The organism is Amycolatopsis sp. NPDC005961, from assembly GCF_040629235.1.
Lineage (GTDB): Bacteria > Actinomycetota > Actinomycetes > Mycobacteriales > Pseudonocardiaceae > Amycolatopsis > Amycolatopsis camponoti.
On sequence record NZ_JBEXVF010000055.1, the window covers coordinates 1 to 56,179 of the forward strand.

The 56,179-nt window shown below is 70.6% G+C and carries 57 protein-coding genes and 1 pseudogene (1 of these 58 cut by a window edge); 32 read left to right on the forward strand and 26 right to left on the reverse strand.

Annotated features, from left to right (window positions below):
• The 5 genes from ABZ342_RS35605 to ABZ342_RS35625 all read right to left on the reverse strand — a co-directional run.
• Positions 1-239 (reverse strand): hypothetical protein (locus ABZ342_RS35605; protein WP_360482654.1); only part of this gene is annotated, 239 nt, incomplete at its 3' end.
• Between the two features lie 293 nt (positions 240-532).
• On the reverse strand, positions 533-952 hold the full coding sequence (locus ABZ342_RS35610; protein WP_360482657.1) for a hypothetical protein: 420 nt from the start codon (positions 950-952) through the stop codon (positions 533-535).
• A complete protein-coding gene (locus ABZ342_RS35615; RefSeq protein WP_360482660.1) occupies positions 952-1,332 on the reverse strand; it encodes a YchJ family metal-binding protein in 381 nt (126 codons plus the stop codon). Before ABZ342_RS35615 ends, ABZ342_RS35610 begins: the two co-directional genes overlap by 1 nt.
• Before the next feature lie 80 nt (positions 1,333-1,412).
• Positions 1,413-2,180: a hypothetical protein gene (locus tag ABZ342_RS35620; protein ID WP_360482663.1), complete on the reverse strand. Its 768-nt coding sequence runs from the start codon at positions 2,178-2,180 to the stop codon at positions 1,413-1,415.
• On the reverse strand, positions 2,177-2,872 hold the full coding sequence (locus tag ABZ342_RS35625) for a hypothetical protein (RefSeq protein ID WP_360482666.1): 696 nt from the start codon (positions 2,870-2,872) through the stop codon (positions 2,177-2,179). Before ABZ342_RS35625 ends, ABZ342_RS35620 begins: the two co-directional genes overlap by 4 nt.
• Positions 2,873-3,223: 351 nt before the next feature.
• On the opposite strand from ABZ342_RS35625, the gene ABZ342_RS35630 reads away from it, so the two are divergent.
• Complete coding sequence (locus ABZ342_RS35630; protein WP_360482669.1) at positions 3,224-3,988, forward strand: hypothetical protein; 765 nt, start codon at positions 3,224-3,226, stop codon at positions 3,986-3,988.
• A 43-nt stretch (positions 3,989-4,031) separates the two neighbouring features.
• Here the strand turns inward: ABZ342_RS35630 and rnhA are convergent, their stop codons facing one another.
• Positions 4,032-4,493: a ribonuclease HI gene (rnhA, locus tag ABZ342_RS35635; protein WP_360482672.1), complete on the reverse strand. Its 462-nt coding sequence runs from the start codon at positions 4,491-4,493 to the stop codon at positions 4,032-4,034.
• Between the two features lie 74 nt (positions 4,494-4,567).
• Between rnhA and ABZ342_RS35640 the strand changes: the two genes are divergently transcribed.
• From ABZ342_RS35640 to ABZ342_RS35660, 5 genes are all read left to right on the forward strand, one after another.
• The gene (locus ABZ342_RS35640) at positions 4,568-5,269 is read left to right on the forward strand and encodes a Crp/Fnr family transcriptional regulator (protein ID WP_360482675.1); all 702 of its coding nucleotides are present in this window, start codon (positions 4,568-4,570) and stop codon (positions 5,267-5,269) included.
• Between the two features lie 65 nt (positions 5,270-5,334).
• Complete coding sequence (locus ABZ342_RS35645) at positions 5,335-5,553, forward strand: hypothetical protein (RefSeq protein ID WP_155546175.1); 219 nt, start codon at positions 5,335-5,337, stop codon at positions 5,551-5,553.
• 207 nt (positions 5,554-5,760) lie between these two features.
• On the forward strand, positions 5,761-6,726 hold the full coding sequence (locus tag ABZ342_RS35650) for a hypothetical protein (RefSeq protein ID WP_360482678.1): 966 nt from the start codon (positions 5,761-5,763) through the stop codon (positions 6,724-6,726).
• Positions 6,727-6,730: 4 nt separating this feature from the next.
• Complete coding sequence (locus tag ABZ342_RS35655; RefSeq protein ID WP_360482681.1) at positions 6,731-7,336, forward strand: hypothetical protein; 606 nt, start codon at positions 6,731-6,733, stop codon at positions 7,334-7,336.
• 19 nt (positions 7,337-7,355) lie between these two features.
• Entirely contained in the window at positions 7,356-8,138 is a 783-nt protein-coding gene (locus ABZ342_RS35660) for a DUF1684 domain-containing protein (RefSeq protein ID WP_360482684.1), read from the forward strand.
• A gap of 28 nt (positions 8,139-8,166) precedes the next feature.
• Here ABZ342_RS35660 and ABZ342_RS35665 read toward each other — a convergent pair.
• The 4 genes and pseudogenes from ABZ342_RS35665 to ABZ342_RS35680 all read right to left on the reverse strand — a co-directional run bounded on the left by ABZ342_RS35665 (position 8,167) and on the right by ABZ342_RS35680 (position 11,650).
• Positions 8,167-9,055, reverse strand: a pseudogene (locus ABZ342_RS35665) (IS5 family transposase).
• A gap of 41 nt (positions 9,056-9,096) precedes the next feature.
• Positions 9,097-9,579: a hypothetical protein gene (locus ABZ342_RS35670; protein ID WP_360482687.1), complete on the reverse strand. Its 483-nt coding sequence runs from the start codon at positions 9,577-9,579 to the stop codon at positions 9,097-9,099.
• A 123-nt stretch (positions 9,580-9,702) separates the two neighbouring features.
• Positions 9,703-10,941, reverse strand: a complete 1,239-nt coding sequence (locus ABZ342_RS35675; protein ID WP_360482690.1) for a hypothetical protein — start codon at positions 10,939-10,941, stop codon at positions 9,703-9,705.
• Between the two features lie 31 nt (positions 10,942-10,972).
• Positions 10,973-11,650, reverse strand: a complete 678-nt coding sequence (locus ABZ342_RS35680; protein WP_360482693.1) for an MBL fold metallo-hydrolase — start codon at positions 11,648-11,650, stop codon at positions 10,973-10,975.
• Positions 11,651-11,760: 110 nt separating this feature from the next.
• Here ABZ342_RS35680 and ABZ342_RS35685 point away from each other — a divergent pair, with 110 nt between their 5' ends.
• On the forward strand, positions 11,761-12,966 hold the full coding sequence (locus ABZ342_RS35685; RefSeq protein WP_360482696.1) for an acyltransferase: 1,206 nt from the start codon (positions 11,761-11,763) through the stop codon (positions 12,964-12,966).
• 76 nt (positions 12,967-13,042) lie between these two features.
• Positions 13,043-15,904: an excinuclease ABC subunit UvrA gene (gene uvrA, locus ABZ342_RS35690; protein ID WP_360482699.1), complete on the forward strand. Its 2,862-nt coding sequence runs from the start codon at positions 13,043-13,045 to the stop codon at positions 15,902-15,904.
• 4 nt (positions 15,905-15,908) lie between these two features.
• On the opposite strand, the gene ABZ342_RS35695 is transcribed toward uvrA, so the two are convergent.
• On the reverse strand, positions 15,909-16,451 hold the full coding sequence (locus ABZ342_RS35695; RefSeq protein ID WP_360482702.1) for a fibronectin type III domain-containing protein: 543 nt from the start codon (positions 16,449-16,451) through the stop codon (positions 15,909-15,911).
• Positions 16,452-16,674: 223 nt separating this feature from the next.
• On the opposite strand from ABZ342_RS35695, the gene ABZ342_RS35700 reads away from it, so the two are divergent.
• The 4 genes from ABZ342_RS35700 to ABZ342_RS35715 all read left to right on the forward strand — a co-directional run bounded on the left by ABZ342_RS35700 (position 16,675) and on the right by ABZ342_RS35715 (position 19,039).
• Complete coding sequence (locus ABZ342_RS35700; RefSeq protein ID WP_155546185.1) at positions 16,675-17,184, forward strand: hypothetical protein; 510 nt, start codon at positions 16,675-16,677, stop codon at positions 17,182-17,184.
• 145 nt (positions 17,185-17,329) lie between these two features.
• Entirely contained in the window at positions 17,330-17,881 is a 552-nt protein-coding gene (locus ABZ342_RS35705) for a sigma-70 family RNA polymerase sigma factor (protein ID WP_026469270.1), read from the forward strand.
• Positions 17,878-18,591, forward strand: a complete 714-nt coding sequence (locus ABZ342_RS35710) for a zf-HC2 domain-containing protein (protein WP_155546186.1) — start codon at positions 17,878-17,880, stop codon at positions 18,589-18,591. Before ABZ342_RS35705 ends, ABZ342_RS35710 begins: the two co-directional genes overlap by 4 nt.
• 4 nt (positions 18,592-18,595) lie before the next feature.
• A complete protein-coding gene (locus tag ABZ342_RS35715; protein ID WP_155546187.1) occupies positions 18,596-19,039 on the forward strand; it encodes an SRPBCC family protein in 444 nt (147 codons plus the stop codon).
• A 106-nt stretch (positions 19,040-19,145) separates the two neighbouring features.
• Here ABZ342_RS35715 and ABZ342_RS35720 read toward each other — a convergent pair whose 3' ends face one another.
• On the reverse strand, positions 19,146-20,561 hold the full coding sequence (locus tag ABZ342_RS35720; protein WP_360482707.1) for an MFS transporter: 1,416 nt from the start codon (positions 20,559-20,561) through the stop codon (positions 19,146-19,148).
• A 106-nt stretch (positions 20,562-20,667) separates the two neighbouring features.
• Between ABZ342_RS35720 and ABZ342_RS35725 the strand changes: the two genes are divergently transcribed.
• Complete coding sequence (locus ABZ342_RS35725) at positions 20,668-21,069, forward strand: helix-turn-helix domain-containing protein (RefSeq protein WP_360482710.1); 402 nt, start codon at positions 20,668-20,670, stop codon at positions 21,067-21,069.
• A gap of 99 nt (positions 21,070-21,168) precedes the next feature.
• On the opposite strand, the gene ABZ342_RS35730 is transcribed toward ABZ342_RS35725, so the two are convergent.
• The gene (locus ABZ342_RS35730) at positions 21,169-22,536 is read right to left on the reverse strand and encodes a cation:dicarboxylase symporter family transporter (RefSeq protein WP_155546190.1); all 1,368 of its coding nucleotides are present in this window, start codon (positions 22,534-22,536) and stop codon (positions 21,169-21,171) included.
• Between the two features lie 163 nt (positions 22,537-22,699).
• Between ABZ342_RS35730 and ABZ342_RS35735 the strand changes: the two genes are divergently transcribed.
• The 3 genes from ABZ342_RS35735 (at position 22,700) to ABZ342_RS35745 (ending at position 26,766) form a co-directional block, all read left to right on the forward strand.
• Positions 22,700-24,283 carry a sensor histidine kinase gene (locus tag ABZ342_RS35735; protein WP_360482803.1) on the forward strand — a complete coding sequence of 528 codons (1,584 nt, stop codon included), beginning with the start codon at positions 22,700-22,702 and terminating at the stop codon, positions 24,281-24,283.
• Positions 24,280-24,948: a response regulator gene (locus tag ABZ342_RS35740; RefSeq protein WP_155546191.1), complete on the forward strand. Its 669-nt coding sequence runs from the start codon at positions 24,280-24,282 to the stop codon at positions 24,946-24,948. Before ABZ342_RS35735 ends, ABZ342_RS35740 begins: the two co-directional genes overlap by 4 nt.
• Before the next feature lie 69 nt (positions 24,949-25,017).
• Positions 25,018-26,766: a M64 family metallopeptidase gene (locus tag ABZ342_RS35745; RefSeq protein WP_360482715.1), complete on the forward strand. Its 1,749-nt coding sequence runs from the start codon at positions 25,018-25,020 to the stop codon at positions 26,764-26,766.
• On the opposite strand, the gene ABZ342_RS35750 is transcribed toward ABZ342_RS35745, so the two are convergent.
• From ABZ342_RS35750 to ABZ342_RS35785, 8 genes are all read right to left on the reverse strand, one after another.
• Positions 26,767-28,134, reverse strand: a complete 1,368-nt coding sequence (locus tag ABZ342_RS35750) for a beta-N-acetylhexosaminidase (protein ID WP_360482718.1) — start codon at positions 28,132-28,134, stop codon at positions 26,767-26,769.
• A 1-nt stretch (position 28,135) separates the two neighbouring features.
• Positions 28,136-28,990 (reverse strand): carbohydrate ABC transporter permease, encoded by an 855-nt coding sequence (locus tag ABZ342_RS35755; RefSeq protein WP_360482721.1) that lies wholly within the window; start codon positions 28,988-28,990, stop codon positions 28,136-28,138.
• Positions 28,981-29,928, reverse strand: a complete 948-nt coding sequence (locus tag ABZ342_RS35760) for a sugar ABC transporter permease (RefSeq protein ID WP_360482724.1) — start codon at positions 29,926-29,928, stop codon at positions 28,981-28,983. Before ABZ342_RS35760 ends, ABZ342_RS35755 begins: the two co-directional genes overlap by 10 nt.
• Positions 29,928-31,211: an extracellular solute-binding protein gene (locus tag ABZ342_RS35765; protein WP_360482727.1), complete on the reverse strand. Its 1,284-nt coding sequence runs from the start codon at positions 31,209-31,211 to the stop codon at positions 29,928-29,930. The genes ABZ342_RS35760 and ABZ342_RS35765 overlap by 1 nt, the downstream gene beginning before the upstream one ends.
• A gap of 73 nt (positions 31,212-31,284) precedes the next feature.
• On the reverse strand, positions 31,285-32,412 hold the full coding sequence (locus ABZ342_RS35770) for a lactonase family protein (RefSeq protein ID WP_360482730.1): 1,128 nt from the start codon (positions 32,410-32,412) through the stop codon (positions 31,285-31,287).
• A 48-nt stretch (positions 32,413-32,460) separates the two neighbouring features.
• The gene (locus ABZ342_RS35775; protein WP_360482733.1) at positions 32,461-33,849 is read right to left on the reverse strand and encodes a gluconate:H+ symporter; all 1,389 of its coding nucleotides are present in this window, start codon (positions 33,847-33,849) and stop codon (positions 32,461-32,463) included.
• A complete protein-coding gene (locus ABZ342_RS35780) occupies positions 33,846-35,441 on the reverse strand; it encodes a D-aminoacylase (protein WP_360482736.1) in 1,596 nt (531 codons plus the stop codon). Before ABZ342_RS35780 ends, ABZ342_RS35775 begins: the two co-directional genes overlap by 4 nt.
• On the reverse strand, positions 35,441-36,739 hold the full coding sequence (locus ABZ342_RS35785; protein WP_360482739.1) for an amino acid deaminase: 1,299 nt from the start codon (positions 36,737-36,739) through the stop codon (positions 35,441-35,443). The genes ABZ342_RS35780 and ABZ342_RS35785 overlap by 1 nt, the downstream gene beginning before the upstream one ends.
• Before the next feature lie 113 nt (positions 36,740-36,852).
• Between ABZ342_RS35785 and ABZ342_RS35790 the strand changes: the two genes are divergently transcribed.
• From ABZ342_RS35790 to ABZ342_RS35800, 3 genes are read left to right on the forward strand one after another with little or no spacing between them, the layout of a single operon-like run.
• Positions 36,853-37,827: a sugar kinase gene (locus tag ABZ342_RS35790; protein ID WP_360482742.1), complete on the forward strand. Its 975-nt coding sequence runs from the start codon at positions 36,853-36,855 to the stop codon at positions 37,825-37,827.
• Positions 37,824-38,582: an IclR family transcriptional regulator gene (locus tag ABZ342_RS35795; RefSeq protein WP_360482745.1), complete on the forward strand. Its 759-nt coding sequence runs from the start codon at positions 37,824-37,826 to the stop codon at positions 38,580-38,582. The genes ABZ342_RS35790 and ABZ342_RS35795 overlap by 4 nt, the downstream gene beginning before the upstream one ends.
• The gene (locus ABZ342_RS35800) at positions 38,582-38,965 is read left to right on the forward strand and encodes a RidA family protein (RefSeq protein ID WP_086672334.1); all 384 of its coding nucleotides are present in this window, start codon (positions 38,582-38,584) and stop codon (positions 38,963-38,965) included. The genes ABZ342_RS35795 and ABZ342_RS35800 overlap by 1 nt, the downstream gene beginning before the upstream one ends.
• A gap of 15 nt (positions 38,966-38,980) precedes the next feature.
• Here ABZ342_RS35800 and ABZ342_RS35805 read toward each other — a convergent pair whose 3' ends face one another.
• The 3 genes from ABZ342_RS35805 to ABZ342_RS35815 form a co-directional block, all read right to left on the reverse strand.
• Positions 38,981-39,976: a 1-aminocyclopropane-1-carboxylate deaminase gene (locus tag ABZ342_RS35805; protein WP_360482748.1), complete on the reverse strand. Its 996-nt coding sequence runs from the start codon at positions 39,974-39,976 to the stop codon at positions 38,981-38,983.
• A complete protein-coding gene (locus tag ABZ342_RS35810; RefSeq protein ID WP_360482806.1) occupies positions 39,973-40,578 on the reverse strand; it encodes a GntR family transcriptional regulator in 606 nt (201 codons plus the stop codon). The genes ABZ342_RS35805 and ABZ342_RS35810 overlap by 4 nt, the downstream gene beginning before the upstream one ends.
• 87 nt (positions 40,579-40,665) lie before the next feature.
• Positions 40,666-41,025 carry a DUF1844 domain-containing protein gene (locus ABZ342_RS35815; RefSeq protein WP_360482751.1) on the reverse strand — a complete coding sequence of 120 codons (360 nt, stop codon included), beginning with the start codon at positions 41,023-41,025 and terminating at the stop codon, positions 40,666-40,668.
• 205 nt (positions 41,026-41,230) lie between these two features.
• On the opposite strand from ABZ342_RS35815, the gene infC reads away from it, so the two are divergent.
• The 7 genes from infC (at position 41,231) to pheT (ending at position 48,006) form a co-directional block, all read left to right on the forward strand.
• Entirely contained in the window at positions 41,231-41,845 is a 615-nt protein-coding gene (infC, locus tag ABZ342_RS35820; RefSeq protein WP_155546204.1) for a translation initiation factor IF-3, read from the forward strand.
• A 68-nt stretch (positions 41,846-41,913) separates the two neighbouring features.
• A complete protein-coding gene (gene rpmI / locus ABZ342_RS35825) occupies positions 41,914-42,108 on the forward strand; it encodes a 50S ribosomal protein L35 (RefSeq protein WP_086672342.1) in 195 nt (64 codons plus the stop codon).
• Positions 42,109-42,176: 68 nt separating this feature from the next.
• Positions 42,177-42,551: a 50S ribosomal protein L20 gene (gene rplT / locus ABZ342_RS35830; protein ID WP_155546205.1), complete on the forward strand. Its 375-nt coding sequence runs from the start codon at positions 42,177-42,179 to the stop codon at positions 42,549-42,551.
• Positions 42,548-43,363, forward strand: coding sequence for an RNA methyltransferase (locus ABZ342_RS35835; protein WP_360482809.1), 816 nt, complete (start codon positions 42,548-42,550; stop codon positions 43,361-43,363). Before rplT ends, ABZ342_RS35835 begins: the two co-directional genes overlap by 4 nt.
• 49 nt (positions 43,364-43,412) lie before the next feature.
• Entirely contained in the window at positions 43,413-44,246 is an 834-nt protein-coding gene (locus ABZ342_RS35840; RefSeq protein WP_155546206.1) for a DUF6159 family protein, read from the forward strand.
• Positions 44,247-44,380: 134 nt separating this feature from the next.
• The gene (gene pheS / locus ABZ342_RS35845; protein ID WP_360482757.1) at positions 44,381-45,442 is read left to right on the forward strand and encodes a phenylalanine--tRNA ligase subunit alpha; all 1,062 of its coding nucleotides are present in this window, start codon (positions 44,381-44,383) and stop codon (positions 45,440-45,442) included.
• Positions 45,442-48,006 (forward strand): phenylalanine--tRNA ligase subunit beta, encoded by a 2,565-nt coding sequence (gene pheT / locus ABZ342_RS35850; protein WP_360482760.1) that lies wholly within the window; start codon positions 45,442-45,444, stop codon positions 48,004-48,006. Before pheS ends, pheT begins: the two co-directional genes overlap by 1 nt.
• A 438-nt stretch (positions 48,007-48,444) precedes the next feature.
• Here the strand turns inward: pheT and ABZ342_RS35855 are convergent, their stop codons facing one another.
• The gene (locus ABZ342_RS35855) at positions 48,445-49,134 is read right to left on the reverse strand and encodes a DNA alkylation repair protein (RefSeq protein ID WP_360482763.1); all 690 of its coding nucleotides are present in this window, start codon (positions 49,132-49,134) and stop codon (positions 48,445-48,447) included.
• A 193-nt stretch (positions 49,135-49,327) separates the two neighbouring features.
• On the opposite strand from ABZ342_RS35855, the gene ABZ342_RS35860 reads away from it, so the two are divergent.
• Both ABZ342_RS35860 and ABZ342_RS35865 read left to right on the forward strand, forming a co-directional pair.
• A complete protein-coding gene (locus ABZ342_RS35860; RefSeq protein ID WP_155546210.1) occupies positions 49,328-50,911 on the forward strand; it encodes an alpha/beta hydrolase in 1,584 nt (527 codons plus the stop codon).
• 227 nt (positions 50,912-51,138) lie between these two features.
• A complete protein-coding gene (locus ABZ342_RS35865) occupies positions 51,139-51,636 on the forward strand; it encodes a helix-turn-helix domain containing protein (protein WP_360482766.1) in 498 nt (165 codons plus the stop codon).
• A gap of 184 nt (positions 51,637-51,820) precedes the next feature.
• On the opposite strand, the gene ABZ342_RS35870 is transcribed toward ABZ342_RS35865, so the two are convergent.
• Entirely contained in the window at positions 51,821-52,789 is a 969-nt protein-coding gene (locus tag ABZ342_RS35870) for a YafY family protein (protein ID WP_360482769.1), read from the reverse strand.
• An 83-nt stretch (positions 52,790-52,872) separates the two neighbouring features.
• Between ABZ342_RS35870 and argC the strand changes: the two genes are divergently transcribed.
• The 4 genes in view from argC to ABZ342_RS35890 are tightly spaced (each overlapping or abutting the next) and all read left to right on the forward strand, a layout consistent with a single transcriptional unit that may run on beyond the window.
• Entirely contained in the window at positions 52,873-53,901 is a 1,029-nt protein-coding gene (argC, locus tag ABZ342_RS35875; protein ID WP_155546213.1) for an N-acetyl-gamma-glutamyl-phosphate reductase, read from the forward strand.
• Positions 53,898-55,058, forward strand: coding sequence for a bifunctional glutamate N-acetyltransferase/amino-acid acetyltransferase ArgJ (gene argJ / locus ABZ342_RS35880; RefSeq protein WP_360482774.1), 1,161 nt, complete (start codon positions 53,898-53,900; stop codon positions 55,056-55,058). The genes argC and argJ overlap by 4 nt, the downstream gene beginning before the upstream one ends.
• Entirely contained in the window at positions 55,055-55,972 is a 918-nt protein-coding gene (argB, locus tag ABZ342_RS35885) for an acetylglutamate kinase (protein WP_155546215.1), read from the forward strand. Before argJ ends, argB begins: the two co-directional genes overlap by 4 nt.
• On the forward strand, positions 55,969-56,179 hold the start of the coding sequence (locus ABZ342_RS35890) for an acetylornithine transaminase (RefSeq protein WP_360482778.1). It continues 992 nt past the right edge of the window; only the first 211 of its 1,203 coding nucleotides appear in the window; the start codon lies at positions 55,969-55,971; its stop codon lies off the right edge, out of view. Before argB ends, ABZ342_RS35890 begins: the two co-directional genes overlap by 4 nt.

Genomic DNA, 56,179 nt, shown 5'->3' on the forward strand with positions numbered 1-56,179 from the left:
CGCGCTGGACGGTGGTCTCCTCGATCTCGCGGTCGGCGCCGTCGACCTGCACGACGCTGCGGATCAGCCGGACCGAAGCCGGGCTTCGACACCGCCGAGTCGTCGCTGACCTGCGCCGACGTATGGATGAGGAAGCCGGGGACGGCGGTGGCCGGCGCCGCGGCGGTGACCACCGCTCTGGCCTGCTCCTGGCCGGTCGCCGCCGGGACGGTCGCCCCGCTCACGGCGACGGCGAGCACCGCCGCCACCACGAGGGTCCGGGATCTTCTCTGCCGATAGCTCACTAGCGCGCCTCCTAGGCACCGCGGCGGCGTGGGGGTCGAGCGGACCATCGTTAGGGAACTTTCCTAACAATTGCGGACGATCGTAGCGGTCCGGTCATCGGGAGAACAGGGGCGTTTCGGTCGGATCCGGGCCGCCGGCCACACCGCCGCGGTGTGCACGGCCAGCAGGAGCGGCAGTGAGCCGTCCTCCCGGATCCGCCGGGGAAGTGCCTCGCTCAGCGGGACACCGATCAGCTCCGCGGGGCTTGCTACGCCGTGATTCCGAGATCGGCTTTGAAGAGTGCGACCACCTCGAGCCGCTGCCGGTCGACGGCGGTCACGGCGGTCCCCTCGACACCCTCGCCGGACGCGATCTTCGAGTGCGTCTCGATCACCGTGGTCGCGAGGTCCCGGGCGGGCCCGGCCACCTCCCGGCCCGCCAGCACTTCGATCTCGGCCGTGGCGGCGTGCAACCGTGCGTCCTCGGTGCGGCTGCGCTCTCCGGCCATCGCCTGGCCGTAGCTCGCGCTGATCGAGCGCAGGTATTCGGCGTAGGCGGCTTGCTTCAGCTTGCCGAGCGCGTCGTCCCGCTGCCACCGGCGGGCGCGCGATGCCTGCAGCAGCTGGAGGAAACCGCCGACGAGCACGCCGAGCAGTGCCCCGGCCACGCCGACGAGCGCGGTGCCCATCAGGCTTCCGCGTCGAGGTAGACCCACTGGCCGTCATCACGGCGGAAGCGGCTGTTCTCCTCCAGGATCCCGTCCCTGCCGTGGTGGCGGTAGTGCGCCCGGAACTCGACCGTCCCTTCGGCGTGCAGCAGGCCGCCGCCCGTGCGGGCGAGGATCTCCAGCCGCGTCCACTCCTGGCCGGGGTCGAGGCTCAGCCGGCGCGGGCGGGTGTCCGGGTGCCAGGTGCGCAGCAGGTAAGCCGTGTCCCCGACGGCGAACGCGCTGTACCGCGAACGCATCAGCAGCTCGGCCGTCGGCGCCGCGAGGCCGCCGTCGTGGAACCGGCCGCAGCAGGCGGGGTAGGACTCGGCGAGGCCGCACGGGCACGAGGCGGGAGGCATCGGGGAATTCTGCCACGGCGGCCGGGGCGATCCCGGTGAAGATCGCTGTGTGTGGTTCGTGCGTGTTTTCCGGCGGCCGTTCAGGTGCTTTCGACCTCGAGGAGTCTTCGCGATTCGACTGTGTGTTCCCCCGCGCGAGTGATCAGCACCTTGTTGCCTTCGAGGTGTAGGAGGGCTTTGTCGTCCATTGCCCGTACGGTCCGGCGCAGGTTCTTCTGCATCGAGTCCGCTACCCAGGTCGCGAGTTCGCTCAGCGTCGTGGGTGTCGCGCCCCGGTGATAAAGGAGAACGAGCACCGTGTCGCTCGCGCGGAGGTCGGCTCGCAGGATCTTGGGGCGGTCGCCGAACATTTGCACGACCGGGTACTTGCGCGTGACCAGTTCTGTGACGAGCCGTTGGGCTGTGTCGGCATCGACACGTTTGCTCAACCTGACGAACTCGGCGATCACCCAGTCGAGGACGGCGGTGACCAGGGTGGCGTCCTGGAGGTTCGGATCGATCCCGTCGGCAAGATGGGCGATGTCCCGGCTGTTGCGGATGTCGTACACGACGCGTAGCGCTCGAGGTAAGTAGATGCGTACCGCCTTGGGGAAATCGGCGGCGCTCAGGGATTCCAGCGCCCTCGCGGTTTTCTCGGTGTTCAGCTGCTCGCCGATGGGCGTATGCCGACCTCTCGTCATCTGTTCGAGAATCCGGTATGCGGCCTCGCAGAACCTGCCGCCTTCGACAGCGCTGAGGCGATGTCCGCCGAGGAGGTAATTGTGCTTGGCATCTGCGTATGCGTCGAGCAATTCTGTCGCCAGGGTGTGATCGTAGGACGATTCGAGTACGTCTCGGGCGGTGATCACTTGTCACCCTTTTCGTCCGGCGAACTCTTCTTGCTGCCGCCGGACCGCTTCTGCCGGTACGGGTGCTCCTGCAAGGCCGCCTTTACCGCCTCACGGTCCGGTAGGGCCTCGACGACCGCCTCGCCGCGAGTGGTCATCTGCTTCGCTCCTTGTCCTGCCGAGACCACGTAGCCGCTCTGCCGGTCCGCGTTGTCCAAGTCCCTCGGCAGGTTGCCGAACCTCTGCCCGGCCGCCTCGAGGTTGAGAGCGGAGATGTCCGAGGACTTGAAGTGTGGGGTGTCCCGGTGATGGGCGAGGTAGTAGGCGAGGCAGGCGATCCGCTCCACCTGGGAGCCGGGCTTCTTCCGGCTCATGAAGTCGCGAGCGCTGACCGTTGTTCCGCCCGCGCCCGAGGGTGCGTCGGACCGCGGGTTCTCCTGCGGCTGATTCGAGTTCGAACCGGTCGGCGCGAGGTCGGTCAGCCCCAGCGCCTCGATCAGCCACGAGAGCGCGCGCCGGCGGGCTTCCTCCGCGAGCGGACTGAGCGCTTCGAAGGAGGTCTGCATGGCTTTGAGTTCGGCGAGCCCGTTCTCGGCGGAATCAGCTGTTTTCGTTTCCTCGGGCTCGAAATCCGTGTGCACGACGTTGCTCGGCGCTCCGTCTGCGAAGTCGTGTTCGGAGTCTTCCGGAGTCGTCGGTGTCTCGTCGTCCATGGTGATCCTTTCCGGATGATTCGGCGGAGTGCTCCAAAGCTAGCGCCGAGTTGGCGCTTCTCTGTCGCAGTTGTGTCGCACGGCGTTCGGCGTGCCCGGGTGGGAGCGGCATAGCCGCAGGTCGCGATTCCTCCGCGTCACCCGGAAGCGCAGTTTTCCCGCGCTCCGATGTCACTACAATCGTCGCCGTGCAGCTTGGAGGTACCAGTTGTGGCTCAGTCTGACCCCAACGTCCATGCAACGGGCACTCTTCTAAGTCGGCTTCTTGCCGAATCTCCGCCCTATCGGGCGAAGTGGCGGGCCTTGACCTCGCGAGTCACGGGGAAGCTAAATCAGTCCGCGATCGCGAAGGTGATCGAACACTACTTGTGGGAGCAAGACCCGACAGGGGCTGAACGTACGGCGCGCATGCTCAAGGACCGGGTGGGCCGAGCCTTGACCGGACAGACTCTCTCGTTCCAGACGCTGACCTGGTTCCTCGAAGCGTTCGAAATGACGGACACGGACCGGACGCACCTTTGCGAGGTCTACGAAGGCCGGCACACCCCGACCAGTGAAATCGCCCATACGTTACGAAGCAGGCGGGAGATGATCCGCGGGCAGCGGCATCGCACGATCAACCTGGTCGAGCGGTATGACGTCACCGACGGGCGCCTGAACGTGCGTCGCGTGGCGCACACGATCCGGGCGATCGAGGACGGCGTGGATATCTACCTCTTCAACCACGAACCGGAGGCCTCTCGGATCGAGGTCGCTTTCGGTGGGCAGCTCGGGCAGAGCCATGAGTACGGTCGCGGCCTGCGGAGCGTCGAGATCGAACTCGACCGGCCGCTGCAGAAAGACGAGACAGCGGCACTTGAGTACTGCGCTGTCTTCGACCGGCGTTCCGCAGGTCTGACGGAAGTGCGAAGAGCGGCGTTCGCCAGAGCCGAGAACGTCGACATGGCTGTCGTGTTCACCGGCAGAGTCCCACACCGAGTTTGGTGGTGCGTGTGGGCGGACCACCTCGACGGCTCACCGGTCGACGAGCAATCGATCGAGCTCGTCAACTCCGCGACGAGGAGGTTCGTCCGGTCGATGGAGAACACGGTCGTGGGCTTCCGGTGGGAATGGTGACGACGACCCGCCCGGCAGCGGCGGTCACCCAGTCCGCTGAGGACTATTCGGCGTTGACCGGCTTCCCGGTCTCCCGCGCTTCCTGGGCTCCCCGCACCGCGAGCCGGTCGGCGCGCTCGTTCTCCGGGTGTCCCGCGTGGCCCTTGACCCACAGCCATTCGACCTCGTGGAGACCCGCCGCCGCGTCCAGGCGCTGCCACAGGTCCGCGTTCTTCACCGGCTGGCGCGCCGCCGTCTGCCAGCCGTTGCTCTTCCAGCGGGGCAGCCACTGCATGATCCCGTTGCGCACGTACGTGCTGTCCGTGAACACGCGGACCTGCGACGGCCGGGTCAGGCTCTCCAGCGCCCGGATCGGCGCCGTCAGCTCCATCCGGTTGTTCGTCGTCGGCGTGGCTTCGCCGCCGTAGAGCTCACGCTCGTGCCGCCCGTAGCGGAGGACCGCGCCCCAGCCGCCCGGTCCCGGGTTCCCGCTGCACGCGCCGTCGGTGAAGATCTCCACGTCCACGCGGTGACCCTATCGGTCCCGGCCCTCGCCCCGGCCCGCCACGCCGGGTTAACGTGGAGATCCGGAGGGGAGCCATGAGCGGGCACGACGACACGGCCGAGGGAGCGCTCCTGGCCTATCTCGCCGACGTCGATCGCGACTACCTGCTCGCCAGGGGCACCCGCCGCCGGTTCCGCGCGAACGACGTCGTCCTCATGGAGGGCGACCCATCCAACCACGTCCACGTGCTGGTGTCCGGCTGGGTGCGCGTCTCCACGATCGTCGAGGACGGCCGCGAGGTCCTCTTCGGCCTGCGCGGCCCCGGCGAGGTGCTCGGCGACCTCGCCGCCGTCACCGGGCGGCCGCGCTCGGCGTCGGTGCGCGCGATCGAACCCTGCGTCGTCTTCCAGCTGACCGGCGCGGAGTTCGTCGACGTCCTGCACACCCGGCCCGAGATCGCCATCGCGACGATCAAGACCGTCGCGGCCCGGCTCCGCAGCGCCGAGTCGGCCCGGGTCGACGCCGCGGCCTTCGACGTCAGCCGCCGCGTCGCGGTGGTCCTGGTCCGGCTGGCCGAGGAGCGCGGCCGGCGCGTGCCCGAGGGCGTGATAGTCGAAGGCTCGCAGGAGGACATCGGAGCGCAGATCGGCGCGGCCCGGCGTACCGTCGCACGGGCGTTGCGCATGCTGCGGGAGCGGGGGATCGTCGAGACCGGCCGCGGCCGGATCCTCATCCGCGAGCTGCGCGTGCTGCGCGCCTTCGCCCGTTCTGAGCCAAACGGCACACACCGCCCGTGACAGCGGACCTCTGAGCGAACCCCGCCCCGGCGCGATCCTGGGTTCCGGCCGGAAAAAGAAATCGGATGCCGACCGGCCGGATTTCCGTTTCGAGCGAGGTCGGGGAGTGCTTTGCCGTGAACGTCTACTGCAAGATCTTGACCCTGGTGAAATCGGTCTTCGCCGCGTTCGTGGTCGGTGCTGTCGCGGGTTTCCTGGCGGCCACCGGAAACGCGACGGAGCCGGCCGCGCCGGCGTCACACGGCTCCGCCCCGTTCTCCGCCTCGGCTTGGGTGCAGCGATGAGGAGGTGTGTGTGATGGAGAGCCACTTGATCTGGGCGCTGATCTTCGGCGCGAACTGATCCGCGCACGTCCCGGTCGGCCGGCTCGTGGGGGGTCGGCCGGCCGGGCATTTCCGTGAATTCCGGTGTCCGCGATCTGTCACGCCCCACGCGGAACGTTCTTGGTAATGTTGGCTGTCATTTTCACCGCGGCTCCGGAAGGGGGTGGGATGCGGCCGGAGAACTCCTTCCCGTTCGTGCGCGAGCTGAACGAACTGCGCCGCGGCCGCGGGCTCGACGCGGCCGACCTGCACCAGCGGATCGGTCCCTGCCTGCGCGAGGCGTGCGCGATCACCGAGGCCGACCAGCCCTCCGCCGCCCGGCAGAAGCTCGTCCTGCGGCTCACCGAGCTGTGCGGCCGGCTCCCGGCCGACCTGCGGCTGGCCGCGCTCGCCGCGCTGGGCCTGCACGAGGAGGCCGCGGGGGAGTTCCTGGACCGGCGGATCTCGTGGCTGGCCAGCGTCCTGGACCGCGACCCGCGCACCGCGCGACGGCGGATCGACCTCGCGTTCCGCCGGCTCGACGAGCTGCTCGGCGCGCCCCCGCCGGACCGCGACCGGCACCCGCTGGCCGGCTGGTACGCCGAGTCCACGAAGGCAGTGCTCCGGCTCGACCGCGACCCGCCGGACCTGCAGGAGGAGCGCCGGATCGTCGCGGAGGTCGACGAGCTCGACGAGCTCGTGCTCTCGTTCAGCGTCCCGGCCGAGCCGGGCAGCGACCCGGTGCCGGACATCTCCGCCGAAGTCCTGTTCGGCGGCGAGATCGTCGAAGCGCGCCAGGTTTCGGTGAGCCACGCGCAGTTCGTCATGCGGCTGCCCAGCCCGCTGCGGCTCGGTCAGCGGCACGAGTACGGGATCCGCTTCGCGCCGCGGCGCACGTCGCTGCGGCCGTACTACGTCATGACGCCCCTGCGCCGCTGCGAAGAGTTCGCGGTGCGGGTCCGGTTCGACCGCGCGAACCCGCCGCCGCGCGTGTGGCGGCTCAACGGCGTCCCGGGCCGGGTCGTGGACGACGGCGTCGACTCCGGTGACGCGCTGACGGTCAACCGGGTCGGCGAGGTGGCGCTGGAGTTCCACGACCTGCACCAGGGGCTGAGCTACGGCCTGCAGTGGTCCTTCGACCCCCGGGAGGACTGAGCCCATGCGCACCGTCCCGGTGGCCGCGACGGTCGTCCGGATCGGGATCGTCGCCCCCAGCCGCGGCGGCACCGCCCGCGCGGTGCACCTCGGCGCCACCCTCGACGGGGTGCTGGACGAGGTGTTCGACCGCGTCCCGGTGCCGTACCGCACGCCGACCTGGTACCGCCGGCCGGAAGGGGACAACGCGACGCTGGTCATCCCGCCGAGCGTGCCGCTGCGGTGGGTCGCGACCGGGTTCGCCGGCGAGCTGGACGCGGCGCTGCGGCGACGCAACCGTCACCTCAACGAGTTCGGCAGGCTGCGGCTGAGGCTGGCCGCCGACCACGGCGACGTCGTGCTGCGGCCGCCGAACTTCGGTGGCGCCGCGATCGCGCTGGCGGTCTGGCTGTGCGAGTCGGAGGTGCTGAAGACGGCGATGGGCGCGGAGCCCGGGCGCGATCAGCTGCTGATCGTCTCCGACCGGTTCCACGCGGCGATCGACGACGTCCCGGGGTTCCGGCGCGTCGTCGTCCCCGCCGGCGGCGAGCGCGAAATCGCCTGGGTGTCGACCGGTCCGGATACTGGGACGCGGAATACCGGCTCTCGCGACGGGTTGGCACCGTCGTAGCCGAGGAGAAGGGCCCGCGATGAGCACGTTCACGAGCGAGTGGCAGGACTGGAAGACCCACCGCGAGGAGGACCTCGCGGCACCCCACGGCTGGCTGGCGCTGGTGTCGCTCGACTGGCTGACCGACGCCCCGCGTGAGTACCCGGGCATCCCGGGCCGCTGGTGGCAGGACGCCGAAGCGGCGTACGTCGACCCGGCCGGCGCGGCCCTCGCGCACGAGGGTTCCCCGATCACGGAGACCCGCCGGTTCGAGCTGGTCAACAGCGGCGCGGGCACGCGCGTGCTGGCCGGCGACGTCGAGATCGAGGTCGCCCGCCGTTCGGGGTACCTGATCCGCGTGCACGACCCGAAGGCCGAGGTGCTGCGCGAGTTCCACGGCGTCCCGGCGTACGAGCCGTCGCCGTCCTGGGTGGTCACGGGCCGTTTCGAGCCGTTCGACGAGCCGCGGCCCACGACGGTCGGTGCGGTGGTGGAGGGCTTGAGTCACGTCTACACGGCGCCGGGCCTGGTCCACTTCTCCGTCGGGGGAGCGCCGCACACGCTGACGGCGTTCAACGGCAAGGACGGCGGCTTCAGCATCCTGTTCACGGACGAGACGAGCGGCGTCACGACGTACGCGGCGAACCGCTCGCTGCCGGTCGGCGCGCCCGCCCCGGACGGGACGGTGACCCTGGACTTCAACCGGGCGGTGAACCTGCCGTGCGCGTTCACGGACTTCGCGACGTGCCCCCTGCCGCCGGCGGGCAACCACCTGCCGTTGGCGGTGGAGGCGGGGGAGAAGATCCCGTACGAGCGCGGGTGACTCCCCCGCTGTCCCCTAGGGCCTGTCCTCAAAGCCAGATGATCAGCGTGGCCAGATCGATCATGCCTCGATAGGAGATAGCGGTCTTGTCGAAGCGGGTAGCGATGGCGCGGAACTGCTTGAACCGGTTGAAGCAGCGCTCGACGATGTTGCGGCGTCGGTAGGCGGTGCGGTCGAAGGCCGTTGGGCGTCCACCGGCCCGGCCGCGGCGCAGCCGGTTGGCCTGCTGGTCACGGCGTTCCGGGATCGTCGCCGGGATGCGGCGTCGGCGCAGGTAGGAGCGGATCGCCCGGCTGGAGTAGCCCTTGTCCGCCAGCACTCTGCTCGGCCGGGTCGCCGGGCGGCCCGGGCCCGACCGACGGAAGGCGATCTTGGCCATGACCTGGGTGACCATCGTGCAGTCGTTGACGTTGCCTCCGGTCAGCACCACCGACAACGGCCGACCATGACCATCGCACGCGAGGTGGATCTTGGTGGTGGGTCCACCGCGGGACCGGCCGATGGCATGATCACCTGGCTCGCTCTGCCCGCCGCAGAATCCGATCGCCCCCTGTGTGAGACGCCGGGACACGGCGAGCACCGGCGGCGTGCTGATGGGCTCGCACGATGCTGGAGTCGACCGACACTTCCCGGTCGAGTTCGTCGATCGCCTCGGCGATAACCTGCACCTGCGTCACCAGCGTGGACAGGGTGCCGGTGCGTGACCAGCGCCAGAACCGGTTGTAGACCGTCTTCCACGGCCCATAGCGTTCCGGCAGGTCCCGCCACGCCACTCCGGTCTTGGCTTTGAACAACATCCCGTTGATGACCCGGCGGTCATCCACCCGTGGACGCCCCTTCGCGCCCGACGCTGGCAGCAATGGCTGGATGACCTGCCAGTGCTCATCGGTCAGCTCATGCCTACGCACCACAACCAAAGATCAAAGCAGATCACTCGCACCAGCTTTGAGGACAGGCCCTAGTGGGCCACGTCGATGACGACGCGGTTGGGCCCGGTGAGCGTGAAGACGTTCACCGCGGTCCGCGACCGCACGCCGAGCCCGATGGTCAGCTCCGCTTCGAAGTCCCCGGTGACGGCGACGGCCATGACGTTCGAGAGGTTCCGCGTCCGGAACTTCTGCGGCCCGGTGTAGGTGGGGTTCCCGGCATCGTCGTGCGCGGCGGCGTGCGACACGGCGACGTTGACGAAGTACTGCCCGGTGAGCCACACGATTTCCCCGCTGGGGTCGGAGGTGAGCTCGTCGACGAGCTGGTAGCTGACGGTGGGCGTGCCGCCGGGCCCGAGGTCGAGCACGACCCGGTCGAAGGTGGGGTTGTTCCCGGTCCGGATGGTGGTGAGGGTGGGAACGCTGTTGACGGCCTGAGCCGGCGCGGCGGCGGCGACGCTCGCCGCGAGCAGCAGGGTGATGGCGAGAAGGGCGCGTCTGACGGGTCTGGACATGGTGGACCTCCTGGGTGAACCGGTGGAAGTCCCAGCGCTGGGTCATCGGGAGACGTCCGGTTCGTCCGGGAGTTGCGCGGGAGTCCCTTATCGTTACCCGGCTGCTCCGGACGGGTCGGCCGGTCAGTCTTCTCTGCGCAGCGAGAAGATCGATCCGTCGGGCGTCGCGGAGACCGCTTCGCGTTGGTTTGCTTCGCGATCGCGGTCCGGCACTCCGGAGAGGCGTTCGGCGAACGACCTCTGCGCCTCCGAGACGTCTTCGGCTTCTCCTCGGGTGAGTTGCTCGTCGACCCGGGTGTCGATCGCGTGCCGGACGGTGAGGCGGGCTCCGTCGAAGCTGAAGGTCACGCTGGTTCCCGTGGCCGAGCCGAACGGCGTCTCGAACGTCACCCGGTCGCGTGACTGACGAGTGAGACGGTTACGCATGATTCCGGGTGCCCACCGATCGAGCGCGCTGAGGTTGCCTCCGAAGTCGGCGAGCGTGGCCCATGCGGTGCGCACCGACGCGCTGACGAGCCGGGTCGGCGACATCTGCGCGTCGTTGGTGAATCGGAACGAGTGAGCGTCTTCGATCGTCCCGGAGGTCACTTCGTAGGAAGGCTCCTCCTCGTCGGGTGGATCGATGGCGTAGTAGAACAGCCCGTCGTCGGAGGTGATCGTCGAAACTGCCAGGCCGGCAGGCGTCCGGCCCCCGACGGTAACGCCCCCGAGCTGCTCGACCGCGTGCGCGAGCTGCCTCGGGCCATAGCTCCGGGACTTGGTGCCTTTGCACTCGAGGACGCGCACCCGGTATCGGGTGCGCAGCGAAGGATCGTGCACGACGAGCAGGTAGTCGGGACGCAGGGTGCCGGTTTTCCGCACCGTCTGACGGGCGCCGGCAGCGTAGACGTATCGGTCGTCCAGCGCCGCGTCGATGTCGACGACGCTGATGGGTACGTTCGTGGCGCCACTGTGCCCGACCCAGTGCAGCGCCAAGAGAGCTCCGAAAGCGATGCCCATCTCTTCGGAAGTCACTCGCCGCTGGTTGCCCGTGATGCGGCGCCCGGCCGCGCTGACACTGAGTCCGGTCAGGGGGTACCCGGAGTCCTCCAGATCGAAGAAACCCAGGTAACGCAACAGTCCCCACTGCACGTAGACGTCGTGGAGATCAGCTTGGTAGCGCGGCCGGGTGACGTAGGACAGCAGATGTAGCACTTCGCACGGCCGGAAGCGGACACCACCGTGCAAGCCGGAGGCCGGTAACAGGGGTTTGGACATGACCGAGCTCTGCTTCTTCGCCAGGCTCAGCGCGAGCGCGTGATCGCTTCGACCTCGAATATGGGTCTCTGTGCGCATCACCGCCAGGGCGCGATCGAGATCCATGTCGTCTCCCCTCGTCACTGTGCCGCCGACGTCACCAGCCGCGTTCGCGCCATTCGCCGAGCTTCGGGCGCTCCGCGCCCAGCGTCGAGTCGTCCCCATGCCCCGGGTAGAACCACGTCTCGTCCGGCAGCTCGTCGAAGATCCGTGACGACACGTCGTCCAGCAACGACGAGAAGTCCTCCGGCGACGTGGTCCGCCCGATCCCGCCCGGGAACAGCGAGTCCCCGGTGAACAGGTGCGGATGCCCAGCCGGATCGCGGTACAGCAAAGCGATCGACCCCGGTGTGTGCCCCCTCAAATGGATCACCGAAAGAGTGACCTGCCCCACCGAAAGAGTGTCCCCGTGCTCCACCAAAAAGTCCGGCGGCACCGGCAACGGCGAAGCGTCCAGAGGGTGCGCCGCCGTGTTGGCTCCGTTGGCGCCGGCCACCGCGCCCAGTGCCTGCCAGTGGTCCTGGTGCTGGTGGGTGGTGACGACCGTCTTCAACGCCGGGCGGTCGGGGCCGTGGCCGATCAGGTCCGAGATGCGGTCCGGGTCGTTCGCCGCGTCGATGAGCAGGGCCTCGTTGTCCGCCCGGCACACCAGCAGGTACGCGTTGTTGTCCATCGGGCCGACGGACAGCTTGGTGATGGTCAGCGCGTCCAGGGTGCGCCGGGAGGCGTCGCCGCCCGGGTCGACGTGCCCCGTGTAGGTCTCCACGATGTTCACCTGGCACACGGTAGTCGTTTCGCTCCAACCGGTTCCACCCGCACAAGCGCGCGGCCGCCCCGCCACGTAGGCTCACGGCGACCCCCAGCCCAGCCGACCTCAGGACGACCGTGCCCACCTCCCCGACGCCGCGCCGGATCAGCTGGGACCTCCTCCGCGTCGTCGCCGTCTTCGCGGTGATCCTCGGGCACGTCACCCACCAGGGCGCGCTCCTGCACCCGGAGTTGACGGGGTACCCCGTCAGGGTGACAGCGCAGTTCGGCGCCGCGATCCTGCTGGTGATCTCCGCCTTCTTCGTTTGCGCGAGCCTCCGCAAGGGCAATCCGCGCCGGTGGCTGTGGAACCGCGTCGCGCGCCTCGTGCCCGCCTACTTCGTCGCCGTCCTGGTGACCTACGTCGTGACGCGGTGGGCCGCCATCTCCTTCAGCGGCCTGCCCTACCCGTCCGGAGTCACCGGGTTCCTCTTCGGCGTGCCGCAGGGGCTGCCGTCGAACCCGTCGCCGTGGTACATCCCGACCGGGCTCGACCTGGTCGCGAACCTCGGCATGGTGCAGGAGTGGGGCATCCGGTCGGAGACGTTCTACTACCTCGACGGCTCCTACTGGACGCTGCCGGTGCAGCTGCTGGCCTTCACCGGCGCCGCCCTCCTGTGGCCGCGGTCGTGGCGCACCCACCGGCTGACCGTCGCCCTGCTCTGGGCCCTGATCCTCGTCCCGCTCGCACTGCGCTTCGTCGTCTTCGCGCCGGGGACGGCGAGCCCGGTCGTCGAGACGTTCTACTACGGCCTGGGCCTGCACCGGCTGCACGTCTTCGCCATCGGCATCGCGCTGTGGCTCTGGTCTCAACGCCGGCTCAAGACGTGGCACGCCGCGCTGTTCGTGGTCGCCGCCGTCGCCGCGCAGGACCTGCAGGTCTTCCCGTTCCACGTCGCGCTGCCGCAGGACGCCCTACGCTGGCCGTCCACGATCGGGTTCGCCGTGCTCCTGCTGCTGGTCTGCCTGGCCGCCCGCGGCCCGGACTGGCGGTTCCCCGGACTGGCGAGGATCGCCCCGGCCGTCACCTGGCTCGCGGGCATCTCGTATGGTCTTTACCTGGTGCACCAGGAGCTGGGTTACGTCCTGGCCCGCGCCCTGCTCGACGCCGGCCTGCCCGGCTGGCTGCGGCTCCCCGTGGTCGTCGGCGCCGCCGTACTGGCGGGCTGGGCGGTCACCGCGGGGGTCGAACGGCCGGTCCACCGGTGGCTCACCACCCGCCGGAAGCCGGAAGAACCGCAGGTCAAAGACGCGGAGCCAGTTTCTGTCGGTGGTGGCTCGTAGCATGGAGAGGCCGCCCGTGCAGCCTCCTCTCCGGGCCGGCAACCGCAGCTGAGAATGACACTGAAGGGACCCTGGCGTGGCTGATCGCCTCGTTGTTCGCGGTGCCCGCGAGCACAACCTCCGCGGAGTGGATCTCGACCTGCCCCGCGACAGCCTGATCGTTTTCACCGGTCTGTCCGGGTCCGGGAAGTCGAGCCTCGCCTTCGACACCATCTTCGCCGAAGGGCAGCGGCGCTACGTCGAGTCGCTCTCGGCGTACGCCCGCCAGTTCCTGGGGCAGATGGACAAGCCGGACGTCGACTTCATCGAGGGCCTCTCGCCCGCGGTGTCGATCGACCAGAAGTCCACCTCGCGCAACCCGCGCTCGACCGTGGGCACGATCACCGAGGTCTACGACTACCTGCGCCTGCTCTACGCCCGCGCCGGCAAGGCGCACTGCCCCAAGTGCGGCGAGCCGATCAGCAAGCAGACCCCGCAGCAGATCGTCGACCAGGTGCTGGAGATGGACGAAGGCGTCCGTTTCCAGGTGCTCGCGCCGGTCGTGCGCGGGCGCAAGGGCGAGTACGTCGACCTGTTCGAGAACCTGCAGCAGCAGGGCTACGCGCGCGTGGTCGTCGACGGCACGGTGTACCCGCTCACCGATCCGCCGAAGCTGAAGAAGCAGGAGAAGCACCAGATCGGCGTGGTCATCGACCGCCTGAGCGTGAAGTCGTCTTCGCGCCAGCGGCTCACCGACTCGGTCGAGACGGCGCTGCGGCTGGCCGACGGCCTGGTCGAGCTGGAGTTCGTCGACCTGCCCGAGAACGACCCGAACCGGATCCGCGGCTTCTCCGAGAACCTGGCCTGCCCCAACGGCCACCCCCTGGCCATCGAGGACCTCGAGCCCCGCTCGTTCTCCTTCAACTCGCCCTACGGCGCCTGCCCCGTGTGCACCGGTATCGGCATCCGCAAGGAGGTCGACCCGGAGCTGGTGGTCCCGGACGACGAGCTGTCGCTGGCCGAGGGCGCGATCGCGCCGTGGTCGGGCGGGCAGAGCGCGGACTACTTCATCCGGCTGCTGGAGTCGCTGTCGGAGACCATCGGCTTCCGGATGGACACGCCGTGGCGCCGGCTGCCGGCGCGCGCCCAGAAGGCCGTCCTGCACGGCGTCGACGAACAGGTCCACGTCCGCTACAAGAACCGCTACGGCCGCCAGCGGTCGTACTACGCGGCCTTCGAGGGCGTCATCCCGTTCCTCGAGCGGCGGCAGGAGCAGACCGAGTCCGAGTACATGCGCGAGCGGTACGAGGGCTACATGCGCGAGGTGCCGTGCCCGGCCTGCCAGGGCACCCGGCTCAAGCCGGAGATCCTCGCCGTCACGCTGCAGCACAAGACCCGCGGTGACATGTCGATCGCCGAGGTCTGCGCGCTGTCCATCGCGGAGGCGTCGCAGTTCCTCGACGAGCTGGAGCTCGGGCAGCGCGAGTCGATGATCGCCGGCGCGGTGCTCAAGGAGATCCAGGCCCGCCTGCGCTTCCTGCTCGACGTCGGCCTGACGTACCTCTCGCTCGACCGCGCGTCGGCCACTCTTTCGGGTGGTGAAGCGCAGCGGATCCGGCTCGCCACGCAGATCGGGTCCGGTCTGGTCGGCGTGCTCTACGTCCTGGACGAGCCGTCGATCGGCCTGCACCAGCGCGACAACCACCGGCTGATCGAGACGCTGACCCGGCTGCGGAACCTGGGCAACACGCTGATCGTCGTCGAGCACGACGAAGACACGATCCGCTCCAGCGACTGGGTGGTCGACATCGGCCCGGGCGCGGGCGAGCACGGCGGCCACATCGTCCACAGTGGACCGTACAAGAAGCTGCTCAAGAGCAAGGAGTCGCTGACCGGGCAGTACCTGTCGGGGCGGCGGAGGATCGAGATCCCGGCGATCCGGCGGCCGATCGACAAGAAGCGGCAGCTGACCGTGGTCGGTGCGCGCGAGCACAACCTGCGCGGGCTCGACGTCTCGTTCCCGCTCGGCTGCCTGGTCTCGGTCACCGGCGTCTCGGGCTCGGGCAAGTCGACGCTGGTGAACGACATCCTCGCGACGGTGCTGGCGAACAAGCTCAACGGCGCCCGCCAGGTGCCGGGCCGCCACACCCGGGTCAACGGCCTGGGCAACGTCGACAAGCTGGTGCGCGTCGACCAGTCGCCGATCGGGCGGACCCCGCGGTCCAACCCGGCGACCTACACCGGCGTCTGGGACCACGTGCGGAAGCTGTTCGCGGCGACGACCGAGGCGAAGGTCCGCGGCTACCAGCAGGGCCGGTTCTCGTTCAACGTCAAGGGCGGCCGCTGCGAGGCGTGCGCCGGCGACGGCACGATCAAGATCGAGATGAACTTCCTGCCGGACGTCTACGTCCCCTGCGAGGTCTGCAAGGGCGCGCGGTACAACCGGGAAACCCTCGAGGTGCACTACAAGGGCAAGACCGTCTCGGACGTGCTCGACATGCCCATCGAGGAGGCCGCGGAGTTCTTCGAGCCGATCAAGGCCATCCACCGCCACCTGCAGACGCTGGTGGACGTCGGCCTCGGCTACGTCCGGCTCGGCCAGCCCGCGCCGACGCTCTCCGGTGGCGAGGCGCAGCGCGTCAAGCTGGCCAGCGAGCTGCAGAAGCGCTCGACCGGCAAGACCGTCTACATCCTCGACGAGCCGACCACCGGCCTGCACTTCGAGGACATCAACAAGCTGATCGGCGTGATCAACGGGCTGGTCGACAAGGGCAACTCGGTGATCGTCATCGAGCACAACCTCGACGTGATCAAGACGTCCGACTGGATCATCGACATGGGTCCCGAGGGCGGCAACGGCGGCGGCACGATCGTCGCCGAGGGCACGCCGGAGCACATCGCGAGCGTCGAGGAGAGCTACACGGGCGAGTTCCTGCGCACCGTCCTCACCGCCGAGTAGCGGCTCACCGCTCCTTCCCGGTGGTCTGGTGGACCACCGGGGAGAGCGGGCCGTAGTGCAGTGTCCGGAGCCGGTAGGCCGAGCCCTCCTCACCCGGGAGGACGGACAAGGCGCACGTCGTCGCGTCCGGGTCGGTCACCTCGACCGGGTCGAAGTCCGGCGCGCCCGGCCGCCGGATCTCCAGGAGGAATCCGGCTTCGTCGCTCGTGCGGTCGGCCCACGTGAAAGTCACCGTGTCGCCGGAGGCCACCTCGTGCAGCTCGGTCGACACCGGGCCGGTGAACGGCTGCTCCCGGTAGTAGAACGGCGTCTCCGGGATCAGGTCCGGGTGGTGGTAGCTCGTCGTGTGGGCGGGCAGGAACCGCAGTGTCGTCCACGGCCCGGCGGGGTCGTTCGCGTACTCGACGCGGTGGCCCGCCCCGTCGTCCGGCCACGTCAACACCACGTCGGTCGGTGACGTCAGCGACGCGGTGAACGACGGCGGCGGCGCCGGGGTGGAACAGCCCGCGGCCAGCAGCGCCACGCAGAAGAGGGGTTTCACGGACACGGCGGCTCCCGAGGTGAAGCGGGGGCGGCGGCGAATGTGATCAGCTTAGGAACCCCGCCCGTACGGCGACAAGGTCGTGCCGATCACCGGAACGCACCAATCCGGCCCCGGACCGGCACCGAACCGCCCGAAACCCCACTGAACCGTTTCGTGCACGCGTCCGTGTCTCAGGTGTCGAGGTCCGCCGGACGGCGGTGCCGCCCTCACCGAGGAGAGAAACGTCATGAACCGTATCCGGACGGCCAGTTTGTGCGCCGCCGCGATCGCCGTCGTCGCCCCGTTGTCGGCCTGCGGTGACATGGCCTCCGCGGGAGCCGGGAACCCGGACCACGGGCAGCCCGGGCACGTGATGCTGGCCGCCACGCAGGTCGCGGGAGTCGGCACGGTCGTCACCGACGCCGCGGGCAAGACGCTCTACCGGTTCGACAAGGACATGGCGACGCCGCCGATGTCCCACTGCGACGCCCAGTGCGCCGCGACCTGGCCGCCGGCGCTGGCCGGGGAGGGCGCCACGATGCTCGAGGGCATCCAGGACAGCCAGGTCGGCACGCTGGCGCGGCCGGACGGCAGCAAGCAGCTCACGCTCAACGGCTGGGCGCTCTACGAGTTCTCGGGCGACAAGGCCCCGGGGCAGATGAACGGCCAGGGCGCCAACGGCACCTGGTTCGCCGTCGCCCCGGACGGCAGCAAGATCACCGCGGCGCAGCCCGCGGCCGGTGGCTCCGGCTACTGATCACCGACGGATTCCGGGCAGGACGAGGAAGGACGGGCAGCCGATGAACACCATGGTCGCGCTGCGCTCGGCGCACGCACCGCCGGTGGAGCTGAGGGTTGCACTACTGTCCTCGACGACTCAGAACACCGTCGGGAGGACGAGGGTGGCCATAGGAGGCAGGCGGCCTAAGAAGGCCAAAGGTGAAGACCTGATCCGGCAGCTTTATGCCGAGCACGGGCGAAGCCTGCTGGCCTACGCGACGAGGCTGACCGGTGATCGGGCGGCAGCCGAGGACGTGGTCCAGGAGACGCTGGTAAGAGCGTGGAAACACGCGGACGACCTGCAGAACGACGGGAAGGGCTCGGTGCGCGGCTGGTTGCTGACCGTCGCGCGCAACCTGGTCACCGACCGGGCCCGCGCCCGGGCGGCGCGGCCCCAAGAGGTGGCCGAACCGGCCGAAGGCGTGCCGACGCCGGCCGTCGAGCGCGATCACGCCCAGGGCGTGGTCGACTCGATGACGGTGCTCGGCGCGATGGACGGCCTATCGAACGAGCACCGAGAGGTCCTGGTGGAGATCTACTACCGGGGACGGACGGTGGCCGAAGCGGCGAGAACACTGGGCGTCGCACCGGGTACCGTGAAATCAAGGTCGTACTACGCACTGAGAGCACTGAGAGCAGCGATGATTTCGAGCGGAACGGAGGTGGCGCGATGAACTCGGTCGACGAGAGTCACACGCAGCTCGGCGCGTACGCCCTCGGCGCGCTCGATCCCGGGGAGGCGGCCGACTTCGAGCGGCGGCACCTGCAGACCTGCGCGCAGTGCCGGTTCGACCTGAACGAGCTCGTGGCTCTGCGCGAGTCACTCGACGAGGTACCGCCCGAGGCGTTCCTCGACGGGCCGCCCGAAGGCGGGGACCTGCTGCTGCAGAAGACCCTGCGGCGGGTGCGCGACGAGGAGAAGACGGCGCCGGTGCGCTCGACGTCACGCCGGGGCCTGGCCCTGGTCGCGGCGGCCGTGCTGGTCGTGGCCGCGCTCGGCGGCGGAATCCTGGTCGGCCGGCAGACGGGTGGGGGAAGCGAGCCCCTCGCGATCCCCGCGCCGCCGACCGATGTGCCCGGCACGAAGAGCGTCGAAGGGCGTGATCCGACGACCGGTGTGCAGCTGGCCGCGTCGGTGAGCCCCTTCCAGGGCTGGGTCCGGGTGAACGTCGCCGTGAAGGGCGTCAAGGCCGGGGAGCAGTGCCTCCTCCAGGTCGTCACGAAGGAAGGCCAGGCGGTCACCGCCGGCAGCTGGAAGGTGTCCGAGAAGTGGGAGAGTTCGGGCTTCTCGCTCGACGGCTCCGCTTTGGTGGCGCCCGACGACGTGAAGTCGGTCGACATCGTCACGGTGGACGGCCGGAAGCTGGTCTCGGCCCAGGTGTGACGCCGTGACGGGCGCGCGCTACCGGTTCAGCAGCACGTGGCTGCTGCCCGGTACCGCGCCCGATCGGGTGTTCGGCGCGGTCACCGACCTCGCCGGCTACCCGCGGTGGTGGTCGGACGTCCGCACGGTCCGCCGGGTGGACGACGACACCGCCGAGCTGATCTGCCGGTCCCGGCTCCCGTTCCGCTTGGTGGTCCGGATGCATCGCGAGCACCAGGACGAGCGGGCGGGACTGCTGCGGGTCCGGTTGAGCGGCGACCTGGACGGGGTGCTGGCCGGAGCGGTCCGCGCGGCGGGCGCGGGCACGCTCCTGCAGATCACCCAGGACGTCCAGGCTCGCAAGGAGCTGCTGCGGCGGCTCGACGCGGTGGCCCGGCCGCTCTTCCGCGCGAACCACGCGCTGATGATGCGGCGGGGTCACCGTGGCCTTCGCACCTACCTGGCGTGATCGAAGCGCCGACACGCGTGATTGCGGAGTCGACACGGTCGGGGAAGCCGTGTCGACCCCCTGATCACGCGTGTCGACTCTCTGATCACGCGTGTCGACCTTCGGATCACGCCTGGCCGGCCGCGCAGACCTCCGGGGCGGGCGAAGCGGCCGGGCGGGGGCGGCGGGCCAGGACCAGGGCGCCCAATGCCACCGCGGCGATCAGGAAGCCCGCGCTGACTCCGTACGCCAGGCGGAAGCCGGACGCCAAGGCTTCGCGGTGATCCAGCGATCCCAGGCTCGCCGTGCGGGAAGCCGCCACCGAAGCCAGGATCGCCGTCCCCATCGCCGCACCCACCTGCTGGGTCGTGTTGATCAGCCCGGACGCCACGCCGGCGTCCTCCGGGGCCACGTCGGACATCGCCAGCCCCATCAGCGCCGGGATCGCCGCGCCCGCGCCGAGACCCATCAGCAGCAGCGGGGGCAGGACGCCGGTGAAGTAGCCGCCGGACACCCGCGTCAGCAGCAGCAAGCCCGCGATCACCAGGCCCAGGCCGGACAGCAGCACCGTCCGCGGCCCGAACCGCGTCGCGAGCTTGTCCGCGAAACCCAGTGACGCCACCGCGATCACCAGCGGCACCGGCAGGAACGCGACGCCGGTCCACAGCGCGTCGAGGCCCAGCACCTGCTGCAGGTACAACGCCGTGACGAACTGGAAGCCCAGCATCCCGGCGACCATCAGCACCATCACCACGTTCGCGCCGGTGACCGCGCGGATCCGGAACAGTCGCAGCGGGAGCAGCGGTGTGCGCGCTTTCGCTTGCCGCACCACGAAAACGGCCAGCAGCACGGCCGCCGCGGCGAGCACACCCCAGGCGGAGGACGAAATCCCGTACACGCCGAGCATCACCGCGGCGGTCACGAGCACCGCGCCGAGCACGTCGAGGCCGGCCCGCAGGCCCGGGCCGCGGTCGGCTTCGACCACGCGGACCGCCAGCACCAGCGCGACCACGCCGATCGGCAGGTTGACGTAGAACGTCCAGTGCCAGCTGAGCGCCTGCGTCAGCGCGCCGCCGGCGATGAGCCCGATCGACGCGCCCGCGGCCTGCGTGAAGCTGTAGACGCCGATCGCGCGGGCCCGGGCCCGCGGCTCGGGGTACATCGTGACGATCATCCCCAGCACGACGGCCGAGGCCAGCGCGCCGCCGACGCCCTGCGCGAACCGCGAGACGACGAGCACGCCCGCGTCCGTGGCCAGGCCGGCGACCAGGGAAGCGAGCGTGAACAGGCCGAGCCCGCCGAGGAAGACGCGGCGGCGGCCGAGCAGGTCACCGAGCCGGCCGGAGATCAGGAGCAGGCCGCCGAAGGCGACCAGGTACGCCGTCACGACCCAGGCGAGCCCGGCGGGCGTGAAGCCGAGGTCGGCCTGGATCGCGGGCAGCGCCACCGCGACGATGCTGCTGTCCAGCACGACCATCAGCGACGCCGCGCACAGCACCGCCAGTGCGAGGCCTCGGGAGCGGATGGGGTGGTTCTCGGCCATTTCTGGGCCCCTCCAGTTGAGCGTTCCCCCTGGTCGTTGCCAGGGCACTTCTTGTAACAGTGCCCATCATGTGTGACCATGGGGGTCCGCGTAAGGAGGCACTTCCATGTCCCAGGGGAACATCGGTGTACCTGTCCAGGTCACCGAGATCGATCCGGAGAAACTCGACGTCTGCACCGTGCTGGAGGTCATCAACCGGATCAGCGGGAAGTGGGCGATCGGCATCCTCCTGGAGGCGATCCGCGGTCCGGTGCGCTTCACCGAGCTGGAACGCGCGGTCAACGGGATCAGCCGCCGGATGCTGACGCTGACCCTGCGCAACCTCGAACGCGACGGCCTGCTGGAGCGCACGATCTACCCGACGGTCCCGCCGCGCGTGGAGTACGAAGCCACGCCGATGGCGAAGGAGCTGTACCAGTCGCTGAGCGGCCTGCTCGGCTGGGCGGAGCAGCACCGCGAAGACATCGCCGCCGCGCGCGTCGTCTACGACGGTCACGCCGCCTGCTGACGCGGACATGGAAACGGGCCGCGGTGCGAAGTCGGGGAACTCGCACCGCGGCCCGCGGCGGCTCGTGCTCAGCGGGGGCGTGAGCACGAACGGGTGGGGTTACCTGGCGGGTTCCTTGACGGTGTCGTCCATGTCATCGGTCCCGGCCGCGTGACTGTGCTCGTCGAGCATCGTGGCCTCGTCGAACGGTTCCTGCCCGGCGAAGACGCGCTGCGCCTTCTCGCGGTCGAACTCCTTCGTCCAGTTCCCGATGAGGACGGTCGCGACGGCGTTGCCCGCGAAGTTCGTCAGCGCGCGGGCTTCCGACATGAAGCGGTCGATGCCGAGGATGAAGCCGACGCCGTTGACGAGCTCCGGCCGGTGCGACTGGAGGCCGCTCGCCAGCGTCGCGATGCCCGAGCCGCTGACGCCCGCGGCGCCCTTCGACGCGATGATCATGAAGACCAGCAGGCCGATCTGCGACCCGAGGGACAGCGGTTCGTCCTGCGCGGCGGCGATGAACAGCGTCGCCATGGTCAGGTAGATCGCCGTGCCGTCCAGGTTGAACGAGTACCCGGTCGGGACCGTGATGCCGACGACCGACTTGCTGACGCCGACGTGCTCCATCTTCGCGATCAGCCGCGGCAGTGCCGACTCCGACGACGACGTCGACAGGATCAGCAGGAACTCGCGGCCGAGGTAGCGCAGCAGGTGCCAGATGTAGACACGGGCGCCGAGCCACAGCACGATCCCGAGGATCACGAACACGAACACCAGGCACGTCGCGTAGAACCCGATCATGATCACCGCGAGGCTCTTGAGCGCGGCCCAGCCGGTCGCGCCGACCACCGCCGCGATGGCGCCGAACGCGCCGATCGGGGCCGCCCACATGATCATGGCGAGGATGCGGAACACCAGGCGCTGGATGTGCTCGATGCCGCGCAGGATCGGCGTGCCCTTCGCGCCCAGCTTCTGCAGCGCGAACCCGACGAGCAGCGCGACCAGCAGGGTCTGCAGGACCTCGCCTTCGGTGAAGGCGGAGACGAGCGTCTTCGGGATGATGCCGAGCAGGAAGTCGACCGGGCCTTCGGCGCCGCCGGCGGACTTCTGGACGCTCTTCACGTCGGCCGGGTTGAGGTGCAGGCCGGTGCCCGGGTGCAGGATGTTGCCGACGACCAGGCCGATCGCCAGGGCGAAGGTCGACATGATGATGAAGTAGAACAACGCCATCAGACCGACTTTGCCGACCTTGGCCGCCTTCGCGACCGAGCCGACGCCGATGACGATCGTGCAGAAGATGATCGGCGTGATCATCATCTTGATCAGGTTGACGAAGCCGTCGCCGAGGGGCTTGAGGCCCTTGGCGAAGCCCGGGAAGAGGAAGCCCACCAGGATCCCGAGCGCGACCGCGACGATCACGGCCAGGTACAGGTAGTGGGTCTTGTCCCGCTTGCGCGGGGTCTCCTCCGTGGTCGGTGGGGTCGGCACCGTTGCCTCCAGCTCAGGGGTGTTCCAGGTTGCGGCACACTGTAGGCGCACTCGGGTGACCCGGCTCACTTGTGTTCATTGAGTTCGCGCGATGATCGAGCACTGTCAAGTTCGAGCACCGTCCCGTTCGGACACCCGCCTTCCGGTGTGCTGGTATGAGGAGGTGTTCCCGACGTCGTCCCGCTGGAGCCTGGCGCGCCAGCTGCTCGTGCTGCAGCTGGTGGTGCTCTGCGTGCTCGCCGGCGCGGGGATCACGTTCGCCTACCTCGACGCGTCGCGGGCGGTGGACGAGAACGCGCGCGACCAGGTCCGCGCGATCGCCTCGGCGGTGGCCGACGCGCCGACCGTCGCCTCGGCCGCGGCGACCGCGAACCCGAGCGCGACGCTGCAGCCGTTCGCGATCCGCGTGCAGGCCGACACCGGCGTCGACTTCATCACGATCATGAGCCCGGCCGGGATCCGCTACACCCACCCGAACCCGGCGCTGATCGGGCAGCACTACATCGGGACGATCGAGCAGGCGCAGCGCGGTCAGGAGCTCACCGAGACCTACACCGGCTCGCTCGGCCCGTCGGTGCGCACGGTCGTCCCGGTGTTCGGGCCGGGGCACCGGGTGGTCGCGCTGGTCGCCGTCGGGATCACCGTCGCGGCGATCTCGGCCGAGCTGCGCGAACGGCTCTGGCCGCTGTTCGGCGTCGCCGGCGCGGTGCTGCTGGTCGGCGCGCTGGGCGGCTGGCTGATCAGCGCCCGCCTGCGGCGCCAGACCCGCGGGGTCGCGCCGGACGAGCTGAGCAACCTCTTCGAGTACCACGAAGCCGTGCTGCACTCGGTCCGCGAAGGAGTGCTGCTCGTCGGCCGGGACGGGCGCATCGGCCTGTGCAACGACGGCGCGCGCACGCTCCTCGGCCTGGACGCCGACCCGGTCGGGCGCGAGCTGGCGTCGCTGGGCCTGCCGGACGAGCTGGCGCGGGCGTTCACGTCGGCGGAGAACCGCGCCGAGGAGCTGCACTTGACCGACGCCCGCGTGCTCCTGGTCAGCACGACCGCGGTCCGCATGGGCGGCCGCTCGCAGGGCACCGTCGTCGTCCTGCGCGACCACACGGAACTGCAGACGCTGACCGGCGAGCTGACGACCGCCCGCGGTCTCGCCGAGGCGCTGCGGTCGCAGGCGCACGAGGCGGCGAACCGGCTGCACACCGTGGTTTCCCTGGTGGAGATCGGCCGGCCGGAGCAGGCCGTCGAGTTCGCGACGGCCGAGCTGGCGCTCGCCCAGGAGCTGACCGACCGCGTCGTCGGCGCCGTCGCCGAGCCGGTGCTCGCCGCGCTGCTGCTGGGCAAGGCCGCCGAGGCGAGCGAGCGCGGGGTCGAGCTGACGATCACGCCGGACACGGTGATCGACGACGTCTCGCTCGGCATCCCCGCCCGCGACCTGGTGACCATCCTCGGCAACCTGATCGACAACGGCATCGACGCGGCCGTGCGCGGCACCGGCAAGCCCGCGGTGGTCGTCACCGCCCGCTCCGGTCCCGAGGAGCTGCTGCTGCGCGTCGCCGACACCGGCCCCGGCGTCCCCGAGGACGCGGACGTGTTCCGCCGCGGCTGGTCGACGAAGGCCGGGGACGGTCACGGGCTCGGCCTGGCGCTGGTGGGCCAGGTGCTGCGCCGCTACGGCGGCACGGTGGACGTCGGACGGGACGGCGGCGCGGTGTTCACCGTGCGCCTGCCGCGGCAGGAGGGTGACCGGTGATCCGGGTGCTGGTGGTGGAGGACGAGCCGGTGGCCGCCGAGGCGCACCGCGTCTACGTCGAGCGGCTGGCCGGGTTTTCGGTGGCCGGCGTCGTCCATTCCGGCGGCGACGCGCTGCGGTTCTGCGAACGCGAGCCGGTCGACCTGGTGCTGCTGGACTTCTACCTGCCCGACACGCACGGCCTGGCGGTGTGCCGCTCGTTGCGCGCGGCCGGCCTCCCGATCGACGTCATCGCGGTGACGTCGGCCCGCGACCTCGGCCTGGTGAAGGCGGCGGTGTCGGTGGGGGTGGTGCAGTACCTGCTGAAGCCGTTCACGTTCGCCACGCTGCGCGAAAAGCTGGAGCGCTACCGCGAGTTCCGCGACGCGTCGGGCGAGGTCACCGGCCAGGCCGAGATCGACCGGGCCTTGGGAGCGTTGCGCACGACGGAGCAGCCCCCGCTGCCGAAGGGAATGAGCGTCCAGACCCTGGAGGCGATCACGGACGCGCTGTCCGGAGCGGCGGAGGGCCTGTCCGCGGGAGCGGCGGCTTCGGCGATCGGCGCGTCGCGAGTGACGGCGAGGCGGTACCTGGAGTACTTGGCGGACAACGGGATGGCGCACCGCGAGCCCCACTACGGCCAAGTCGGCCGGCCCGAAGTTTGGTACCGGCTCACTCGCGTATAACGCCCTATACTTCGCGCCTCCGACTTCCGGCGGGTTCCGGCGGTGAATGCCGTGCGGTAGACCGGGACCATGTCGAAGTGGGCTGGGTTCGTCGCCGCACTGCTGATCACCATCGGGCTCGCCACTCCCGCAGAGGCCGCCGAGCCTGCCGTGAGTGTCACGGCCGTCCAAGTCACCGGGCCCGTCGCCCAGCGGTTCACCCTCGTCGTCCTCGGGGACGGCTACACCGCCGCCGAACAGCCGAAGTTCTTCGCCGACGTCCAGCGGCACGTCAGCACCCTCTGGTCGCTCGAGCCGTTCAAGTCCTACCGCAGCTACTTCAACGTCTACGCCGTGTCGATCGCGTCGCCCGAGTCCGGTGTGGACTGTGACCCCTCGCTCGACGCGCCGAAGAAGGACACCCCGCTGAACATGGGCTTCTGGGGTGGCTGCAACGCCGGGAGCGTCCAGCGGCTGCTGACCGTCGACGACGACGCGGCCCAGCGGTACGCCGACCTCGTACCCGGCACCACCCGGGCCAACCGGCAGATCCTCGCCCTCGCCAACAGCGGCACCTACGGCGGCGCGGGCGGCACCTACGCGACGGCGTCCGGCGGGAACGCGCTGTCCGCCCTGATCTCCCCGCACGAGCTGGGCCATTCGCTCGGCGGCCTCGACGACGAATACGACTACTACGCCCGCAACGTCCCGGGCGGCGCCTACGAAGGCGGCGAGCCGGACTCGATCCACCACACGCTGCTCACGACGCGGCAGATGCGTGACCAGCACGCGAAGTGGTACCGCTGGCTGGGCGAGCCGAGCGAGTCCGGCGGCACGATCGACCGGTTCGAAGGCGGCCTCTACACGCAGACCGGCGTGTGGCGGCCGAGCAAGCACTCGATGATGAAGACCCTCGGCTATGCCTTCGACCAGGTCGGCCGCGAACGGATGACGCAACGGATCTCCGCGAAGGTGCCGCTCATCAGCGGCGGTACCCCGGCCGGGACGATCGGCGCCGACCGCGTCGTGTGGGTGCGGACGATGCACCCGGTCGGCCACCGCCTCGACGTCACCTGGACCCTCGACGGCAAGGCGCTGCCCGGCCGCGACGCCCTTGACCTGCGGCAAGCGCACGTCCGGCCGGGGAAGCACACGCTGACGGCGAAGGTGACCGACCCGACGCCGTTCGTGCGTGACCCGGCCGTCCGGCCGACGGCGACCCGCACGTGGACCGTCGACACCGCGGTCGTCACCCCGCCCGCGACCGGCCCGGCCGTCGAGGGATCGCCCCCCACCGTCCAGCCCGTCGGCGGCAAGGACGTCGTCTACGTCGAAACCGGCGAGCCGACCGGGGTGATCCCGCCGGTCCGCTGGACCCTCGACGGGAAGCCGGCCGGGAGCGGACCCGACTTCGCCCTCGACGAGTCGCGTGGGACGCACCGGCTGACCGCGACCACCGGCGGCACCACGCTGACCTGGACGGTCGACGCCACGGGCCCGACGACCACGGCGGAACTGCCACCGGGCATGGTGTTCCACGGCTCGTTCACCATGCGGCTGACGTCACCGGACGGAATGCCGGAGTTCCGCGTGGACGGCGACGGCTGGCACAAGTACTACGGCTGGCCGACGGACCCGAACGCGCCGTACCTGTTCACGCCGCGCGGCACGGAGATCGACGGCCTGGCGTACGGCAACCTCGGTTCGGGCGGGCTCACGGTGTCCCCGTTCAGCGACCGCACCCCGGGTTACGGCCGCCACCGCGTCGAGTACCGCTCGATCGACGCGGCGGGCAACGTGGGCCCGACGCGGTCGTTCGTGGTGACGCTCCTGCCGTGATCAGCGGGGCCGGCCCGGCACCCCGGGCCGGGTCTGCCACGGGTGCGGTCCGTCGAGCGGCCGGTACTCGACGCCGAGCGCGTCCAGCCGCGGCAGGTGGTGGTCCCGCAGGCGCGGCAGGAACTCGGCGTAGTCCCGGGTCCCGCTGCTCCACGCCACCTCGGCGAACGCCGACAGCCGCGGGAAGGCCATGTAGTCGACGCGCCGCACGCTGTCGAGGTGCTCGCTCCACACCTGGGCCTGCACCCCGCGCAGCCGCGGGCCGGTCACCGCCGGCTCGTACGCGTAGACGTCCTCGAGGGTGTGCACCATCCCGACCGGGATCGGCTCGTCCGGCTCCGGGGACTGCCGGTGGTCCAGGTAGATGTGCTGTTCCGGGCACATCACGACGTCGTGTCCGTCCGAAGCGGCGCGGACACCGGCCGCTTCGTTCTGCCACGAGCCGATCACCATCGAGGGCAGGTCCGGGATGTCGAGGACCTCGTCCCAGCCCATCGGCGTGCGGCCGCGCGCGACGAGGTGCTCGGCCAGCAGGCGGACGAACTCGCGGTGCTCGTCGGTCGCGCCCGGCGTCTCGTCGCCGCCCAGCGCGATCACCGGCGACGGGAAGATCTCCAGCAGGTGGTCGAACACGCGGCGGAAGAAGTCCAAAGTGGACGCCGACGGGTCGAGCAGCGAAGTGCTGATGCCCCAACCGGTCCAGACTTCATACGAATCGAGGGTCCCCAGCGACGGGTAGGCCGCCAGCGCCGCCCGGGCGTGGCCGGGGATGTCGATCTCCGGCACCACGGTGATGGCCCGCGCGGCCGCGTACGCCACGATCTCCCGCAGGTCGTCGCCGGTGTAGAAGCCGCCGTGCGGACGGCCGTCCTGCGCACCCCCGCTGCCCACCATCGACGACGGCCGCCAGCCACCGACGGACGTCAGCCGCGGGAACTCGGGAACCTCGAAGCGCCAGCCCTGGTCGTCGGTCAGGTGCAGGTTGAGCACGTTCAGCTTGTGCGCGGCCAGCAGGTCGACGAACCGCAGCACCTCGGCCTTGGTCCGGAAGTGCCGGGCGACGTCGAGCAGGCACCCGCGCCAGCCGAAGCGCGGGTGGTCCTCCACGACCCCGCACGGCAGCGACGACGGCGAGAACCCGGCGACGCGAAACGCCGAAGGCCCCGCGAGCTGCCGAAGCGTCTGCCGCCCGTAAACCTCTCCGGCGAGATCACCGCAGTGGAGCACGACCCCGGACGGCGAGATCTCCAGCTGGTAGCCCTCCGCCGGCAAAGACGCCGACCGGACGTCCACAGTGGATGGCCACGGGCACGAACCCGCGGCGGGCGTCACCGAAACCGGGCGGGGGAGCAAGGTGTCGAAAGACATGTCAGCCCTTCACGGCGCCGGCCATCCCGGACACCAGCCGTCGTTGCACGAGGACGAAGAACACCAGGACCGGGATCGTCATCAGCGTCGAGGACGCCATGACCGCGCCCCAGTCGGTGTCCTCCGGCTTGAAGAACACCAGGATCGCCTGCGGCAGCGTCTGGTTCTCGGTCTTGGAGATGATGAACGTCTTGGCGAAGAGGAAGTCGTTCCAGGCGTGGATGAACGCGAGCACGCTCACCGCGACCAGCCCGGGCGCGACCAGCGGGAACAGGATCTGCCACGTGAACCGCATGCGGGACGCGCCATCCAGCTTCGCCGCCTCTTCGAGCTCCACCGGAACCGCCGCGACGAACCCGCGCAGCATCCAGATCGCGAACGGCAGGCTGAACGCCAGGTGCACCAGCACCAGCGAGCCCAGCTCGTTGAGCCCGAACGCCGGCGCGACGCCGCCGATCTGGCGCATCAGGAAGAACAGCGGGATGGTCAGCGCCTCCACCGGCACCATCTGCGCGACCAGGATCATCACCAGCAGCACGGTCCGGCCCTTGAACGAGAACCGCGTCAGCGCCACGGCCGAGAGGAACGACAGCAGCAGCGAAAGCACCACCACGACCAGCGCGACCACCAGGCTGTTCACGAAGAACCGGCCGAAGCCGGACACCGTGAGCACGCGGGAGAAGCTGTCGAACGACGGGCTGAACGTCCACGGCTTCGGGTTCGCCGACTGGATCTCGCCCGGCGGCTTGAACGCCGAAAGCAGCATCCAGTACAGCGGGAACGCGACGATCCCGGCGATTACCACGGTGATCACTTCGGCGATCAAGCGCCCAGGACGCTTTACAGCTAGAGCCATGCCGCGCTCCGGCGCTGCGACCGGACGTACAGCCCGGTGACCGACAGCAGCAACAGCGTCATGACGACTCCGATCGCCGAGCCGAGGCCGTATTCCTGCCCGGCGAAAGCCTGTTGGTACGCGTAGACGTTGAGGACCAGGTTGCGGCCGGCGACACCGCCGCCGTTGGTCATCACGTAGATCTGGGTGAACACCTTGAAGTCCCAGATGATCGACTGGACGGTCGCGATCATCAGCAGCGGCCGCACCATCGGCAGCACGATCGACCAGGTCGTCCGCCACACCGACGCGCCGTCGAGCGACGAGGCTTCGAGCACCTCGTCGGGGACGCCCTTGATCCCGGCGTACATGGTGACCAGCACGAACGGGAACGAGCACCAGATCACCTCGGCGGCGACCAGCCCGAACGCGCCGAGCGTGCCGAAGGTCCACGAGTGGTGCTCGAACGGCAGGCCGATTCCCGAAAGCACCTCGTTGACCAGGCCGAAGTCGGTGTCGAAGAGGAACAGCCAGACGTAGGAGCCCGCGATCGCCGGGGTCGACCACGCGCCGAGCGCGGCGAGGAACAGCAGCGTCCGGGGGAGTGAGCGCACCCGGCTGGCCAGCACGGCGAGCCCGGTGCCGACGACGAGCGAGCCGACGACGCAGGCGGCGGCGAACCCGACCGTCTTGCCGAGCACGGTCCAGAACTGCACCTGGGACAGCAGGTCGGTGTAGTTCGCGAAGCCGAGGAACACCAGCGGCGCGTTGCCCGTGGCCTGTGGCTGGCCGTAGTCGTAGAACGAGATCAGGACGAGCTGGTAGATCGGGTAGGCCAGCATCGCCGCGAGCAGGATGCCCGCCGGGGCGAGGTAGAGGGCGGCGGCCCGGCCGTCCCCCCGCCGCCGTCGCCGCGCCTTCGGGGGCGCGGCGACGGGACGGACTTCCTGAGCGACCACTAGCCGAAGGCCTTGTTCATCGCCGCGGCCGCGTCGGTCAGCGCCGCCGACGGGTCCTTGCCACCGGTCGCGATCTGCTGGACGGCCGTCGGCAGCACGTTCTGGCTGTCGATCTTCGACCACGCCGGTGTCGCCGGGACGAACTTCGTGCCCGCCTTGAGCGTGTCGACGAACGGCTTGAGGAACGGGTCGTCGGCGGCGAGCTTCTGCTGAACGCTGCTCAGCGTCGGCAGGTTCCCCATCGCCGTGTACATCTTCTCCTGGTACTTCGCGCCGCCGAGCAGCTCGATGAACTCCAGCGCGAGGCCGCGGTGCTTGCTGGCGTTGAAGACACCCAGCAGGTTGCCGCCGGCGAACGCGGGGGCGACGCTGCCCGCGGCCGTGCCCGGGATCGGGACGACGGCGTACTTGCCCTTGACCGCGCCCTGCTCGACGGCCTTGCGGTTGAAGTCGCCGCCGATGGTCATGCCGGCCTTGCCGCCGGCGAACGCCGTGACGCTCTGGGTGCCGGTCAGGTTCGCGCACTGCGCGGGCGGGCAGATGTCGTCCTTGAGCAGGTTCGCGTACTGCGTCACGCCGGCCTTGGCCTGCTCGCCGGTCACCGTGGACGTCCACTTGCCGCCGCTTTCCTGCGCCAGCTCACCGCCGTTGGCCCAGAGGAACGGGAGCATCGCGTAGGTGTACTTGCCGCCGATGGAGATGCCGTAGAGGTCCGGCTTGGCGGCGCGGATCTTCCGGGCGTCCTCGGTCAGCTCCGAGAGCGTCGTGGGCGGCTTGAGACCGAGCTCCGTGAAGACGTCGGTGCGGTAGTACAAGGCGCGGATGCCGGTGTACCAGGGCAGGCCGTAGGTCTTGCCGCCGGACTTCGCCGTGTCGACGACGGTCGGGATGAGGTCCTTGCCCTCGCTCCACGACGCGAGGTCGCCGGTCAGGTCGGCGAGCGCGCCGGTGGCGGCGTAGCTGGAGACGTCGGTGTTGCCGAACTCGGCGGCGTCCGGGGCGCTGGCCGGGTCGGTGAAAGCACCGGAGAACTTGTCGGCGCGGCCTTCGACCGGCACCCACTGGACGTCGACCTCGACCCCTTGGTGCGCGGCCTTGAACTCGGTGATGGCGTCCTTGACCGCGGCCTCCTTCGGCGCGCGGTTGGCCTCGTCGAACAGCCAGACGCGGACGGTCCCGGTCTTCTCGTCCCCGCCGGAGCCGGCGGGCGCGGACTGGGTGGGCGCGCAGCCGGCCAGCAGGGCCAGCCCGGCGACGACGGGCAGCGTGCGGCGCAGTCTCATGGGGATCCTCCAGTGGGCAGGGTCGTGAGTGCGCAACAGTGTTGGAACACCGTTACGCACTCACGACCGGTACTCAGGCGAAGTAGACGGAGTTGACGTCGGGGACGGCCAGGCTGCCCGCGACCGCGCCGGGCAGGCCGGTGGCCGGGTCGCGCGGCAGCCAGGTGACGGTGCCGGAGCGCTGGTTCGAGACGTAGAACCAGTTCTCCCCGGGGTCGAGGGCCACGTGCCGCGGCCAGTTGCCGCCACTGGACACAGTGGACACCAGCTTCAGCGAGTCACCGGCGACGGCGAACGTCGCCAGGGTGTTGGGGCCGCGGACGGTCGCGTAGGCGAACTTCCCGTCCTTCGACAGGGTGATCTCGCCGGGGTACAGGTCGCCGGTGCTGCCCGGCGGCACGGCGGGGACGACGGAAAGCGCCTTCAGCGTCCCGGCGGCGGCGTCCCAGCTCGCGACCGTCACCTCCGGGCGCAGCTCCTGCAGGATGTAGGCGAACTTCCCGGTCTTGTCGAACGCGAGGTGCCGCGGCCCGGCGCCGGCCGGGAGCTTCAGCTGCTGGTGCAGCGAAAGCTTCCCGGTGCCGACGTCGAGGGAGTAGACGTACACCGAGTCGGCGCCCAGGTCGACCGACAGCACCCAGCGCCCGGTCGGGTCGTTGACGACCTGGTGGGCGTGCGCCTGCCCGGAGTCGGCCTTGTGCGTCACCAGGTCGGTGGCCGCGCCGAGCTTGCCGCCGGTCAGGATCGGCAGCACGACGACGCTGCCCGAGCTGTAGTTCGCGGCCAGCACGTACTTCTGGCTCGAATGCACGCTCAGGTGCGTCGGCGCGCCGCCCTTCGACGAAACCTTGTTGAGCAGCTTCGGGTTCGCGGCGTCGGCGACGTTCAACGCCGAGACGAACCCGTTCGGGTCGCCTTCGTTGGTGACGTAGAGGGTCTTGCCGTCGGCGCCGCGGTCGAACCACGACGTGTCGGTGATGCCCGGCACCGTGCGGACCGGGCCCAGCTTGGCGCCCGACCGGCTCGAGACGTCGAGGCCGTGGCCGCCCGCCCCGCTGGTGTAGCTGCCGATGTACACGGTCCCTCCGGCGATGCAGCCCTTCGCGGTGGTGGCCGCGGAGGCGAGCTGCGCGCCGAGAACGGTCGCGGCACTCGCCCCCGCGGCGGCGCCGAGGAACGTACGACGGGAAAGTCCGGTCATCGTCATTGTCTCCCAACGGTTCGGGCGGCGGCTTCCCTCCAGTATGGTCTAGACCACGGCCATGAGCAATGCCGAAACCGCGAAACCGGAAACGGAAAGCACGGTTTCCAGCGCCGTCCAGGACTTCAGCGTCTGCACCACGCTCATGTTGAAGTAGCGCGAAACGATCCAGAAACCACCGTCGTTGACGTGCGACGCGATGATCGACCCGGCGGAGATCGCCATGACCAGCAAGGCCAGCTGCACCTGGGAATACCCGAGCTGCGCGACGGTCGGCGCGATGATCCCGCTCGTGGTCACGATGGCGACGGTCGCCGAACCCTGCGCGATGCGCATGCCGCAACTGATGACGTACGCCGCGAGCAGCACCGGCAGGCCGGCGTCGTGCAGCGAGTCGGCGACGGCCTTGCCGATCCCGGTGGCCGAGAGCACCGCGCCGAAGAACGCACCCGCGCCGACGACGAGCAGGATCATCGCGACCGGCCGCAGCGACTTCGCGGCCAGCTCGTTGAGGTCCTTGCCGGTGAACCCGCGGCGCAGGCCGAGCAGCCAGGACGCGAGCAGCACGGCGACGGTGAGGGCGACGGCGGGGGTGCCGATGAACGCGGCGACACCGGAGAGGGCGGAGCCCTTCGGCAGCCAGATGCTGCCGAACGTCCCGGCGAGGATCAGCACCAGCGGCACCGCGATGATCGAGCCGACCAGCGCCAGCGACGGCACGTCCTTCTCTTCTTCGCCTTCTTCTTCGGCGACGATCATCTCTTCGGGCACCCCGACGTCGATGCGCTTGCCGATCCAGGTCGCGTACAGCACGCCGCCGACCAGGAACGCGGGGATGCCGCAGGCCAGGCCCATCAGGATGATCCAGCCGAGTTCCACGTGCAGCAGCCCGGCCGCGGCCACCGGGCCGGGGTGCGGCGGCAGGAAGGCGTGCGTGATCGACAGGCCCGCGATCAGCGGCATCGCGTAGAGCACCAGCGAGCGCTTACCCTGCTTCGCCGCGACGTACACCAGCGGCGCCAGCACGAAGATGCCGATGTCGAAGAACACCGGGATGCCGAAGATGAACCCGGCGACACCCATGGCCAGCGGCGCCCGCTTCTCGCCGAAGCCGCGCAGCAGCGCGCCCGTGAGCACCTTCGCGCCCCCCGAGCGTTCCAGGATCGACCCGAGCAGCGTGCCGAGCCCGATGATCGCCGTGATGTGCCCGAGGATGCTGCCGAAGCCCTTTTCCAGCAAGGAGTCCGACGACTTCTGCGCGGTCCCGACGATCGTCCCGACCGGCAGGCCCGCGGCCAGCGCGGTGAGCAGGCCGACCACGATCAGCGCGATGAACGGCTCGATCTTGAGCTTGACGATCAGCAGCAGCAGGACGGCGATCGAGACGGCGGCGAGCGTCAGCAGCCCGCCCGTGGTGTGTTGCAGCCAGTGGATCATCGGGCTCTCCGGGGGTTGCGCAGGGAGGTACCGGCGAGGGCGCCGGTGGGACGGCCGTCGTCGAGCGCGGCGACGCCGTTGACGAACACGTGCGTGATCCCCGCGGCGGGCTGCCGCGGGTCGTCGAAGGTGGCGGTGTCGGCGACCGCGTCCGGGTCGAACAGCACCAGGTCGGCGGCGTACCCGGCGCGGACGAGCCCGCGGTCGGTCAGCCGCAGCCGCCGCGCGGCCCGCCCGGTGAGGTGGGCGACGCAGTCGGCGAGGTCCAGCACGCCCAGTTCGCGGACGTACCGGGCCAGGTAGCGGGGGAAGGTGCCCCACGCGCGCGGGTGCGGCCGGGCGCCGACGAGGAGCCCGTCGCTGCCGCCGGTGTGCGTGCGGTGGCGCATGATCGCCTGGACGTTCTCCTCGTGCCCGACGTGCATCAGACACGACGTGCCGAGCTTCTCGTCGAGGAGCGTGTCGAAGTACAGCTTCGCCGGTTCGGTACCGGCGGTGCGCGCCGACTCGGCGACGCTGTGCCCGACGAGGTGGGCGTTGTGCTCGTTGCGGACGCCGTTGATTTCGATGGCGTCCCAGTCGATCGGGACGCCGTGCGCACCGTCCGAACCGGACTCTTCAATCGCGGCGCGGATCCGCTCGCGTTCGTCCACATCGGACAAGCGGGCGAGCGTTGGTTCGAGGCCGCCTTCGGTGGCCCAGCTCGGCAGCAGCGCCGAGAGGTAGGTCGCGCCGGGCAGGTACGGGTAGGTGTCGAGGGAGATGTCGCAGCCGTCGTCGAGCGCGTCGTCCAGGAGCTTCAGCAGGTCGGGCGCTTTCCCCTTGTTCACCGAGAAGTTCATCGTGGCGTGCGCGAGGTGCAGCGGGCAGCCGGAGCGGCGCGAGACGTCGATCATCTCGGCGAAGGCCTCCAGCGCGCCCTTCCCGTAGCTGCGGTGGTGCGGGCTGTAGAAGCCGCCGCCCTCCGCGACGACCTTGCACAGCTCGACCAGCTCGTCGGTCTCCGCGTACATCCCGGGGGTGTAGGTGAGCCCGGACGACATCCCCATCGCGCCCTCGGCGAGCCCGGTCGCGACCAGCTCCTTCATCCGGTTCAGCTCGGCGTCGGTGGCGGGGCGGTCGTCGAAGCCGACGGCGAGCATCCGGACCGTGCCCTGCGGCACCAGGTAGGCGGCGTTGACGGCGACACCCCGATCGAGGCGGTCGAGGTACTCGCCGACCGAGCGCCAGTTCCAGTCGAAGCCGGCCGGGTCGTCGTTCCACCCGGCGAGCTGCTGCCGCAACGCGGCCAGGACGGTGTCGTCGACCGGCGCGTACGACAGCCCGTCCTGGCCGAGCACCTCGGTCGTGACGCCCTGGGTGATCTTGGCCGGGTGGTCCGGGTTGGCCAGCAGCTGCAGGTCGGAGTGCGAGTGCATGTCGATGAACCCCGGCGCGAGCACCAGCCCGGCGGCGTCGATGTTGCGGCGCCCGTCCAGTGAACCCGCCTCGGCGACGCTCGCGATCCGGTCGCCGGTGATGCCTACGTCGTGGCGGGTCAGCGCGTCGCCGGTGCCGTCGGCGACCAGCGCGTTCTTGACGACGACGTCCATCAGAACCACGTCCGCACGAGGTCGACGACGGTCTCGCCGTCGGCCGCGGTCACCGGCAGCAGCGGCCACTTGTCGAACACCGTGCACGGGTGCGAGAGGCCGAGCCCGATCCAGTCGCCGACCTCGACCGGCGACCCGGCGGGCAGCGTGAGGAACGCGTGCTGGTCGTTCATCTTCGCGACGACGTGCCCGTCGAGGGGTTCGGCGGGGCCGTTCGGGGTACGGCGCAGCTGCGGCTCGGGCATGCCCTCGTCGAAGGACGCGTCCCGCTTGCCGATGGTCAGCAGCGCGAGGGTGTCCGACGGCTTCGACGTCACCTGCGCCCAGGCCCGCAGGGCCGGGCGGAACGACTCGACGCCGTCGATGCGCGGGTGGTCGCCGAGCGGGGAGATCTGGCGGTAGAAGCCGTCGTCGTGGGTGACGTACGCGCCGCTGCGCAGGACCGGGAGCACGTCGAGACCGTCCGGCCACGGCTTGGTCAGCTCGTTGGCGACCTGGTCGAAGTACGCGCTGCCGCCGGCGGTGACGATGATCTGGCCGTCGAGCATCCCCTTGTCCGCGAACGTGATGGCGAGGTCGCGCAGACCGTCCACATAGGAGCTGATCTTGGCGAGCGCGGCTTCGTCGGTGTCGTGCGAGAGCGCGCCTTCGTACCCACCGGTGCCGCGCAGCCGCAGTGCCGGGCTGGCGTGCACCGCCTCGGCCACGGCCAGCGCGGTCGCGGTGTCGCGGACTCCCGTGCGGCCGCCGTCGGCGCCCAGCTCGAGCAGGACGTCGACCGGCCGCTCGGTGCCTTCGAGCGCCGCGGTCATCAGCTCGACGCCGCGGACCGAGTCGACCCAGCAGACGAACTCGAAGTCCGGGTCGGCGGCCAGCTCGGCGGCCAGCCAGCGGAGACCGCTCGGGTCCAGGAACTGGTTGGCCAGCAGGATCCGGGAGACGCCGAACGCGCGGTAGACCCGGAGGTGACCGGCGTTCGCGCAGGTGATGCCCCACGCGCCGTGCTCGATCTGGCGGGCGAACAGCTGCGGGGCCATGGTGGTCTTGCCGTGCGGGGCGAGCACGACGCCGCGGGCGGCGCACCAGGCGGCCATCGTCCGCAGGTTGTGCTCGAGGGCTTCGTCGTCGATGACGACGAAGGGCGCGAAGAACCCGTCGGTGAACAGGTTCAGCCGCCGGTCCGCGGCCTCGGTGAGCGTGAGCCCGGTCAGGGCGGGGGCGGCCGAACGGAACCGCCAGTCGATCCGCTCGTCGCGAAGGGCGGCGAGCGCGGCGGGGTTCATCAGGCAAGGGTTCATCGGCGGCGACCTCGGTTGCGTATGTTGCAACGACTGTTGCGCATTTTGAGTGCCATAGGTGTAGCATCCGGGTCGCCACAGGTCAACGGGGTGACGGACAGGGGAGACGGAAAGTGACGAGCGGGCCCGAGGTGCTCTGTGTCGGCGAGACGATGGCGCTGTTCGTGCCCGCCGAACCCGGCCCGCCGGACGAGGTCAAGCAGTGGACGCGCACGATCGGCGGCGCCGAGTCGAACGTCGCCTGCAACCTCCCGGCCCTGGGCGTGCCGAGCGGCTGGGTGAGCGCGGTCGGTGACGACCCCTTCGGGCGGGCGCTGCTGCGGGAGGTGGCCGCGAAGGGCGTCGACGTCAGCGCCTGCTACGTCGACCCGGCGCGCCCGACCGGGCTCTACATCAAGGAAAGCGGCGCCGGCGGCAGCCCGGTGCGCTACTACCGCGCCGGCTCCGCGGCGTCCGGGATGGGCCCGTCGCTGCTGGATCGGCTGGACCTCGACGGCGTCCGCGTGCTGCACCTGTCCGGCATCACGCCCGCCCTGTCCGAGAGCTGCCTCGCGCTGGTGCGCGCCCTGCTGGACATGCCCCGCGGCGACCGGCTGATCTCGTTCGACGTCAACCTGCGTCCCGCGCTCTGGGCCGGCCGCGACCCGCGGCTGCTCGCGGAGCTGGCCGGGCAGGCCGACATCGTCCTGACCGGCGACGACGAGGCCCAGCACGTCTGGGGGACCGGCGACCCGGCCGAGCTGCGCGCGTTGCTGCCAGGGCCGCGGACGCTCGTCGTCAAGCACGGCGAACGCGGCGCGACGCTGGTCGAGGGCGAGCCGCTGTTCGCCCCGGCGCTGAAGGTCGACGTCGTCGAGCCGGTCGGTGCCGGGGACGCGTTCGCCGCGGGTTTCCTGGCCGCGACGCTGCGAGGCGCCTCGCCGCTGGAACGGCTGCGGCAGGGGCACCTGCAGGCCGCCGTCACGCTGCTCACCCACGACGACGTCGGGGTGCCCCTGCCGCGCGCGGTCGTGGATAGCCTGCTGCGGGCGGACCCCGACGAGTGGCGTTCGGCCCGGCTGACCGGGGAAGGGCTGGTGCGCACGTGAGTCAGAGCCTGGATCGCGCGTTGACGCTGCTGAACTCGATCGCGAAGGACGCGCGCACGCTCGACGACCTCGCCGAGGAGATCGGCGTGCACAAGTCGACGGTGCTGCGCCTGCTGCGCACCCTCGAACAGCACCACTTCGTCCGCCGCGAGGGCACCCGGTACTACCGGCTGGGCAGCGCGATGTTCGACCTGGCCAACCAGGCCCTCGACTCGATCGACGTCCGCCGCAGCGCGCAGCCGGCGCTGGCCGCGCTCAACGCGCGTACCGGGCACACCGTGCACCTGGCCAGCTACGACGACGGCGAAGTCGTCTACATCGACAAGTACGAGGGCCGCCACTCGGTTCGGATGTACTCGCGCGTCGGCAAGCGGGCGCCGCTGCACTGCACGGCGGTGGGGAAGGTGCTGGTCGCGGCGATGCCGGAAGCGCGCCGCGAGGAGATCGCGCGGTCCATGAAGTACCCGGCGCTGACGCCGAACACGATCACCACGCCCGAGGCGTACCTCGCCGAGCTGGAGCGGGTGGGCCGGCTCGGGTACTCCGTCGACAACGCCGAGCACGAGGACTTCATCCACTGCATCGCGGCGCCCGTCCGCGGGGCGGACGGCGAGGTGCTGGCCGCCGCGTCGATGTCGGTGCCGAAGGTGCTGCTCGACTACGAAGGCCTGCTCGCGCTGGTCCCGGACCTGCGCGCCGCGACCACGGAAGCTTCCGTCCACAGTGGATGGACGGAGAACGGAAAGGGGCACTGATGAGCAAGACGGCAGTTTCCACCGAGAACGCGCCGAAGCCGCCGGCGAAGTTCTCGCAGGCCGTCCGCAAGGGGAACCTGCTGCAGGTCGCCGGCCAGGTCGGGTTCGACCCGGCCACGAACGAGATCGTCGGCGACGACGTCGTGGGCCAGACCCGGCAGACATTCAAGAACATCGAAGCCGTGCTGGCGGAGGCGGGCTCGAGCCTCGCCGACGCGATCATGGTGCGGGTGTACCTGACCGACACGGCGCACTTCGCGCCGTTCAACGAGGTCTACAACGAGCTGATCGGCGACGCGCCGCACGCCGCCCGCACGACGGTGTACGTCGGCCTCCCGGGCGAGCTCCTCGTCGAGATCGACGTGCTCTGCGTGCTGGACTGACCCGGTGCCGGGCGGTCAGCCCAGGACGCTCGTGTAGCCGTTCAGGGCTGGCTGCCCGCCGAGGTGGGCGTAGAGGACGTTCGAGTCCTTGTCGATTTCCCCGCGGCCGACGAGGTCGATGAGCCCGGCCATGGACTTGCCCTCGTACACGGGGTCGGTGATCATGCCCTCCAGCCGGGCGCACGTCTCGATGGCGTCCACGCATGCCTTGTCGGGGATGCCGTAGATCCCGGCGTGGTAGCGGTCGTCCAGCTCGACGTCCGCGATCTCCCCGGCGCCGATCAGCTCGGCGGTGCCGCGCGCGATGCGCGTGACCTGCTCGCGGGTTTCTTCGGGCTTCGCGGAGGCGTCGATGCCGAGGATCCTCCTGGGCCGCCCGAGCGCCGTGCCCGCCACCATGCCGCCCTGGGTGCTGCCGGTGACCGAGCAGACGATCACGGTGTCGAAGAAGACGCCGAGTTCTTCTTCCTGCGCTTCGAGCTCGACGATCCAGTTCGCGAAGCCGAGTCCGCCGAGCCGGTGGTCCGACGCACCGGCGGGGATGGCGTACGGCTTCCCGCCCCCGGCCTCGATCTCGGCGACGGCGTCCTCCCACGCCTGCTTGAACCCGATGCCGAAGCCGGCGTCGACGAGCCGGACGTCCGCGCCGAGGATCCGCGAGAGCTGGATGTTGCCGACCTTGTCGTAGAGCGGGTCGTGCCAGTCGACCCAGCTTTCCTGCACCAGCACGGCCTTCAGCCCGGCGCGGGCGGCGGCGGCCGCGACCTGGCGGGTGTGGTTGGACTGGACGCCGCCGATGGAGACGAGCGTGTCGGCGCCTTGGGCGAGCGCGTCGGCGACGAGGTATTCGAGCTTGCGGGTCTTGTTGCCGCCGAACGCGAGGCCCGAGTTGACGTCCTCGCGCTTGGCCCAGACCTTCGCGCCGCCGAGGTGCTCGGTGAGGCGTTCGAGGGGGTGCACCGGCGACGGCCCGAACAGCAGCGGGTAGCGCGGGAAGTCGGCGAGGGTCATCGGTCCTCCAGCAGGTCGGTCCAGATGGTCGAGATCACCGAGACGGCGGTTTCGGTGTCGTGCGCTTCGAGCGCGTCGATGAGCTTCGTGTGGCGCTCGACCGAGTTCCAGGCCAGCGCGGAGCTGAAGCGGGCGTGCTCCAGCCGGCGCAGCAGCGGCGTGTAGCGGTCGAGGGTCGCGGCGACGGCGGCGTTGCCGGCCAGCCGGACCGGGACGTCGTGCAGTGCGTCGTCGGCTTCGACGGCGGATTTGACGTCTCCGGTTTCGATGGCTTTCGCGAACCGGTCGTTGGCCGCGCGCATGGCGGCGACGTCGGCCGGCCGGCACCTCCGGGCCGCCTCCCGCACGGCGAACTCGTGCAGCACGCGCACGATCTGCCGGGCGTCGATGACGTCGCGGGACATGACGTCGGAGACGCGCGTGTAGCTCTGCGGCTTCGAGTCGACGAGCCCGTCGTCGGCCAGCCGCCGGAGCGCTTCCCGGACGGGTGCTTTCGAGAGGCCGAGCTGCTCGGCCAGTTCGCCGTCCCGCAGGGGAGTGCCGGGCGGCAGCGTGCCGTCGACGATCGCCTGCCGGATGCGGTCGTACGCCTCGTCTCGCAGGAGCGGGCGGGTGACCTTTGAGAGACTCACATCTAACATGTTAGATGTCGGCGAGCTCGTCCGGCAAGGAGCCGGGCGAGTGGGACGTCAGTAAACGGGACCGGTGTACTTCTCGCCGGGGCCCTTGCCGGGCTCGTCCGGCACGGCCGAAGCCTCGCGGAAGGCCTTCTGGAGCGACTGCAGACCATCGCGCAGTGGCCCGGCGTGCAGGCCCAGGTACTCCGCGGACGCGGTCACGAGCCCGGCCAGCGCGGTGATGAGCCGGCGCGCTTCGTCGAGGTCGCGGTGCGGGGAGGTCTCCGGGTCCGAGTCGGCGAGGCCGAGCCGTTCGGCCCCGGCCGACAGCAGCATGACGGCCGCGCGGCTGATCACCTCCACGCTGGGGATGTCCTCCAGGTGGCGGTCGTCGGGGGAATAGGGGGGCTGTTCGGAGGGTTGATCTGACACGTCTGGTACCCTTCCACGAGCGACCAGCCCCCGAGCGATCGGGGGCGGCAAGTGGAGCCCCGCTCCCACCCGCGTCACCGTACAGGTGTCCGGGTCCGGTCTCGCCCGGACGCCAAGTCCAGGGTGAAGTGCCCGGCTTCGCGGCCGGGTGCGATCGGAAACAGAGTGGGCCCCGCGCACCGAACGGTGTCGGGGCCTTCGCTATGTGGGCACCAGGTCGAAGAACAGGAAATATTCCTCGGACCAAGGAGGCCCCATCAGCTCCGAGACACGCATCAACGACCGCATCCGGGTGCCGGAGGTCCGTCTCGTCGGACCGGCCGGTGAACAGGTCGGCATCGTCCGGATCGAGGATGCGCTGCGCCTGGCGCAGGAGAACGATCTCGACCTCGTCGAGGTCGCGCCGCAGGCCCGCCCGCCGGTGTGCAAGCTCATGGACTTCGGCAAGTTCAAGTACGAGAGCGCGCAGAAGGCCCGCGAGTCGCGTCGCAACCAGCAGCTGACCGTCATCAAGGAACAGAAGCTGCGTCCCAAGATCGACCAGCACGACTACGAGACCAAGAAGGGTCACGTGTCGCGGTTCCTGGCGGCGGGCAACAAGGTCAAGGTCACGATCATGTTCCGCGGTCGCGAGCAGTCCCGGCCGGAGCTCGGCTACCGGCTGCTGCAGAAGCTGGCCGAAGACGTCACGGAGCTGGGCTTCGTCGAGTCGTCGGCCAAGCAGGACGGTCGCAACATGATCATGGTGCTGGCCCCGCACAAGAACGTGAAGCCGAAGGCCAAGGCAGAGACGGCTCCCGAGCCGGTCCCCGAGGCGTAGGCGCCGACCAGCACAGTCAGCGGCTCACCGGAGTTCTCCGGTGAGCCGCCGCACGGAAGAGGACTGAAATGCCGAAGATGAAGACCCACAGCGGGACGTCCAAGCGGATCCGCGTCACGGGCACGGGCAAGCTGCGCCGCCAGAAGGCCGGCCGCCGCCACCTGATGGAGAAGAAGTCGAACCGCCTCACCCGCCGTCTCGAGGGCACCACCGAGCTGGCGAAGACCGAGGCCGGCCGCGTCAAGCGCCTGCTCGGCATCTGATCCCCCGAAACTTGCTGTAACCACCCGGGGCGTTTCCCCTCGCCCCCCGAGATCGACAGGATGGACCCGTGGCACGCGTCAAGCGGGCGGTCAACGCCCAGAAGAAGCGTCGCGCAACTCTCGAACTGGCCAGCGGCTACCGCGGCCAGCGTTCGCGGTTGTACCGCAAGGCCAAGGAGCAGACGCTTCACTCGCTCAACTACGCCTACCGGGACCGCCGTGCCCGCAAGGGTGACTTCCGCCAGCTGTGGATCACCCGCATCAACGCGGCCGCCCGCGCGAACGGCGTGACCTACAACCGGTTCATCCAGGGCATCAAGGCCGCGGGTGTCGAGGTCGACCGCAAGATCCTCGCGGACCTCGCCGTCAACGACGCCGCCGCTTTCGCCGCGCTGGCCGAGCTCGCCAAGGCCAACGTGAACACCGAAGCGAAGTCGGCCTGACCGGCAGCTTTCCCCGGCCCGGGGCGGATCCGTTCACCGAACGGACCCCCCGGGTCGTTGCTGCGCGCAAGCTGACGCGGCGCGCGGAACGCGACAAGACCGGCCGCTTCCTGGCCGAAGGCGCCAACGCCGTCGAAGCCGCACTGGCCGGCGGCACGGTGCACGAGCTGTTCGTCACCGCCCGCGCGGCGGAGCAGCACGCGAACCTGGTCGACGCGGCCCGCGCGGCCGGCGTCCCGGTCTCGCCGATCACCGACCGCGCCGCCGACGGGCTGTCGGAAACCGTGACGCCCCAAGGCATCGTGGCCGTCTGCGGGCTGCTCGACCGGCCGCTCGACGAGGCCGTGACGCCGGGCGCCCGGCTCGTCGTGGTGCTGGTCGACGTCGCCGACCCCGGCAACGCGGGCACGGTCATCCGCGTCGCCGACGCGGCGGGCGCCGACGCCGTGGTCCTGGCGGGCGACACCGTAGACCCGCACAACGGCAAGTGCGTCCGCGCGGCCGCCGGCAGCCTGTTCCACCTCCCCATCGCGCGCGTCCGCGACGTGCCGGCCGCCCTCTCCGCCTGCTCGGCGGCGGGTCTGCGCACGTTCGCCGCGCACGGCTACGCCGACGCCGAACTCGATCGGGTGGATCTCACCGAGCCGACCGCGTGGGTCTTCGGCAACGAGGCCCACGGGCTGCCCGCCCACGTTCTCGAGCGCGCCGACCTCGCCGTCCGGATCCCGCTGTACGGCAAGGCCGAGAGCCTCAACCTGGCCACCGCGGCGGCCGTCTGCGTGTACACGAGCGCGATGGCGGCACGCCGCTGACCGGCCGCTAGGCTGCCCCGGTATCCATTGTGGTCACCTGGGGGAAATCATGGGCAGGCTCGCTCGTTCGTTCGCGTTGTTCTCCGCTTCGCTGAAGGTGCTGCGCGCCCACAAGGGCCTGGCGTGGTTCCCGGTGCTCGCCGGCACCGCCGGGCTGCTGGTCGCCGCGGCGTTCCTCACCCCGGCGTTCTTCACCGTCGACCTCGCGGGCGAGCACTTCCGGCCCAGCGTCGGCACCTACGTGCTGCTGGCGGCGTTCTACCTCGTCTCGGCGTTCACCACGATCTTCTTCAACGCCGCCCTGATCTCCCAGGCCGACCTCGCGCTGCGCGGCGACGGCGGCGTCCCGGGCGTCGGCACGGGCCTGGCCGCGGCGGCCCGGCGCTGGCCGGCGCTGCTCGGCTGGGCCGGTCTCACCGCGACGGTCAGCCTGGTGCTGCGCACGATCGAGGAGCGGCTCGGCTTCCTCGGCAGCATCGTCAGCGGCCTGGTCGGCCTGGCCTGGCGGCTCACGACGTTCCTCGTGCTGCCGGTCGTCGTCCTCGAAGGCGCCGGCGTCCGCGGCGGCGTCAAGCGCTCGGTCGAGCTGTTCCGGCGCACCTGGGGCGAGAACGTCGCGGGCACCGCGGGCATCGGCCTGGTCGGCTTCCTGCTCACCCTGGCCGGGTACGTCGTGTTCCTCGGCGCCGGCTTCCTGCTCGGCGGCACGGCCACCGTGTTCGTCGCGGTCGGGCTGGCGATCGTCTGGACCCTGCTCGTCGCCGTCTTCACCACGACTTTGTCCGGTATCTACCAGACGGCGCTGTACCGCTACGCCGCCGACGGCGTGGTGCCCGGCGAATTTGCGTCGGTCGACTTCGCCGACGCGTTCCGCGAGCGCTGACCGCGCATCCGCGCGCCCCGGGGCGACCGGGGGCGCGCGGACCCGATCCCATAGACTTTTCCCACCTTTGACCTCTCGCGCGCCGCGTGTCCGGCGGTGCGCGCACGACCAGTCCCAGCGGACGCCGAGGAGTTATGTCCGGAGCCACGGAGAAGGAAGCCCAGGGCGCGGTGCTCGCCCCCGAGACGCTGCAGGAAGCGGTCAAGGCCGCCGAAGCCGCGTTCGCCGCCGCGACCGGGCTCGAAGCGCTGGCCGAGGTCAAGCCGGCTCACCTCGGCGACCAGTCCCCGGTGGGCCTGGCCCGCCGGGCGATCGGCGCCCTGCCCAAGTCGGAGAAGGCCGAGGCGGGCAAGCGCGTCAACGAGGCCCGCCAGGCCGTCCAGGCCGCCTTCGACAAGCGCCGCGCCGAGCTCCAGGTGGAGCGCGACGAGCGTGTGCTGCGCGAGGAGGCCGTCGACGTCACGCTCCCGTGGGACCGCGTCCCACGCGGTGCCCGGCACCCGATCAGCACCATCTCCGAGCGCGTCGCCGACGCGTTCGTGGCGATGGGCTACGAGGTCGCCGAGGGCCCGGAGCTCGAAGCCGAGTGGTTCAACTTCGACGCGCTGAACTTCGGCAAGGACCACCCCGCCCGGCAGCTGCAGGACACGTTCTACGTCGGCGAGGAGGACTCCGGCCTGGTGCTGCGCACGCACACCTCGCCGGTGCAGGCCCGCACCCTGCTGCACCGCGACCTGCCGGTGTACGTCGTCTGCCCGGGCCGCACGTACCGCACCGACGAGCTCGACTCGACGCACACCCCGGTGTTCACGCAGGTCGAAGGCCTCGCGGTGGACAAGGGCATCACCATGGCGCACCTCAAGGGCACGCTGGACGCCTTCGCCCGCGCGATGTTCGGCGAGAGCTCGAAGACGCGGCTGCGTCCGCACTTCTTCCCGTTCACCGAGCCGTCCGCCGAGGTGGACGTCTGGTTCGAGGAGAAGAAGGGCGGCCCCGGCTGGGTCGAGTGGGGCGGCTGCGGCATGGTCAACCCGAACGTGCTGCGCGCCTGCGGCGTCGACCCCGAGGTGTACTCGGGCTTCGCCTTCGGCATGGGCATCGAGCGCACCCTGCAGTTCCGCAACGGGATCCCGGACATGCGCGACATGGTGGAGGGCGACGTCCGCTTCACCCTTCCCTTCGGAACGGAGGCGTAGTGCGAGTCCCCGTCAGCTGGCTGACCGAGCACCTCGACATCGGCGAGGAAGTCACGCCGCAGGAACTGGCCGACGCGTTCGTCCGGATCGGCATCGAGGTCGACGACCTGAAGCAGCTCGGGCCGGTGACCGGTCCGCTGGTCGTCGGCCGGGTGGCCGAGATCGAGGAGCTCACCGAGTTCAAGAAGCCGATCCGGTTCTGCCGCGTCGACGTCGGCGAAGAGGCCGAGGAGCCGGAAGAGCCGGCCGACGACGAAGACGAGGACGAGGACGACGAGTCGGGCGAGTTCGACGAGGGCCCGCACGGCATCCGGACCCGCGGCATCGTCTGCGGCGCCCGCAACTTCGCCGAAGGCGACCTGGTCGTCGTCGCGCTGCCCGGCGCGGTCCTGCCCGGCGACTTCACCATCGCGACCCGCAAGACGTACGGCCGGGTCAGCGACGGCATGATCTGCTCCGCCCGCGAGCTGGGCCTCGGCGACGACCACACCGGCATCCTCGTGCTGCCCTCGGGCACCGCGAGCCCGGGTGACGACGCGTCGGAGCTGCTCGGCCTCGACGACACCGTGATCGAGCTGACCCCGACGCCGGACCGCGGCTACGCGCTGTCGATCCGCGGCCTCGCCCGCGAGCTGTCGAACGCGCTGGACGTGGCCTTCGGCGACCCGGCGCTGCTGGAGGTCCCGGCGGCCGAGGGCGACGCCTGGCCGGTCCACGTCGAGGACCCGGAAGGCTGCCCGCGGTTCGTGCTGCGCCGCGTCACCGGCCTGGACTCGACCGCGCCGACGCCGTGGTGGATGCGGCGGCGGCTGATGCTGGCCGGCATCCGCTCCATCTCCCTGGCCGTCGACGTCACCAACTACGTGATGCTCGAGCTCGGGCACCCGCTGCACGCGTTCGCCACGAAGGCCATCCAGGGCGACCTGGTGGTCCGCCGGGCGAAGCCGGGGGAGAAGCTGACCACGCTGGACGACGTCGAGCGCACGCTCGACCCGGACGACGTGATCATCGCCGACGACACCGGCGTCATCTCCCTCGCCGGCACGATGGGCGGCGCGAGCACCGAGATCACACCGGAGAGCACCGACGTGCTGCTCGAGGCGGCGCACTGGAACCCGGCCGCGATCAGCCGCACCGCGCGCCGGCACAAGCTGTTCTCCGAGGCCGCGAAGCGGTTCGAGCGGTTCACCGACCCGCAGCTGTGCGCGGCCGCCGTCGAGCTGGCCGCGCGCCTGCTGCGCCAGTACGGCGACGCCGCGATCCAGCCCGGCCGCACGGACGAGGGCTCGGTCGAGCCGAACCCGCCCGTGATGATGCCGATCAACCTGCCCGACAAGGTCGCGGGCGTGAGCTACCAGCGCGGCGTGACCGTCCGGCGGCTGTCCCAGATCGGCTGCAAGGTCTCGGTCAGCACGGGCGACGACGGCACCGGCATGGTCACGGCGATCCCGCCGAGCTGGCGCGGCGACCTGCGCCAGCCGGCCGACCTCGTCGAAGAGGTGCTGCGGCTGGAGGGCTACGACAGCATCCCGTCGACGCTGCCCGCCGCTCCGGCCGGCCGAGGTCTGACCGACGCCCAGCGGCGCGTCCGGAGTGTGTCCCGGGCACTGGCCGAGGCCGGGTACGTCGAGGTGCGCCCGTTCCCGTTCATCAGCGACGCGGTGTGGGACGCCTTCGGCCTGCCGGCGGGCGACGTCCGCCGCAACGCGGTCGTGGTCCGCAACCCGCTGGAGGCCGACCGCAACCGGCTGGCGACGACGCTGCTGCCGGGTCTGCTGGACACGCTGCAGCGCAACGTGTCCCGGGGGATGAAGGACGTTTCGCTCTTCCACATCGGCCAGGTCGTGCTGCCCGCGCCGAACCCGCTGAAGGTCCCGGACCTCGGCGTCGACGGCCGGCCGTCGGACGAGGAGCTCGCGCTGCTCGAAGCGGCCGTGCCGCCGCAGCCGCTGCACGTGGCCGTGGTGCTCGCGGGCCAGCGTCACCGAGCGGGCTGGTGGGGTGCCGGAGAGCCGGCGAACTGGGCCGACGCGGTCCAGGCCGCCCGGACGGTCGCGAAGGCCGCCGGCATCGAGCTGACGGTCCAGGCGGCGGACCTCCCGCCGTGGCACCCGGGCCGCTGCGCCCGCCTGCAGGTCGGCGACTGGCCGGTCGGCCACGCGGGCGAGCTGCACCCGAAGGTGGTCGAGGCCCTCGGCCTGCCACCGCGGACGGTGGCGATGGAGCTGGACCTGGACGCGATCCCGCTCCCGGACTCCCGCCCGGCGCCGAGCGTGTCGGGGTACCCGCCGGTGCTGCTGGACGTGGCGCTGGTCGTGGCGGCGGAGGTGCCGTCGGCGGACCTGGCGGCGGTCCTGCGCGAAGGTGCGGGCGAGCTGCTGGAGGACATCACGCTGTTCGACGTGTACGCGGGCGAGCAGGTGGGCGAGGGCAAGCGTTCGCTGGCGTACAAGCTGCGCTTCCGCGCGGCGGACCGCACCCTGACGGTCGACGAGGCCATCAAGGCCCGCGACGCGGCAGTGGCAGCGGCAGCCGAGCGCTTCGAGGCAACACTGCGCGCCTGACCGGCGCGCACGAGGAAGTTCACCGCGGGAGGGGCCGGGAAACCGGCCCCTCCCGCCGTTTCCGCCCAACTCACCCGCCCCGCCCCACATCGGCCTTCCGGCCAGTGACCCCAAGGGTCCCGACACGCGCCACGACTCCCCAGATAAGCGTGTCGTCCGCCCAGGTACGCGTGTAGTCCGCCTGGGTACGCAAACCGACCGCCCGGGTACGCGTGTCGTCCCTCCAGGTACGCGACCCGGCTGCCCGGGTACGCGAGTCGTCTGTTCCGGTACGCAACCCGGCCGCCCGGGTACGTGACTCGCTGTTCCGGTACGCGACTCCACCGCCCGGGTACGCAAACCGACCGCCCGGGCACGCGAGTCGTCCCTCCAGGTACGCGTGTCGTCCGCCTGGGTACGCGTGTCGTCCGTCCGGGTATGTGCGTCCGCGGCCGGACCTCAGCCGATGTGCTTGAGCGCCTCCCGCCGGGACAGCCCCGACAGTCCGGGGTGATCGTCCACGAAGGACCGGACCCAGTCCGGGCTCGTCTTCGCGTAGTCGCGCAACGCCCAGCCGATTCCCTTGCGCAGGAAGAACTCCGGCTCGGCGATCGCCGGCTCGATCGTGCGGGTGAGCAGGTCGGTGTCCGTTTCCTCCTTGGCGCCGATCTGGCAGATGATCGCCGTCCGCCGGCGCCACAGGTCGCGGTCGGCCGCCCAGCTCAACATGGTCGGGGTGACCCTGCCGCGGTCGGCGCGCAGGATCGGGCCGACCCGGCGGATCGCGAGCTCGTCCACGTGGTCCCACCACGCGCCGCTGACGATCATCTCCTCGTACATCGGCAGCAGCTCCGGGTCCTGCCACCGCCCGTACGCCCGGTGCTCGGAAAGCGCGATGGCCGCGTACCGCTCCTCGCGGAATTCCGCTCCCCGCCACAACTCCAGCACGGTCGCCGTATATGTCACCCGATCGGGCAGTATGTGGTCGGCCAGAACCCGCTTGAGAAGCACGTTTCGCTCGGGTGAAGCCACCCCGCGGAACGGCATGACCGACTTCATGTACGCCTGCATCGCCGGCGCCTTCACCGGGTCGGCCAGCTCGGCCAGCCCGGTGCGGATCGCCTTGACCAGCTGTTCGTCCACGCTCACGCGTCCTCCCGTCGCCCTGCGGCGGTCCGGAGCGTACTGCCGGGCACCGACAGTTCCGGCCCTCCGCGGCCGGCGCAGGTCCCGACGAAAGACGGATGGCGGAAGTCGCGCCGGTCGACGAGATTGGCGAAGGTTGCCGGTAGTTTCGCCGGAATCCGGCGAACTCTGTCCAATGCGGATGAAAAGGACGACTGTGAAGAGAATCGTTGCCGCTGTCGCCGCCGCGGGGCTCGCGGCCGGGCTGATGGCCGCCGCGCCCGCCGCTTCGGCAGACCCCGGGGTGCAGTTCAGTCCCGCGCCGATCGCCTGGGGGCCCTGCGCGTCGGCGAACCTTAAGGCCGCGGGCGCCGAATGCGGCTTCCTCGACGTGCCGATGGACTACGCGAAGCCGGGCGGGGCGAAGGTCTCCGTCGCGGTGTCGCGGATAAAGCACAAGACCCCGCAGTCGCAGGGGATCATGCTCGTGAACCCCGGCGGTCCCGGCGGCTCCGGGCTCGGGCTCTCGGTGCTCGGCAAGTACGTGCCGAACCACGCGGGGGACAACTACGACTGGATCGGCTTCGACCCCCGCGGTGTCGGGTCCAGCAAGCCGTCGGTCAGCTGCGACGGGAACTACTTCAGCTACAACCGGCCGGCCTACGTGCCGACCACTCCGAAGCTGGAGAAGACCTGGCTCGACCGTTCCCGGGGTTACGCCGAGGCGTGCAAGAAGAACGGCGCGATCCTCGACCACCTCAAGACGACCGACGTCGCGCAGGACATGGACAGCCTGCGCAAGGCACTGGGCGAGAAGCAGATCAACTACTACGGCTTCTCGTACGGCACCTACCTCGGCCAGGTGTACAGCACGATGTACCCGAAGAACGTCCGCCGGATGGTGCTGGACGGCAACGTCGACCCGCGGAAGGTCTGGTACCAGGCCAACCTCGACCAGGACGTCGCGTTCGACAAGAACATCAAGACCTACTTCGCCTGGCTGGCGTCCTACGACAGCGTCTACCACCTCGGCAAGTCCGGCTCCGCCGTCGAGAAGCTCTGGTACGACACACAGCGCAAGCTCACCAGGAACCCGGCGGGCGGCGTCATCGGCGGCGACGAGTGGACCGACATCTTCCTGCAGGCCGGCTACTACGTCTTCGGCTGGGTCGACATGGCGAAGGCCTTCGACGGGTACGTCCACAAGGGTGACTGGCAGACGCTGAAGGACCTTTACGACGACTCGAACCCGCCGGGCGCCGACAACGGCTTCGCCGTGTACCTGGGTGTGCAGTGCACCGACGTCCAGTGGCCGACGAACTGGAACAAGTGGCGCGCCGACAACTGGCTGACCTACTTCAAGGCCCCGTTCGAGACCTGGGGCAACGCCTGGTTCAACGCGCCGTGCGTGTACTGGCCGGCCAAGGCGGGCAAGCCGGTGGACATCGACGGCCGCAAGGTCGCCGGGGCGCTGCTGATCAGCGAGGAGCTGGACGCGGCGACGCCGTACGCCGGCAGCCTCGAGGTCCGGAAGCGATACCCGAACTCGAGCCTGATCAGCGCGCCGGGCGGCACGACGCACGCCGGTTCGCTGTCCGGGGTGTCCTGTGTGGACGACAAGATCGCCGACTACCTGGCCACCGGCAAGCTGCCGAAGCGCCAGCCCGGCAACCACTCGGACGTCCAGTGCGATCCGGTGCCGGCACCGGTGCCCGACGGCGCCTCGGCGCAGAAGTCGGACAGCTCCGCGAAGGCCGCCCAAGAGAAGCAGAGCACGCTGGCCCAGCTGCTGCACTTCTGAGCGAAATCCACGCAGTCCGCTGCCCCGGTCCGGTTCGCCCGGACCGGGGCAGTGTCTTTTCCGGCGCGGTCTCTTCGCACTCTTCCCCTGGTGCCTCATCGTCGCCTCCCCATCACTTGGTGTGGTCGGGGGAGACGTTAGGCGAGGGGTCCGACAGTTTCGGAGCGAAGTCGCCCATGAGCAGCGCGTGGCCGAAAATTGTCGGGGGTACGCGCTAGCTTCGTGGCATGTCGATCATCGAAGAGCGCCGGACCGAGGTCCGGGCACAGGAAATCACCTACCAGATCGCGGTCGCCACCAGGACGGACGACGACCGCGCCGAACCGACTCCCCGGGTGATGATCACCCTGGAAGCCGGCGGTCCCGGCGGCGAACCGGTCGCCGAGGGCAGCCTCGACCTGGACGTCGCGGTGGCGGCCACGGTGGCCGACCTCGTCGCGGACGGTCTGCTGTCGGCGACCGGCGCGGGCCGGGGGCCGCGGCGAAGATCCGCGGGCCGTCCTGCCCAGCAGGGCCGCCCGTGGAACGAGGAGCTGGACGCGGAGCTGGAGAACCGGTGGATCGCGGGCGAGAGCGTCGCGGAGATCGCGGCGTACTTCGAGCGCACCCCCGGCGGCATCCGCGCCCGGCTGCCCCGCGTGGGCTGCGACCCAGAGAACCCGGGCTGCTACCTCCCGGTGCCGCCGAGCAGGCGGACGGACCTGGACGGAGCGGAGCCGAGCTGAGCGGCCGTGGTGGGCCGGTCCACAGTGGACGGGCCCACCGCCGCCGTCGTCCTTTCCCCTTGCGAGTGGAGGAGTGCTGATGGGCTTCGACCTTGGCGGGTGGCCCGAACGTGCGGTCGTGACCGTGGCGGAGGGAGTCGCCGGCCCGGTACCCGAGGTAAGAGGAGCAGTGCCGTACCGGCGATCACCCCCGCGCGCCGGAACCCGCCGCCGCGGCGGCTCGGTCGGCGAGCACCCCGAGATGGGCGACCAGCTCGGGTGGCTCCTCGACGGTGAACGCGCACCCGAGCCCCAGCAACCGGAACGCCAGCCAGTCCAAGGTGTCCCCGTGGCTCCGCCACCGGCAGCGGCCGTCGCCGAGGTCGGTCAGCTCGCCGGCCGCGGCACCGAGCCGGGGCGCGACCTGCGCCGCCGGTTCCGCCAGGACGGCGACCGCGGCGTACGTCGGCACGAGGTCGTAGAGCCGTTCGACGACGTAGGCGGCCAGGTCCGTCGCGGGCGGCTTCCGCGGGGCGACGCGGCCGCCGGTCGCCTGGGCGTCGCGGACCCGGTCGGCGCGGAAGATGCGCCAGTCCGCGCGGTCGAGGTCGTAGGCCACGAGGTACCAGCGGCGTCCGGTGGCGACCAGCCGGAGTGGCTCGGCCCGGCGCCGCGTCTCGGCCCCGTCGTTCGCGCGGTAGCGGAAGCGGACCGTCTCGCGGTTGGTGATCGCGCCGGCGAACACCGTCAGCTGCGCCGGGTCGACGGCGGGCCCCACGGCCGGCACGGCGACCGTCGCTGCGCCGATCGTGCCCACGCGGCGGCGCAGCCGTGCCGGCAGGACCTGCTCCAGCTTGGCCAGCGCCCGCACGGACGCCTCCTCGATCCCGGCGACGGTCTGCCCCGCGGCGGTCCGCAGCCCCACCGCGATCGCGACGGCTTCGTCGTCGTCGAGCACGAGGGGCGGCATCGCGGTGCCGGCGACCAGCCGGTAGCCACCCGCGACGCCGCGGCTGGCCTCCACCGGGTAGCCGAGCTCACGCAGCCGCTCGACGTCGCGGCGGATCGTGCGCGGGCTGACGCCGAGCCGGCCGGCCAGTTCGCTGCCCGGCCACTCCCGCGGTGTCTGGAGCAGCGAGAGCAGGCCGAGCAGTCGCGCCGGGGTGTCCGTCATCCGCCCAGCATCCCAAGGTGGCGGGGGACACTTCCCGGTAATCCTGTTTGTTTAGCCTTGCAAGGGCGTGCATAATCATGCGTATGACGGTGAACATCGCGGTGGCCGGAGCCAGCGGGTACGCGGGCGGCGAACTGCTGCGCCTGCTCCTCGCCCATCCCGAGGTCGAGATCGGCGCGCTCACGGCCGCCAGCAGCGCGGGCACGAAGCTCGGCGTCCACCAGCCCCACCTCGTTCCCCTGGCCGACCGGGTTCTCGCCGAGACGACGCCGGAGACCCTCGCCGGGCACGATGTCGTGTTTCTCGCGCTGCCCCACGGGCACTCCGCGGAGATCGCGGCGCAGCTCGGCCCGGACGTCCTGGTGGTCGACCTCGGCGCCGACCACCGCCTGGCCGACCCGGCCGACTGGCAGCGCTGGTACGGCGGCGACCACGCCGGTCAGTGGCCCTACGGCCTGCCCGAACTGCCCGGCGCCCGCGAGAAGCTCATCGGGACCAAGCGCGTCGCCGTGCCCGGTTGCTTCCCGACCGGTGGTTCGCTGGCCCTCGCGCCCGCGTTCGCCGCCGGCCTGATCGAGCCGGACGTCACGGTCGTCGCGGTCACCGGTACTTCCGGCGCCGGCAAGAGCCTCAAGCCGAACCTGCTCGGCTCGGAGGTGATGGGCTCGGCGAGCGCGTACGGCGTCGGCGGCGCCCACCGCCACACCCCCGAGTTCGCGCAGAATCTCTCGGCCGTCGCGGGGGAGAAGGTCAGCGTGTCCTTCACCCCGGTGCTCGCGCCGATGCCCCGCGGCATCCTCACCACGGCGAGCGCCCCGCTGAAGGGCGACGTCGACGAGGCCGCCGCCCGCGCGGCGTACGAGAAGGCCTACGACGCGGAGCCGTTCGTCCAGCTGCTGCCCGCGGGCGCCTGGCCCACGACGTCGGCGACGCTCGGCTCGAACAACGTCCAGCTGCAGGTCACGGTCGACGCCGACGCCCGGCGCCTGGTCGTCGTCGCCGCGATCGACAACCTCACCAAGGGCACCGCCGGCGGTGCCGTCCAGTCGATGAACCTGGCCCTCGGCCTCCCCGAGGCCACCGGCCTTTCCACCGTAGGAGTCGCACCGTGACCGTCACCGGGCCCCAGGGCTTCCGCGCCGCCGGCGTCGCCGCCGGGATCAAGGCGTCCGGCGCGCTCGACTTAACGCTGGTCGTCAACGACGGCCCGCTCGACGTCGCGGCCGGCGTGTTCACCCGCAACGTCATCAAGGCCGCGCCGGTGCTGTGGTCGCAGGAGGTGCTCAAGCAGCAGCGGCTGAAGGCGGTCGTCCTCAACTCGGGCGGCGCGAACGCGGCCACCGGCCCCGGCGGCTTCCAGGACACCCACGCCACCGCCGAGAAGGTGGCCGAAGTGCTGCAGGCGGGCGCGATCGAGGTCGCCGTCTGCTCCACCGGCCTGATCGGGGAACGGCTGCCGATGGACGCGGTCCTGTCCGGAGTGGACACCGCGTTCAAGGCGCTCGACGCGAGCGCCGAAGCGAGCCTGAACGCCGCCACGGGCGTGATGACCACCGACTCCAAGCCGAAGCAGGCGTTCGCGAAGCACGACGGCGGCTGGAGCGTCGGCGGCTTCGCGAAGGGCGCGGGCATGCTCGCCCCGAACCTCGCCACCATGCTCTCGGTGCTGACGACCGACGCCGTGGTGGGCAAGGAGGCCCTCGACCGGGCCCTGCGCGCGGCCACCCACGTGACCTTCGACCGCCTCGACGTCGACGGTGGCACGTCCACGAACGACACCGTCCTGGTGCTGGCCTCCGGCGCGAGCGGGGTCGAACCGACCGAAGCCGAGCTCACCGAGCTGCTCACCAAGGTCAGCCTCGACCTCGTCCTCCAGCTGCGCGCCGATTCCGAAGGCGCCACGAAGGACGTCAACGTCACCGTCCAGGGCGCCGAGTCCGAAACCGACGCGATCGCGGTTGCCCGCACGATCGCCGAGGACAACCTGGTCAAGACGGCGCTGTTCGGGTCCGACCCGAACTGGGGCCGGATCGCGATGGCGCTGGGCCGGGTCCCGGCCCGGATCGACCCGGAGACCGTGTCGATCGCGATCAACGGCGTCACCCTGTTCGCCCAGGGGATGCCCGCCGCCGACCGGTCGGAGGCCGACCTCACCGCGCGCGCCATCGAGATCGTCGTCGACCTCGGGGTCGGCACCGAAGCGGCCACCATCTACACCACGGATCTTTCGCACGGCTACGTCGAAGAGAACAGCGCGTACTCCTCATGACCCAGGAGGCACTGATTTCCGCGGACGAAAGACTCGCGACGGCGGCCGAGAAGGCCGGCGTGCTCATCGAGGCGCTGCCGTGGCTGCAACGGTTCCACGGCGCGACGGTGGTGATCAAGTACGGCGGCAACGCCATGATCGACGACGGGCTGAAGGCCGCCTTCGCCGAGGACATGGTGTTCCTCCGGCTCGCCGGCCTGCGTCCGGTGGTCGTGCACGGCGGCGGCCCGCAGATCACCGCGATGCTCAAGCGCCTCGGGGTCGAAGGCGAGTTCAAGGGCGGCCTGCGCGTCACCACGCCGGAGACGATGGACATCGTCCGGATGGTGCTCACCGGGCAGGTCAGCCGCGAGCTGGTCGGGTTGATCAACGCCCACGGGCCGTACGCGGTCGGCATCTCCGGTGAGGACGCCCGGCTGTTCACCGCCGAGCGCAAGCAGGCCACTGTGGACGGTGAACAAGTCGACATCGGGCTCGTCGGCGAGGTCGCCGAGGTCAACCCGGACGCGGTGCTCGACATCGTCAACGCCGGGCGCATCCCGGTGGTCTCCACGGTCGCGCCGGACGTCGACGGTGTCGTGCACAACGTGAACGCCGACACCGCCGCGGGTGCGCTCGCGGCCGCGCTGGGCGCGGAAAAGCTCGTCGTGCTCACCGACGTCGAAGGCCTGTACGCGAACTGGCCCGATCGGTCGTCGCTGATCGACCGCATCCGAGTCGATCGCCTCGAGCCGATGCTGCCCACCCTGGCCAGCGGCATGATCCCGAAGATGGAGGCGTGCGTGCGCGCCATCCGCGGCGGCGTGCGCCGGGCGCACGTGATCGACGGCCGCCTCGCCCACTCGGTACTGCTGGAGGTCTTCACCTCCCGCGGCATCGGCACCATGGTCTTCCCCGAAACGGAGCTCCCGTGACCGACCTCAAGTCCAATGTGGATGGTCAGCGGCACTGGCAGTCCGCCCTGATGGACAACTACGGCACCCCGGCGCTGACGCTCGTCCGCGGCGAGGGCGCGAAGGTGTGGGACGCCGACGGCAAGGAGTACGTCGACCTCGTCGGCGGCATCGCGGTCAACGCGCTCGGCCACGCGCACCCGGCGGTCGTCGAGGCCGTCACCGCGC

Excerpts from the sequence above, each read along its gene's own strand:
- ABZ342_RS35610 (WP_360482657.1), bottom strand. The coding sequence starts at position 952 with ATGGGCACCGCGCTCGTCGGCGTGGCCGGGGCACTGCTCGGCGTGCTC.
- ABZ342_RS35615 (WP_360482660.1), bottom strand. The coding sequence starts at position 1,332 with ATGCCTCCCGCCTCGTGCCCGTGCGGCCTCGCCGAGTCCTACCCCGCC.
- ABZ342_RS35625 (WP_360482666.1), bottom strand. The coding sequence starts at position 2,872 with ATGGACGACGAGACACCGACGACTCCGGAAGACTCCGAACACGACTTC.
- ABZ342_RS35640 (WP_360482675.1), top strand. The coding sequence starts at position 4,568 with ATGAGCGGGCACGACGACACGGCCGAGGGAGCGCTCCTGGCCTATCTC.
- ABZ342_RS35645 (WP_155546175.1), top strand. The coding sequence starts at position 5,335 with ATGCCGACCGGCCGGATTTCCGTTTCGAGCGAGGTCGGGGAGTGCTTT.
- ABZ342_RS35650 (WP_360482678.1), top strand. The coding sequence starts at position 5,761 with ATGCGGCCGGAGAACTCCTTCCCGTTCGTGCGCGAGCTGAACGAACTG.
- ABZ342_RS35655 (WP_360482681.1), top strand. The coding sequence starts at position 6,731 with ATGCGCACCGTCCCGGTGGCCGCGACGGTCGTCCGGATCGGGATCGTC.
- ABZ342_RS35660 (WP_360482684.1), top strand. The coding sequence starts at position 7,356 with ATGAGCACGTTCACGAGCGAGTGGCAGGACTGGAAGACCCACCGCGAG.
- ABZ342_RS35670 (WP_360482687.1), bottom strand. The coding sequence starts at position 9,579 with ATGTCCAGACCCGTCAGACGCGCCCTTCTCGCCATCACCCTGCTGCTC.
- ABZ342_RS35675 (WP_360482690.1), bottom strand. The coding sequence starts at position 10,941 with ATGGATCTCGATCGCGCCCTGGCGGTGATGCGCACAGAGACCCATATT.
- ABZ342_RS35700 (WP_155546185.1), top strand. The coding sequence starts at position 16,675 with ATGAACCGTATCCGGACGGCCAGTTTGTGCGCCGCCGCGATCGCCGTC.
- ABZ342_RS35710 (WP_155546186.1), top strand. The coding sequence starts at position 17,878 with ATGAACTCGGTCGACGAGAGTCACACGCAGCTCGGCGCGTACGCCCTC.
- ABZ342_RS35720 (WP_360482707.1), bottom strand. The coding sequence starts at position 20,561 with ATGGCCGAGAACCACCCCATCCGCTCCCGAGGCCTCGCACTGGCGGTG.
- ABZ342_RS35725 (WP_360482710.1), top strand. The coding sequence starts at position 20,668 with ATGTCCCAGGGGAACATCGGTGTACCTGTCCAGGTCACCGAGATCGAT.
- ABZ342_RS35745 (WP_360482715.1), top strand. The coding sequence starts at position 25,018 with ATGTCGAAGTGGGCTGGGTTCGTCGCCGCACTGCTGATCACCATCGGG.
- ABZ342_RS35750 (WP_360482718.1), bottom strand. The coding sequence starts at position 28,134 with ATGTCTTTCGACACCTTGCTCCCCCGCCCGGTTTCGGTGACGCCCGCC.
- ABZ342_RS35755 (WP_360482721.1), bottom strand. The coding sequence starts at position 28,990 with ATGGCTCTAGCTGTAAAGCGTCCTGGGCGCTTGATCGCCGAAGTGATC.
- ABZ342_RS35765 (WP_360482727.1), bottom strand. The coding sequence starts at position 31,211 with ATGAGACTGCGCCGCACGCTGCCCGTCGTCGCCGGGCTGGCCCTGCTG.
- ABZ342_RS35770 (WP_360482730.1), bottom strand. The coding sequence starts at position 32,412 with ATGACCGGACTTTCCCGTCGTACGTTCCTCGGCGCCGCCGCGGGGGCG.
- ABZ342_RS35775 (WP_360482733.1), bottom strand. The coding sequence starts at position 33,849 with ATGATCCACTGGCTGCAACACACCACGGGCGGGCTGCTGACGCTCGCC.
- ABZ342_RS35780 (WP_360482736.1), bottom strand. The coding sequence starts at position 35,441 with ATGGACGTCGTCGTCAAGAACGCGCTGGTCGCCGACGGCACCGGCGAC.
- ABZ342_RS35785 (WP_360482739.1), bottom strand. The coding sequence starts at position 36,739 with ATGAACCCTTGCCTGATGAACCCCGCCGCGCTCGCCGCCCTTCGCGAC.
- ABZ342_RS35800 (WP_086672334.1), top strand. The coding sequence starts at position 38,582 with ATGAGCAAGACGGCAGTTTCCACCGAGAACGCGCCGAAGCCGCCGGCG.
- ABZ342_RS35805 (WP_360482748.1), bottom strand. The coding sequence starts at position 39,976 with ATGACCCTCGCCGACTTCCCGCGCTACCCGCTGCTGTTCGGGCCGTCG.
- rpmI (WP_086672342.1), top strand. The coding sequence starts at position 41,914 with ATGCCGAAGATGAAGACCCACAGCGGGACGTCCAAGCGGATCCGCGTC.
- ABZ342_RS35840 (WP_155546206.1), top strand. The coding sequence starts at position 43,413 with ATGGGCAGGCTCGCTCGTTCGTTCGCGTTGTTCTCCGCTTCGCTGAAG.
- pheS (WP_360482757.1), top strand. The coding sequence starts at position 44,381 with ATGTCCGGAGCCACGGAGAAGGAAGCCCAGGGCGCGGTGCTCGCCCCC.
- ABZ342_RS35865 (WP_360482766.1), top strand. The coding sequence starts at position 51,139 with ATGTCGATCATCGAAGAGCGCCGGACCGAGGTCCGGGCACAGGAAATC.
- ABZ342_RS35870 (WP_360482769.1), bottom strand. The coding sequence starts at position 52,789 with ATGACGGACACCCCGGCGCGACTGCTCGGCCTGCTCTCGCTGCTCCAG.
- argC (WP_155546213.1), top strand. The coding sequence starts at position 52,873 with ATGACGGTGAACATCGCGGTGGCCGGAGCCAGCGGGTACGCGGGCGGC.
- argB (WP_155546215.1), top strand. The coding sequence starts at position 55,055 with ATGACCCAGGAGGCACTGATTTCCGCGGACGAAAGACTCGCGACGGCG.